The following is a 57,671-nucleotide window of genomic DNA, read 5'->3' as shown; positions in this document are numbered from 1 at the left end:
CCGGGTCGCGGGCAACAACGGCCTCGTAAACAGGTCGAAGAGTGTCGGACAAACGATTCATATCAAGTGTGCTCATGCCCTAATTATGGGCACGTATTACACATACTTGACCATCCCTTTCCACATATTGACCCCTTCAAGAAAGATCACATACTTTGAACCTCTTCCCGAACCGGCCACTCACTACGGTATTCAGCCAAATCATCGGCGAGGCCGGCCTCGTCGACCACAAAAACCTGACGAAGCGCAAGCCGCACCATCGCTTCAGGCACACACCCATGTACCGTTAAACTGTGATGCGCCCAAAAACTCCGCTTGAACTTGCTGCCCTAGCGACCGCCGCTGTCCCCGGACTTTCCGTTGCGGGTCTGCGCGAACCACAATTTGCCGACGAGGTTCTTTCCGTCACCGGCATCATCGATTCAGCCGGCAATAAATGGACCGTCACCTGCCCGCACTCCAGCGTCGGCGGACTCGATTTGGACGCTCAGTCAGGCGTCCTCACCCGGCTGGCGAAAGCAAAAGACGCGAAGAAAATCCCCTTCGACGTCCCGCGAATCCACGGCACAACCCTGACCCCTGAAGGTGATCGTGTCATCGTCCACCAAGACCTTGGCGGGCACCCGATGAGCGACGACGACTTCGACAATCCGAACCTTCTTCCCGCTTCGCTCGGTAAAGCCCTTGCAGCACTTCACAACCTTCCTCCGGTCATTTACACCGGCATTAACCTGCCCGCATACTCCGTCTCTGAATGTCGCGAACGCCATCTGGCGATGCTTGACGAGGTAGCGTCTCAGGTCCTGATTCCCGCGAACCTCTGGAACCGTTGGGAAGCAGCCCTTGAGGATCTGTCATTGTGGCGCTTCCCCGCAGCCCCGATCCACGGCGATATTCAAGGCAATTCCGTCATCGTCGAAGCGGGCATTGTTCGCGCGATGACTGGCTTCACTTCTGCGCACGTCGGCGATCCCGCTCAGGACATCGCGTGGGTTCTTGCGTCTGCATCGGATGCTTTCTTGGAGCGTTTTCGCGCCGCATATTCTCAGGAACGAACGGTTGCTGATCTGCAGTTATTTACTCGTGCGCAACTGTTGTCTGAGCTTGCTATTGTGCGCTGGCTGGTTCACGGCTTGCACGCGGAAGACCGAAGCATCATTTCTGACGCGCGCCACATGCTCAGTGAGCTTTCAACAGATCTGGGGGACGCGCAAATCGTTGAACGCCCGCATGCGCATGTTGCTCAGACACAGGATTCTCAGGCTTCTGATTCTGGCACTACCGCACCTTCCGCCCCATCGCCTGCATCTTCTGCTTCCGTGCCGTCGCCTTCCGTCTCCTCTGCCTCCGATTCTGCTTCTTCTTCGCGCCGGGCACCAGCTTTCTCCACGTCCTCCTTTGCTGGCGCAGAGCTTGCGAACCAGAAGACTGAGGTCATTGATTTCAACGTCGTAGCAGGCCGCCTCGGCGCCGCCAATCTTTCAGATTCTGACGATTACTCGGATTCGGACGACTACGCAGCCCCGGATCGTTGTGCCGACGATGACTCTTACTCCGAAGTCGATGCTGATTGTGATCAGGACGCGCCCGAAGAAAAGGCGAGTCTTGCAACACGATTTGGTTTGCCAGCATCACTTTTCACCAGGTTTGGGCGTCATGGGCGTCACGGGCACGACGTTGAAACGTTGCTTGCGGACTACGACGATGCCAATAAGCGCGTAGATGATGACCGCGCAGATAATGACGATCCGCAACAGTCCGGTTCTCAGTCAGAATCCGATTCGGCTTCCACGTCTTCGGTTCCCTCGCCTTCGTCCGTCTTACGCGCTTCTACCGATGTGAACGAGGCTCCGACTGAGCGCCTGCACTTCTTGGATCAGGAGTAATGGCCAGAGACTGAAGCAAGTTCCGGCGAAGCATATTTGGCGCATTTGTTCGTGCCCACGCGGTGTCCGTGTGGGCACGAACTGTCGTGTGGGCACGAACTGTATTTTGCGCCTAGGCCCGCTTCAAGGTCCTTTTCACTTCGTCTTCTAGGCTTTCTTCGAGGCCTGCACCACCTAGTTTCACCAGATCATCAAGGGAAACAGTTGTGTTAGCGTCCACGAAGGCAAGCATCGGAGTGATTGATTCTTCCGCGAGCCCGGTGAGTTGCGACCAGGCCAGCCGGTAGAGGCGGAGCTGAGTCGCGTAGTAACGCAGTGTTTCCTTCTTCGTGTTCCTGTGTGGAGCCCGCCCCGTCTTCCAGTCGACGATGATTGTTTTACCGTGTTTATCTTCGAAGACAGCGTCGATCCTGCCATTGACTGAAATATCAGCGACCTTGACGCTGAATGCTTCTTCGATGGCGATCGGTGTGCCCGTTTTGACGATGGGAAGCTCGACGAAGTTGTCCTGCATGTGTCGCAATCGGGCGCGTTCGTGATCATCAAGGGTCTCGATCCCAGCAACGGGCTCATCGCGTTCTTCTGGGCTGGCAAGATGCAGTTGTCGTTCAACCCACGCGTGGAAAATCGTTCCAAGCGTTGCGCTGTCGCTGGGTTGAGCGGGCATGGGTCTGCGCATATCCAGAGCAAACGCGTCGATGTCTTCGAGCATCTTTGAAACCGAGGTTGCCGGAATATGATCCTGGCGGATCACCATGGTTTCTTTGCTTGATGCAAGTCGATGTTCCTCAATGAGCGCTGTCACGTCTTTAACGCGCTGAGATTCACCCAAGGCGTCGAGCAGTTCGAAGACGTCGGCGTCCGTTTTCAGCTCTGCTTGAGCTTGTCGCACGCGCTGGGCTCCTTTGGCAACCGCTTGACGTGATGGACCAATTTCGAAGGGGAAGTAGATGGTGTCTTCCTCACTGTCTTGCGCAAACGACTCCGATGTTGGAGCTTCGGGAATGACGTCGTTTAAGCCGTCGATTCGTTTTTGAAGTTCCTGCAACTCGTTGCCGTCTTTGACATCCACGTTTCCGTTTGCCCACACGACTTGCCCTGTCGCCAAGGTCTGTTCGAAGTCTTCGATCATCGCATGCCGTGATGCCATGAGGTAGCGGGAAGGGTTTCGTAGGGTTTTGCTCTCATCCAGCCACGAGCCGATGAGGAGTTGCGTGTGGCGTGCTCGTGTCATTGCCACGTATGCCAGACGACGTTCTTCCCTTTCTACGTGTGCACCAAGTTCCGGCCCATACACGGTCTTTAACCACTTTGAGAATCCTGCGGATGGGGTGCGTCCGTTAGAAACATCAATGGTGAAAGGTGGGAGGTCGCCATAGTCACCTCGCAACGGATGCGGGAGTTCTTCAGGAGCCATGACCCAGCCGGTTTGGGCTGGAGGCTCGTCCCGCCAATACACGCTCTTGCTACGGTGCGAGGGGAAAATTGTATCGGACATTCCAAAGACAATGACGCTATCCCATTCCAGGCCTTTGGATCCGTGCACTGTCAGGATCTGCACTGCGGACGGGTCCGGTTGAACGTCAACGCCTTTGAGCCCTGCCGGATCGCTTTCTGCAACGTTCAGCCATTCGACAAGACCAGCAAGAGTGGGGTTATCAACGCTTGATTCGTATTCTGCAATCTGGTCGATAAAGGCATCGAGCGATTCCCTAGCACCTGAACCCAGCGGGTCGGCGATCGCATCATCGAGGATCCCCATGATCTGGCTTGCTCGTTCTGCGAGTTCAACCAGCCCATGCCCACGCAACGAGCGTAGTTTTCGCAGGCGCTCTCCGAGGCGAAGAACGCGACGATATCCACCTTCAGAGAACGATGGACCATCAAGCGCCTCCGTCTGCGCATCCGATTCTTGAGGAGCATCGTTGGCACTCTCTGCAACGGAATCGGATTGTGACGATCCCGCTTGACGATTCGTAGACGTCCATCCCACTTCCGGAGGAGAATCAACGGCTGACAGAAGCACGCCCTCATACGGAGTTCCTCTGCTCTTACGGTTCAGACGGCTTGCCCACTGCCCCAGCAAACGCAGGTCGGACGCTCCGATATCTTCACGAACAAGGAGTCTCAACAGGGCAGGAGATGCATCTACTGAGTTCGTAATCTCGAGGGCTGCACGCAGGTCAGCAACAACCGGTTGTTCCAGCAGTCCGCCGAGCCCGAGAACTTGGGTGGGAATGCCATGCTCGCGAAGTGCGCGGTCAATGGGAAGAAAGTGGCTCTTCTTGCGACAGAGAATGCCGATCTTCCACTCACTCCGATGGGTATTGCGAAGGCGTTGCACGTAGTCAACAACGTGCGCGATCTGAGCATCGCGATCAGCTTCATAGGCAATTTCAACATCGCCTTCAGTTGCCAATGTAGATTCGACGAGGACCGGAGACGTTGCAGCATGCGAATGTGAGCGAAGCGGTTTTGCCACTTCGTTGGCGCATACAAGGATCTGACGATCGTTACGCCACGCGGTTGATAGCGTCAGAGTCTGTTCCGGCTTGGGTTCTTCAGAACAGAAACGTTCCATGAATGATTCTAGCGAGGATGCCGAAGCACCTCTCCAGCCGTAGATTGCTTGGTTCGGGTCGCCGACGGCAGTCACCGCCTGGTCTTTGAAGAGCGTTGACAGGAGTTCCATCTGGATGACAGAGGTGTCCTGGAATTCATCGAGCAGAACAAGCCCATATTCTTTACGAATCTGTTGAACAACATCGGGCACGGTATTCACGATTCGAGTGGCCAGGATCAGCTGGTCCGAAAAATCCATGACTCCGAGTTCACGCTTACGGCGTTGGAACTGGGCAATGGGATCAAGGAGGGCGATACGAAGCTGGTTACGCGCCTGCACCTTACGTGCGTCTTCGTTAGAATCGCCGACCTCGGTGAGTTCCGCTCCGAATTGTCCCAACTGTTCGCGAGCTTGTTCGATGCTGAGTCCATGCTCCCCCAACTGTCCGTTGAGGCTCAACGCCGTCGTGACCGCAGACGAAATCGTGATGTTCTCATCGAGGCGTTTCGGCCAATTCGTCATGATGTCTGTCATCAGCTGAACCGAACCAGCTTGGCTGAGCATTGTGACGTCAGGATTCAAGCCGATCCGTAAACCGTGTTCGCTGACAATCTGCCCCGCGAAGGCGTTGTAGGTCATTGATGTCGGTTCTTCATGCGGGTCGATCATCTTTGTTTTCGCAGAAGAATCATCATCGTTGCTGATCTTTTCCTTTTCGGAAGCTCCGATGCCAATGCTGAGTTTCTTCAATCGTGAACGTAGACGATCTTTCAGTTCACCTGCGGCTTTCTTTGTGAAAGTCAGGCCCAGAACACGCGACGCTGTGATGTCCGGTTCGTTGGCAACCGCCCAGAGAACGCGCATTGCCATCGTTTCCGTTTTGCCCGAACCCGCGCCAGCAACGACCAGCAGCGGGTGTAGAGGTGATTCGATGACTTTAATTTGCTCTGGGGTCGGATGGATTTTGGGGTTAATCAGTCGCTGGATCTCTTCAGCGCTATAGACATGCTGTGTCATTGTTCAGTCCACCGTCCTTCGACCGCTGTCTTGTGCAGGACATGAGCGCGCAAACACGCACCGTGAGCACTTCGTATTATCTGGTTTCGCCTGCAAGCGAATGCCACGCGCGATTTCTCCTGCGCTTTGAATAACGGCATGCCAGGCGCATTTTTCGTCTTCGTCAAGAACGCTTTGCGTGCGCTCTTGCAGTTTCTTTGCCAGAAAGACCAGCTTGGCACCGTTGACTTCACTGGCCTGACGGTCAAGCCCTAGGTCTGCACCGTTTGCGATCATCTGAGCGAGAGCAATCTGATAGATCGCCAGCTGAGCGTGATCTTTTGCTTCTTGTTTGGTCGCAACTTTTCCTGTTTTAAAGTCAACAATGTGAACGCGACCATCGGGGTCAACCTCAAGGCGATCCAGGCGTCCACGGATCGTGACGCCATCCATGTCGACTTCGATCGCCCGTTCGGTAGCAATCTCAATGTCGTGCGGACATTGCGCGAGGTATTCAGCAAGATGCTCAACCTTGTCGAGGGCGGCATCTTTAAACTCAATTCCGCCCCAGGTCTGCATATCGATATCGATTCTTTCTAGCTCCTGGAGCAGGTGGGATTGGAGTTCTTCTGTGCTCCCGCGAGGGAAGACTTCAGCAAGCTCGTGGACTATTTGCCCAACTGATTGAGCATTCGTGGCACGAGGCTGCGCACCGATAGACGAGAAGAACCAGCGAAGAGGACAATCCATCATCGCTTCGATACGCGACGGAGAAAGAACAACGCGTTGAGAGGCAATGCGTTGCTGGGAAGTCAGCGGACCTTCACCAGTCCATTCATCGGGGTCCGCCGAGGAAATGCCTTCTCGAGCCAAAAGAGCAAGAAGAGATGCTGCCGTCGATTCGTCTTCGCTTTCATCGGGCGCAGATGCAGCACGACGGAGTTCAGCGATCTGACCTTCGAGGTTCAAAGGAGCAGGTGCCGGAGTCGGAACTGCTATGTCACCGCCCTCTTGGCCTTCAGGATTCACAAGAATCGCGTAAAAGCGTGAAGGCGCATAGTCTTCAGCGACGACAACACCAAGATGCAGATATGTTGAACATCGAGAAACTGCGGCTGCCAGCAGACGACGTTCGTCATCAAGGACAGCTCTGCGCGCCACCTGAGGTTCATCGAGAAGAACACGCCCATTCGCGCCGTCACCTGTCCTACCTAAAGCAACATCCGCCAGCAGGTCACCACGCATCGCGCGTGTGCGCAGGCGCGTATTTGGCCACACACCGTCTTGCAACCCTATGAGGACGACTACGCTCCAATGGCGACCCATCGCTTGTGCCGGAGTAATCACACGGACACCGTCAGGCCGTACTGCAACGCGACTGATCGTATCGACGGGGACAGTGTGATCAAGCAGTTCTTTTGCGAAATCGCGGGCGTTCCCATCAGGGTTACGTTGCTCCCAGACGTCAGCCACGCGCATCAGGGAGAGAACAGCGTCCAGCTGGTCGTCGTACCACGATGAGTCCTGATCATTAGCTAGAGCGCGCTCTTTCCAGTCGTCACCAACATTTGCCGCATCCCACAGCATCCATAGAAGTTGGCGTGGACGCTGTTCTTGATCCGTTGAAATGCCCCACATCTGCGCCGCGCGTTGCAATTCCGGCGGTACAAAACCGATTTCCTGGTTCGTCAAAAGATCCGGCTGGCTCATCAACGTGGAAGCCGTAACCAGCGGAGCATCCTGGATGCTTGCACCCATCCATGCGCTGACCCGTTGAAGAAGCGAATAGAGTTTCATCCCATCGCATTGGATCAGTGGCGAATGAATAAGAGCCTCTGCACATTCATCGCCACGCGCCTGCGGGTGAGAATTCATCAGCTCAAGAAGAATGCGAGTTGTTGCAATACTCCGGAAATCGAAGGCAGTAGAGTGCGAGGTAACCGGGATTCCACCGCGACGTAAATAGCGACGAGTTTCTTCAGCGAGGGCCTCTGATCTGACGATGACGACCTGATCTTTCCAAGCAATCTTGTCGTGCAAGAAGTGGGCACGCAGGGCATGCGATACGTGTGCACCAAGCTGCGCGTATGAGCCACCAACGTGGGTGATTACCTTGCCGTCGAGCTTCTGAGCCTGCGGAGCAACCCCGCATTGACGCCGAGGATTGTTGTCCGAATGCGCAATGCCCTGGGCGATCACCTTGTAGCGTTCACGCAGAACGGGCGCGGTTGTGTACACGTCACCCAGCTCATGAGAATTCAGATGGAGCGTCTTTTCAAGGCGACCATCCAAATGGGGCTCACCACCACGGTACGTAGCGACGGCAACATCTGAGTCAGCAAAAGCGACAATACGACTACCCAGCTGATGCAGTTGGGCGAGCAGAGTGATAGTGGATGCCGTACAGTCCTGCAGGTCGTCGACGATGACGAGGTCAGGAAGTGGCCGTTCGCCCGTGATACCCAGAGAAGCAGCTTTGTCCTGCCACTGTCCAAGAACATCTGCTGCCAGGGCTTGGATACGAGAAATGTCAACCGCCAGTGTGCCCTGATACTCAAGAGCGAATTGAGGTTGTTCAAGGTAGCGTCGGAGCAGTTCACCGGCTGCGATCCACTGGGGTTTATCAAAGTCGTGACCGGCGCGACTGAGCGCGATACCGTCCATTCCGGCTTCACCCGCGCGCGAAAACAGATCCCTGAGTTCATCGCGGAAAGCAGACATTCCGCGCATTTCCTGCGAGATTGAGTCCGGCCATTCAATATCAGCTGATTCCAGTAGATCTTGGATCAGCTGATCCTGCATTGCGCCGGTGACAAGCTCAATGCCACCCAGGGGTTCTTGACGTTCAACGCGCCACTGATTCACAATCCGATACGCGAAAGCTGACAGGGTACGAACAGGTCGAAGAGTACGGGGAGCAAAAAACTGAGCCCGAGGGGTCATGATCTGCGCACGAACGCGGTCAGGAACAATGATGACGGCATCTTCGCCTTTTTCAATTGCACGGCGGAAGACTTCTAACGCACATGTCGACCGCCCCGAACCTGGCGCACCACGAACGATAAGAGAATGCATTTCCGCTGAATCGCATGCCTGTTTCTGAGCATGATTCAGCGGCGGAATATCCGCCCATCCATGCGGGCGCGTAGCAATCTGTACGTTTATTTCGCTCATAGGGTAATCATCTCAGGAGGCATGTAGAAACCAATGTGCATAGCATTAAAGTCAGGTTCGAAAAACAGATCACTCATTGAGTGAAGGAGTGGGTATGAATATCATCGTCGGCGTTCGCGAAAGCACTCGTGAACTGCATCTTGAGTTGGATCTGACCGCTGATGAGCTGACTGCAAAGGTCGCTCAAGCGCTCACAGGCGACTCTCTTCTGGATCTGACGGACGCCGAGGGCGCTCGTTATCTTGTGCCCGGACACGCGCTGACTTTCGTGCAGATTGCCGACGAGCCCAAGCGGCGCGTTGGCTTCATGATCTGAAGCCCGGTCTTCATACACTGAACGCTCTTCCGCAGCTCGCAGAAGAGCGTTCAGGTGTGTCAGGCTGAGAGTTGACGCTGTTAGGCCTTCAGATGAATCTGCTCCATACGTTCACCGTGACGCTTGGTGACGAATGCGACGATCGCATCAACAGTGTCGGGGTCTTGGCCAAGGGCGGGGTGCGTAAACAGTGTTGCGCGCACTAGAGCGAATGCTTCACCTGCGACGCGTCGCGCCCACAAGGACAGGCGGGCGCCGAGTTGCTCGTCTGCGGAGATCAGCGGAGCGATATTGTCACGAACCCACTCCCCCTGCGTGACATCCCAGTTTCCGGCTTCTTCGATGAAGAGTTCGTGCCGGCTAGCGATTTCGCCGAGCAGGTCAGAGATGATTCCCATGGTCACGTAGGTTTTCACTGAGCGTTCGAACCATGTTGTCGGGCGTGTGCGAGCATCCAGATCGTCGTAGAGACCGTTGTACTGCCCAGCTGCTGCAGGCAGGTCGATGTCACGGTTCGTACACCAGGCTTCAAGCTGGGTGAAGAGTTCAAAAGCCCGTGCGGACATACGCGCATGCTCGATATGGGCTTCGATGGTCGGCGCTTGATCGCCGTCCTTTGACAGTCGCGTCATTGCGGCGAGTGCCGTGAACGCGAGCAGACCGATTACTTCAATATCTGCGGCTTCAACCGCACCGTTTTCAGTAGCCATGTTCTCAGCCTAGCCTCGTCTGCACTCCCCCGATATCTCAATCGCGAAGACGGATGTCCACGCAACCTGCGCACTTTCCCCACCCCGTGCGCATACTGAACGTGCGCACCCGGGCGGTCGGGGTGGCCTCGTGAATGTAGTGTGACCATATCCTCGGGCTGAAAACTGAGATGCCAACGTACAATGGGAGTGACCATAGCTGACCGGTCGCTTTGAATACCACGTTTTTGCGCGCGCTTGGCGCCTCGATAATGCGCGATCGGCTGCTACCCCCACCCCGGCGTTTCCGGGAGAGAAGGCAGATCGTGACTTCCACGAATACCCAGGGCACCGATGTGCCCGTTGAAAAAAATGACGAGGCCACCGCATTCACTCAAGTAGCTGACGTGCAGGAGGCAAGCAAGCCGAAAACCGTTGAATACTCCGCAGGCGTTGTCCGCCTAGGCACTATTGTTCCGGTCGCTGTTGAACCCGAAGCAACGCCGGACGTTGTGGACACGGGCGACGAGGATCTTGAGCACAAGTCCTTCGCTGATTTTGGCGTGACCGACCCGATCGTTGACGCGCTGGAAGATAAGGGAATCACGCACCCGTTCCCCATTCAGGCGCTGACGCTTCCGCCGGCTCTTGATCGCCACGACATTATTGGTCAGGCGAAGACGGGTACGGGCAAGACGCTCGGTTTCGGTATTCCGGTTCTGGAAGACGTTATTGCTCCTGATGAAGAGGGCTATGACGAATTGCTGAACCCGAACATGCCTCAGGCTCTGATCATCCTGCCGACACGCGAGCTGACGAAGCAGGTGGCCACTGACCTGCGCGAGGCTGCCGCCTACCTGTCGACACGCATCGTGGAAATTTACGGTGGTGTCGCGTTCGAACCTCAGATCGAGGCGTTGAAAAAGGGCGCGGACATTGTTGTGGGCACGCCCGGTCGTCTGATTGACCTGCTCCGAAAGGGTGTTCTGCATCTGAACGGTGCCGAGACGGTCGTTTTGGATGAGGCCGACGAGATGCTCGACCTGGGCTTCCTGCCCGACGTTGAGACGTTGCTTGCACGCACTCCCGCGAACCGCCACACGATGCTGTTCTCGGCAACCATGCCCGGCCCGGTTGTGGCTTTGGCTCGTAAGTTCATGGAACAGCCGACGCACATTCGCGCTCAAGATCCCGAGGATCAGAACCAGACCGTGAACTCCGTCAAGCAGGTGATTTACCGTGTTCACGCAATGGATAAGGTCGAGGTTGTCGCGCGAATCCTCCAGTCTGAGGGCCGTGGCCGTTCGATCATTTTCTGTCGCACGAAGCGCACTGCTGCCCGCCTTGGCGAGGATCTGACGGAGCGTGGTTTCGCAGTTGGTTCGTTGCACGGTGACTTGGGTCAGGGTGCTCGTGAGCAGGCTCTGCGTGCTTTCCGTAATGGCAAGGTGGACGTGCTCGTTGCCACCGACGTTGCTGCACGAGGCATCGACGTTGACGACGTCACCCACGTCATTAACTACCAGTGCCCCGAAGACGAGAAGATTTATATCCACCGTATTGGCCGTACCGGTCGCGCAGGACATTCGGGCGTCGCGGTCACGTTCGTGGACTGGGATGATACGCCACGTTGGTCATTGATTTCGAAGGCGTTGGGCTTGGGGGTTCCAGAACCGCTGGAGACCTACCACACCTCTGACCACCTGTTCACCGACCTTGATATTGCACCGGAAACCACGGGTCGCCTGCCACGCGCCCAGCGTAAGCTTGCGGGCTTGAACGCCGAGGTCCTAGAGGACTTGGGTGGTTCTTCACCGCGTGGCGTTCACGGTTCACGAGGCCGCTTAGGCCGTTCGGGTGCTCGCTCCGGTTCGGGGCGCGGAGGTAGCAAGGGTGGATCCGGTTCGAGGGGTCGCTCGCACTCACCGGAACGTAATCGCCGTTCAAAGGACGGGGATCGCGAGTTCCATGCGGGCCAGCAGGGTCGTTCTGACCGTGGAACGAAGGGGCGCGGTCGTGGCAACCACACGCAGGCTCCGCGCACTGAGGGCTCAGCGCCGAAGGCTCGGCGTCAGCGTGTGCGCCGTCGTAAGGACAAGGGTGGCAGCGCCGAGTAAGGCATTCGTTCGTGCCTCTCATCTTTCTTGAGCATTGGGTTTAGTCAAACGCTCCCATTGAGAAGCTTGCGCGTGTATAGTGACACTTAACTGATTCCCAGTAAGCGCCGACTCGTTAGCGGCGTTGAATGCTCCACCGGGTCACTCTTTCGAGTGGCCCGGTCTTTTTGTTCCCCTGTTTTCGCTGATAAGAGGGCTAATGCCGGGCTAATGCCCGAATAAGACGCGAATGCAATTTCATTTCTACATGGTCTATGTCACTATGAAAGGCATGAATGACAAGGACGCTTCTCAGCAACTTCGTTACCGTGTTGGCATTGACGTAGGCACACACTCCATTGGTTTTTGTGCGGTTGAGGTCGATGAATCGGGTATGCCGATTCAGCTTTTGAACTCAATGGTGCATAAGCACGATTCAGGTATTGATCCTGGTGGAAATGACACTGCGACGACTCGCTTGGCAGAAGCTGGGGTAGCAAGACGAACGCGTCGACTCATCCGTCGTCGCAAGAAGCGCCTACAAGAGCTTGATGCCTTCATTGAAGAATGTGGCTGGCCACTGGTCGATCTCGCAACTATTACTGACGCACGTTCTCCGTGGCGAATTCGTGCACATCTTGCAACGGAGCACATTGACGACGAAGCAGAACAAGGCAAGCTACTGTCGATTGCGCTCCGCCATATGGCACGCCATCGTGGATGGCGTAGCCCCTATGCTCGTATTTCGTCTCTTCACATTCAGGCGGATCCTTCCGAGCAGTTGAAGGCTCTTGCTCAACGGGTTTCTGAAAAGACAGGTATTTCCTTAACAGCTGATCAGACTCCTGCGCAGCTCATCTCTGTCTATCTTGATGTGTTTGAAACAGGTAAGTTGCGTGGCCCTGAGGGAATCTTGGGTGGCAAGCTCATGCAGTCTGATAACGCGAATGAGCTTCGGCGTATTGCTACCGTTCAGGGGCTTGATAATGATCTCCTGAAGAAGATCATTGGCTTTGTTTTCGCGGCTGAATCGCCGAAGGGGAGCGCAGCTAAGCGTGTCGGTAAAGATGTTTTACCGGGAGCGCACGGGCTTCGTGCAGAGAAAGCTCATCCTGCGTTCCAGCAGTTCCGTATCGTCAGCATCGTCCAAAATCTACGTATCAAAGAAGGGACAGGGCTTCGTGCACTAACCTCCGAAGAGACGGAGATTGTTGTTGATTTCCTGAATCAGGCAGGTCTCACTGAGGCTCCGACATGGGAAGAGGTCGCCGATAATCTTGAGATTCCGCGCTCACATCTGAAAGGAACAGCCACCGAGGGGTTCGATGGGATTGCTCCCAGTACACGGCCGCCTTTTGATGTCACATCGCAGAAGATTCTCAATGGAAAGCTGAAGAAACTCTCCGCATGGTGGAAAGATGCTGATTACGATCACCGCTGTGCCATGGTGAACGCTCTCTCCAACGTGGGTTCTGATGACGAGGGGTCGCTTGCTGATGACGACGTGCGCGAGTTCCTGTCTGATTTCACTGATGAAGAGCTAGAGGCTCTAGATAAAGTTGAATTGCCTGGTGGTCGTGCAGCCTACTCTGTTGATTCGTTGGAAAAACTGACCAATACGATGCTGTCCGAAGGGTGCGATCTGCACTCTGCTCGTAAGATTGCCTTCGGGGTGGATGATTCGTGGACTCCCCCAGCCGAGCCGATTGGACAGCCTGTTGGAAACCCTGCCGTTGATCGTGTTTTAAAGCAGGTTGCGCGTTGGATTAGTGCTGCAACAAACCAGTGGGGAACTCCAGAATCGGTCAACATTGAGCATGTCCGAGATGCTCTCGGTAGCGAAAAGGCTTCACGCGAATACCAGCGTTCTTTGCAAACGCGCCGTATTCGCAACGAGAAACTCTTCGCTGAAATGCGTGAGCGTCTCGATATTGGTGGAAAGCCTCGTAGGTCAGAGCTGACGCGTTATTTGGCTCTACAACGACAGAATTGTCAATGCCTGTATTGTGGCATGCCGATTACGTATACCGATGCTGAGATGGATCATATTGTTCCTAGAAAAGGTGCTGCATCAACAAACACTCGTGAAAACTTTGCTGCTGTTTGCCGAGCGTGCAATCACCAGAAATCGAATCTTCCCTTTGCTGTCTGGGCTGAAAAGACTGAACGACCAGGAGTCAGCGTTAAGGAAGCGTACAAGCGCGTCAGTGATATGAGGATTGAACCCGGCATGAATGGTCGTCAGATGAACGAGTTCAGGAAGGCGATTCGTCTGCGTCTGACAACGAAGCATGCTGATGCGGAGATCGATGGTCGATCGCTGGAATCTGTCGCTTGGATGGCGAACGAACTGCGTCATCGCATTGAGGGGTTCTACCGTTCAGCAGAAAACGACGTGACGGTTCGTGTGTTCCGTGGTGCTGTGACTGCAGAGGGACGTCGCGCATCTGGGTTTGAAAGCCGAGTTAATCTGATCGGCGGAAAGGGTAAAACGCGTTTGGACCGGCGCCATCATGCGATGGATGCATTAACGATTGCGTTGATGGAGCCCGGGATTGCCCAGACTATTGCACTACGCATGAATATGCGCGAATCCCAGCGGGTACTAGGTGAACAGGAAACCTGGAAGTCCTTTACAGGCGGCAGTGATACCGCACGGAAACGTTGGGAACACTGGTGCGAGGAAATGCTTCGTGCCTCTGAGTTGTTCAATGTTTTCTTGGCAGAAGATCGTATTCCGATCTGTCAGAACAAACGTCTTCGCCTTGGCTCTAGTGCGGTGCACAAGGCGATTGTGCAGCCTTTTGAAGCATCCGATAAGCGTATTGTCAGCGATGCGATGCCAGTGGAGCTGATTGACCGCGCCTCGACTCCTGCTTTGTGGACAGCACTGACACGAGATCCGGACTTCGATCCAAAGGAAGGTTTGCCAGCGAATCCTTCGCGCACTATTCGTCTTCACGACAAGCGTTTGGGCCCGAACGAAACCGTGGAGTTTTTCCCGACTGCAGCCGCTTGTTTGGCTATTCGTGGAGGCTATTGCGAGATCGGAGCTGGGATCCATCACGCTCGCATCTTCCGCATCTCGGGTAAGAAGACAACGTATGCGATGTTGCGTGTCTATCAGTGCGATCTGGTGCGCTTCCAGAAAGAGAATCTATTGACTGTTGAACTTCCTGCAAACACGATCAGCGTACGCACGGCAGTTCCGAAGTTGAGGGAGGCCCTCGCTCATGGAACAGCTGAGCAGATTGGCTGGCTAGTTGTCGGGGACGAGTTGAAGATTGATCTGTCTGGATTCACGACAGGCCAGATCGAAACCTTCAATGAAACCTACCCGCAGGCAACGAGGTGGGAGGTTACTGGGTTCCCAACTAAGACTCAACTCCGTTTGAAACCACTGCTCATTGCAAGCGAAGGCTTAGCTGACGATGTTCCAGATGACATCGTTAAAATCGTAAAAGGGCCAGGCTGGTGGCCTGCTATTGATAAACTTCTGAAGATTGGGAATGTTGTTCTGTATCGACGTGATACGCATGGAAAACCACGAGTAGTTTCACACCGTTCCCTTCCCCTTTCGAGTAAGTTGCAGTAGGGATGAGCAGCCAGTGGCGGGTACTCGACTTCACCTCTTTTGAAGGGAAGATCCACTCAGACGACGGCGCCATTGTTGTCGTTAATTCTGATGGCGTGAGCCAACGAGTATCCGTTGCCGATGTTGCCGTTGTTCTCATCGGAATGAAGGTGTCGTTTTCTGCAGCTGTACTCCATCGGTTAACGGACAAAGATATCGCTGTGTTGTTCTGCGACTGGCGCGGAGTTCCAGAATCTGGAGCCTTTTCATGGTCAGAGCACACTCGTGTTGGAGCACGCCACAAAGCACAGCTCGAATTGAGTCTGCCTCGTAGGAAAAATGCTTGGGGACGTATTGTTCGCGCAAAGATTCAAGGGCAGGCAGCAGTTCTGCGAAATCTCAATAGGCCTGGAGCGCAAGAATTAGAACATATCGCTGGCCAAGTTCGTTCGGGTGACCCTAGCAATCTTGAAGGGCAAGCAGCGCGCATCTATTGGAGCAAGTTTTCAGACACTCTCGGAAAACGAACACCAGGAATCGGCGCACTATTTGGCCCCAATTCCTGCCTCGATTATGGATATACGATCCTACGGGGCCATGGAATCCGAGCGGTTCTTGCCGCTGGTCTTGGACCTGCGAATGGGGTTTTCCATCGAGGGCGTTCAAATATGTTCAACCTTGTTGATGATCTGATTGAACCATTTCGACCCTGTATTGATGAGATTGCGATGTTCCTTCCGGCAGATGCTACTCCTTCGGATCGAAGTGTGAAGAAACGCTTGGTTGCTGCTGCAATGCAGACGTTCAATGATGCTGGAAGTGTTCCACGTGTCTTATTAGATCTCGCCCAACAGTATGGGCGTTATGTCGAAGGAGATATTGAAAAACTCCCGGTTCCTTCGTGGCAGGGGCCATCAGCGTTGAATACGGATCTCAAGAATGCCTGATTCTCCGATGTGGTGTGTTGCGATGTTTGATTTGCCTGTTTTAACGGCTCCGCAGCGTCGTGAGGCAACACGTTTTCGAAAATTCTTGCTTGATCGCGGTTTTTCGATGGTTCAGTTCAGTGTGTACGTAAAGTATTGGCCGACTGGCGGAATCGATATGACGACGATCAAAGCGATTAAGGGATCCTTGCCAACGGGAGGGAAGGTTCGGGTGCTTGCCGTGACCGATCGCCAGTGGTCGTCTGCTTACTGTTTTGAGAACGCACGTGAGCAAGTAGCAGATGAGGCGCCAGAACAATTGATGATTTTCTGACACCTCAAAGGCACTTTTCCGCGCTATTCTGCGGAAAACCAGAGCCTCTAAAGAATATCAAGAGTTCTGGTAACTGATTCCCAGCACAGCCCATCACTCCCCACCATCACCTGAAAGAATATCAAGAGTTCTGGTAACTGATTCCCAGCCGTTGGTGTTGAGCGTGAACCTGCTTGAAAAGAATATCAAGAGTTCTGGTAACTGATTCCCAGCGGGAACACGGTGCCAGACCGCGAAAAGTAAAGAATATCAAGAGTTCTGGCAACCGATTCCCCAAATAATAATTTCAGTTCAGAAAAACAACATCAGAGCTGGAAGCACACTTAAATGCAATACGTCTTGGGGGCAGGGCGCATTTGCGCCCTACCCCCAAGGTCTGTGCGAGACCTCGTCGATTATGACGAAGCCCGACAGTCGAAAACCGAAACTAACGCACCGACGTGTGGCACTCAATCGAACGCACACCCCACCATGCGACACCGATTGCCAGCAACACCGCCCCTACGGGCGCACCAATGCCGACAAACTGCGGATCCGTATCAGCTAACAGCGCGTTCACCAGGTCCGTGACCCAAAAGCCGAAACGTAACTCGCCCGTGTTGACATCCATCATCAGCGGGAAGAACGCCATCGCAACAAAGGACACCACCTGATTCGCCAGATAGAGGATCACGAAACCCACTATCGCAGCTCCAAAGCCATGCTTCTGCCAACGCTCGCGAGCACTCAAGCTCATTCCAGCAGCGACCTCAAGAACAATCGTCACCAACTGCACTACAACAGCCACCACAGCGAACCAGACAATCCAGCTCGGAAGATCCCAAATAACAGCGGTGCGATGCCAGAACTCCTGCACGCTCAGCTCCGCCTTGTGAGCCTTCAGTAGAGCCAGCACACCCCAGTTCACCAGGGTTAGCACGATCGCCACTAACGCATACACCAAGGCAACCAGCACTTTCGACCAGAAAAGATCACGGCCACGAACCGGCAGCAAATGCGTAAAGTACGCCATCTGACCATGCATACTCTTCCAATACTCCTGAGCCAGAACAAGTAGAACAGCAACCGGCATCATCGGAGCCACAAGCAGAGCAAAGCTACTAGAAAAGCCTGAAAACACGGGGAAATCAACAGCGACTGCCACGAAGGCAACAAGGCACATGACCTGCAGGATGCCTAACGTTTGTGCAACCCGCTTTGCGTTCTCACGCAATTCATACCCGAACAACGTACCAAACATCAGCGGTACTCCTTCTTGAAAATACCCTCCAGCGACATGCCATGGTCGGCTCGCAGATCGTCCACATTCGCGTGAACAAGCACCGTACCCGCTCGCATCATGATGACGTCATCCAGAATCTGCTCCACGTCAGCAATCAAATGAGTGGAAATCACCATCGCCGAATCTGGGTTAAAGTCGCGCAGAATCCCCTGCATGATCGTGTCACGCACCGCTGGATCCACACCCGACAGAGGCTCGTCCAACAGGTACAGCTCAGCACTGCGTGCCATCAGCAGAGCAATCTGCAGTTTCTCCCCCATGCCCTTCGACATGGACTTCAGCTGCTGATCCGCTTGCAATCCGAAGTAGTCGATTCCTTCACGCGCCTTCTCAGCCGAGAAATCCGAATAGAAACGCGAGTACACGTCAATCGCTTTATTCGCATCCCACATCGGATCCAAGAAATCCGAAGCGGGAAGGAATGCGACGTGTGCCTTCGTGGTGGCTCCTGGCTTCTCACCTTCGATCAGGACAGTCCCGTCCCAATCGGAAAGAACGCCCGCCATGATCTTCAGTAGCGTCGTTTTACCACAACCGTTTTCGCCGACCAAGCCGGTAATTGTGCCCGGCTTGAGCTCAAAATTCACACCTTGCAGGGCAGTCGCGCCACCCGCATAGGTTTTCGTCAGGTTTTCCACCTGAACAACTGCATGTGTTGATGTCATTGCGCATCACCTTCGCGTATTGTGCGTTCGATGTCGGTCCACTGTTCAGCAAGCAACTCCTGCGCCCGATCGAGACTCAGCCCGAGTTGCGTGACAGTAGTGATGTGATCCCGAGTTGCATCGAGGGCGAGCTCTGCCCTGGTCACATCGATCACGTGTTGGTCCGCGGTGACGAAACGCCCCTGCGCACGTTCAGCTTCGGTCAGTCCCTGACGATCTAATTCGCCGAGGGCGCGCTGGATCGTGTTCGGATTAACTCCCGCTTGTAGTGCGAGTTCGCGGACACTAGGAATCTTCGAGGACGGCGGCCAGGTTCCGGACACGATATTGATCCGAAACGTTTCAACTAGCTGGACCCAAATTGGTCGAGAATCGTCGATACTCACACCCCCTCCTTCCTGTATCACTGTATTAATACAGTAATACTATGACAGTCCGCGAGGCACTGTGTCAAGCGCTTAATACAGACGCGGAGGGTGGGTGCCCTACTCGTTCGGTATACGAGGCAACGAAATCAGGCTCTCAGCAGAGATAACAGCGCCTCACACGACCAAACCCGACAGCAGGAGCCACGTACACGACCGACAACGTCATACAAGGCAACGAAACCGGGAACCACTGCAAACAGCGTGAAAATATCGCTTCACACGGTCAAACCTGCCCCACAAACACCCCACGCAGAGGCACACACCCCAGCAGGCACACCCCAGCAGGCACCCCGTCCCCAACCTGACCACACACAGAAAACTGCGGGGGCAAGCCCTCTTGGACCTGCCCCCGCAGCCAAAGCCAGCGAGAAGCTAGCAGAAACTAGCGCGTCACTAGATCAGTCGATCGGCGTTGCGTCGAGCTTCCAGACCTCGTTCGCATAGTCGGTGATCGTACGGTCAGACGAGAAGCGACCGGACTGAGCGATGTTGACCCACACCTTGCGCGCCCAAGCGCGCGCATCGCGGTAGTCGGTGGCCATGCGATCCTTCGCGTCACGGTAGGCCGCGAAGTCGCCGAGGACGTAGTAGACGTCGGCGGGCTCGTAGCCGGCTTCGAGAAGCGACCAGCGCAGATCGTGGAACCAACCGGAACCGCAGTCATCCAAGGTACCGTCGGTCAGAGCGTCGAGGACTCGCTTGAGGCCGGGGACGTTCTCGTAGTGCCAGCGCGGATCGTAGTTCTGACGTAGCTCGGGAAGTTCGTCTTCGGTGGCGCCGAAGATGTAGGCGTTCTCATCACCGACGGCGTCAAGAATCTCAACGTTTGCACCATCGAGAGTGCCGAGGGTCAGGGCGCCGTTCATCATGAACTTCATGTTCGACGTGCCCGACGCTTCCTTACCCGCAGTAGAGATCTGCTCGGAGATGTCGGCTGCCGGGATAATGTGCTCAGCAGGAGACACATTGTAGTTATGGATGAAGACGACCTTGATGCGACCGTTGATGTCTTCGTCGTTGTTGACCAGGTCAGCGATCGTGTTGATCAGCTTGATAACACCCTTTGCGCGGATGTAGCCAGGGGCTGCTTTTGCGCCGAAGACAAAGACGCGCTTCGGGACGTCCAGCGTCGGATCATCCTTGATGCGGAAGTACAGGTCAAGGATGTACAGAGCATTCAACAGCTGGCGCTTGTATTCATGCAGGCGCTTGATCTGAACATCGAAGATGGCGTCGGGATCAATGTCAACGCCTTCACGTTCCTTGACCCACGCCGCGAAGTCAACCTTGTTGGCGTGTTTGATCGAGGTGAGTTCGTCCAGAACATCCTCGGAAGCGGAGTCAACGTAGCGAGACAGGACGGAGAGGTCCGTGACCCATTCGTCAGAGCCGGTGACACGATCGAGAAGAGATGCGAGGCGAGGGTTGCACTGCTTCAGCCAACGACGCGGAGTGACACCGTTCGTCTTGTTGTTGAAGCGCTCGGGCCAGATGTCGTGCCATTCCTTGAGGGTTTCGCGCTTGATGATCTCGGTGTGCAGGGCCGCAACACCGTTGATCGAGTAGGCGGCGTAGCAGGCGATCCATGCCATGCGGACCGTGTTGCCGGAAACCGGTGCCATGTAGTCGATGGTCGACTGTTCCAGACCACGTTCTGCCATCTCGATGCGGAAGCGACGGTCGATTTCGCGGACGATTTCGGCGATGCGCGGGAACAGACGGTCGAAGATCGTCATTTCCCAGGTTTCGAGGGCTTCGGCCAGAACCGTATGGTTCGTGTACGCGAAGGTCTTGGCGACGATTGCCCAGGCGTCTTCCCAGCCGAGACCGTGCTCATCCATGAGCAAGCGCATGAGTTCCGGAATAGCCAGAACCGGGTGGGTGTCGTTCAACTGGATCGCGTTGTACTTCGCGAAGTCGGTCAAATCCTTGCCGTGATGTTCGACGTAGTTGTCGACGATGGCCTGCAGGGATGCGGAGCAGAAGAAGTACTGCTGGCGAACGCGCAGGACCTTGCCTTCAAACGTGGTGTCGTTTGGGTAGAGGACGCGCGAGATGTCGTTGGTGCGTTCACGGTCGACGATAGCGTCGGTGAAGCGCTGCGAGTTGAAGGCGTCGTAGTCGAATTCCTCGACAGGCTCTGCACGCCAGAGGCGCAGAGTGTTGACATTCTTTGTGCCGTAGCCGGTGATCGGCATGTCGTAGGGTACTGCGCGGACGGTCAGGTCAGCGTAGGAAACGATGCGCTGGGCTTCTTCACGACGGATAACGAAGGGGTAGCCCTCTTCCATCCAGGGGTCCGGATGTTCGGTCTGGAATCCGTTGTCGAACAACTGCTTGAACAGGCCGTAGCGGTAGAGGATGCCGTAGCCGGCGACCGGCAGATCGAGCGTGGCGCAGGAATCGAGGAAGCAAGCCGCCAGACGGCCGAGGCCACCGTTACCGAGGGCCGCGTCCGGTTCTTCTTCGAGAACAACAGAGAGATCGTCGCCGTGTTCGGCGAGTGCGGCGCGCGCTTCGTCAACAAGGCCCAGGTTGGACAGGTTGTTCAGCAGAGCGCGCCCCATGAGGAACTCTGCGGAGAAGTAATGCTCTTGACGACCCTTGGCGTAGGTTTCGGTCGTTGTATCCCACGAGTCGGCAATCTGATCAACGACTGCGGCTGACAGGCCCTGCCAGAGCTCCATCTTCGTGGCTTTTGCGATCGGACGGCCAGAGACCGCGCGGACCTGCGTTGCCAGCGTCTGGCTGAGGTTCTGAGTCATAGGTACTCCCAGTGTTCAATGTTGTCGTGGCTCGTTTGCTACTTTGGCAAAGACACCCTGGCTACGAGATTACCGACTATTTCTGGGCAATTTCGCCAAAAGTGGTCGTTTGAAAGGTGAGCCACAGTGGGAGTTTTCGCCCCACGGGGACTAGTGTAGCGCGTTTTACGGAAACGTTTCCGTTACCGGCGGGAATCAACCGAGTTTCACCCGAACAGATCCCAAAGGAACACACCCCTTATTCGAGGAAAAAGACCCTTAAACTGCCGCTTCAGCAATGAAATCGAAGATGCCACCCATGACCAGCTGAGTCGCGATAGCGGCCAAGAGAAGGCCCATGATCTTCGTCAGGAGCATGATGCCACCGGTGCCAAGCAAACGCGACAGGATCAGCGAGAAGTACATGGCGAACCACATAATCAGGTGAGCAACAACGACCGCCGACACGACGGCGATCCATCCCGCAAGAGAAGCGTGAGCCTGCGCGACGGACACCATGACGGCAACAATCGCGCCGGGGCCTGCCAGAAGTGGCGTGCCCAGCGGAACCAGGGCGACGTTGACGTTCGGGTCGCCAGTATCGGGCTCATCGCTGTCTTTGCCCATCAGCAGTTCCATTGCGACAAGGAACAGCAAGACACCGCCGGAAAGCTTCAGTGCCTCCATCGAAATTTGTAGGAGACGAAGAACCTGCTGGCCAAGAACGGCGAACGCCAAGATGATGCAGAAGGAAATAATCGTTGCCTGGCTGGCGGCTTTCTTTTGCGCCTGTGGCTTCAGGCGACCGGTTAAACCGAGGAAGATGGGGATCGCGCCGAAGGGATCGAGGATGACGATCAGGGTCGTAAACGTCGTCGCAAAAAGTGTGACATCAAAAAACGACGATGCGTTCACGGGCGAATTACCTCCATTGTTCCTGCGTCTTCAACCTGAGAAATTACTTCAGGATCCGTTAGATTCTCACCCAATTGGTTCGGTTTTCCCAAACCGTGGTAGTCAGATGAGCCGAAGATCGCAAGCCCCAGATCGTCGGCCAACCGTTGGACGGCCTCGCGGTCTTCAGCCTGATGGTCGCGGTGATCGCGTTCGATTCCGAAGAGCCCGGCATCCTTCATGTCGTAGATGACTTCGTCGGAGAACAAACGCTGGCGCGCACGCGCTTTCGGGTGCGCCAGAACAGGCACTCCCCCAGCCTTCAAAACAAGCTCTGTCGCTTCGACAGGATCCGGTGCCCAGTGGTGAACGAAGTAAGGACCGGACGGATGCAGGATCTTTTCAAAAGCCTGCGCCCTGTTTTCAAAAACGCCGACTGCGACCAGAGCGTCGGCGATGTGAGGGCGACCGATTGGCCCACCATCGGGCGCAAATTCGAGGACCGTATCCCACGTAATCGGGTAGTCTTCCGCAAGGTTTTCAACCATCCGCTGGGCGCGAGTTTTGCGAGAATTTCGGGCTTTCTCGAAGCAATCAAGCAGTCCGGTGTTCGTGGGGTCCGGCAGATATGCCAGCAGGTGCACCGTAATTCCCGAGGCCGCGCATGACATTTCAACGCCTCGGATTAACGCGACGTGCGATTCTTTGACGCTCGCCTCACCTTCATCCCACCCGGCAAACGTGTCATGGTCGGTCAATCCGATCATGTCAAGACCAGCATCGCGAGCCTTGAAAAGCAGTTCAGTTGGCGTATCGGTGCCATCTGAATACGCGGTGTGAGTGTGGGAATCAATTCGGAGCATAAAACTGAGAGTATCGACCTTCGCCCGAAAGTGCCATCATGGAGACTATGAACGACACGACGAATACTCAGTCAGCGCAAGAAAACAAGGCGGAAGAAGCGCCCGCATCGATGGCTCAGCGAGGGGAAGGACGAAGCCGTCGCCCCTCGTCGGACGCATTCCGCGCGTTCATGGGCTCCGGTTGGGGGCCTCGTATCCAGACGGAAATGAAGCGCAGTGGAGCAGCCGACTATCTGCCCGAGCGCGCCGAAGCAGCCGGCGAGCCTTTCAAGGGCGAGCGCTTGGTAATCCCCGCGGGCACATACAAGGTACGCAGTAACGACTGCGATTACCGCTTCCGCGCATACTCCGCTTTCGCACACCTTTCGGGCCTCGGTGGCGAGCGCGAACCTGATTCTGTCCTCGTTCTTGAACCGCGCGAAGACGGCCCACACGAGCCGGTTCTGTACTTCCGCCCGCGCGCTTCACGTTCTTCCCAGGAGTTCTACTCCGACGCAACCTACGGCGAGTTCTGGGTGGGCGCCCGCCCCTCTTTGGAAGAGGTTAGCGCCGAGACCGGACTCCGCTGCGAGCACATCGATACGCTCCGCGACGCTCTGTCGAAGGACGCTGGGCTGATCAACTTGCGCATCGTGCGCGGTGTGGACGCGAACGTTGAAGCAATGGTGAACGAGGTTCGTACTCAGGCTGGATTGAAGGCCGGAGACGACGCCCGCGAAGCAGACGAGAAGCTTGAAGAGCGCCTGTCGGAAATCCGCTTGCGCAAGGACCCCTTCGAAATCGCTGAACTTCAGCGCGCGGTCGATGTCACCTATCAGGGCTTCACCGATATCTTGAAGGCTCTCCCCCGCGCCGTCGGTCACCACCGTGGCGAGCGCGTCATCGAGGGTGCTTTTGGCGCGGTTGCTCGCGAAGAGGGCAACGGCCTTGGCTACGACACGATCGCAGCATCGGGCAATCACGCGAACACCCTGCACTGGATCGACAACGATGGTCCGGTGAACGAGGGCGATCTGGTTCTGGTTGACGCTGGTGTTGAGGTCGATTCCCTTTACACCGCCGACATCACCCGCACACTGCCGGTCAACGGAAAGTTCACCGAGGTCCAGGCACGTGTCTACCAGGCTGTTTTGGATGCGTGCGAGGCTGCGCTTGCGCGAGCAAACGAACCTGGCACCCGCTTCAAGGACGTTCATGACGCGGCAATGCAGGTCATTGCCACTCGCCTGCGCGAGTGGGGTCTACTTCCGGTCACCGTTGAAGAATCCCTGTCCGCCGAAGGTCAGCAACATCGTCGTTGGATGCCTCACGGCACCAGCCATCACCTGGGTCTGGACGTTCACGACTGCGCTCAGGCGCGTCGCGAGATGTACCAGGAGGCACTGCTCGAACCGGGCATGGCTTTCACCATTGAACCCGGCCTATACTTCCGTGCCGATGACGAACTGATTCCGGAAGAATTCCGTGGCATCGGCGTGCGCATCGAAGATGATGTGATCGTGAACGAAGACGGTTCGGTCACGCGAATCTCCGAGAATATCCCGCGCACTATTGAAGACGTCGAGGCATGGATCGCGGCGGCGCAGCAAAGCTGAGCATCATCAGTTTCGACTGACCGTTTTCAACTCCCGCTGGTGGGGAGCAGGCAGCGCCTGCTCCCCACCAGCCTTTTCATATCAGCGTCATATCAACTCGTTCTTCCAGCGCGAACGGGGAAAATATTTTAGTGCAACACAATCCTTATGCTAATTTAGGTGCGCCTTACCTATGACATAAAAGGAGAACCTAATGACGCATTCGTCTCGAGGAGTGCAAAAACGACGCATTTCTCTTCGCACGATTGTTACGACGTTGTGTGTTTCCATCCTCTGCAGCGTGGCAGGAATCAGTTCCGCCATTGCTGACACTGGCCAGCACAATTTCGAGTGGATCAAGACCCACGGCAAAAAGACCGTAGTCAAGTTGGACGACGGCAACGTTGATGTCTACGTTGCGACGCTTTCTGTTGACCCGTTGAACAAGGCGAAGGAAGTCATTCTGTACGGGGAGCTACAGATGCCACTGACCGTCCAAGATCTTGGTCTTGAAGATGTTGACAACAAGACGTACCTGCGTTCGGACAGCAACAAGGTCAAGTACAACGAGTACGTGACCATCCCTCTGCTCGTGTCTCCGGAAGACACTAAGCCCGGTAAGTACGACAAAACGATCTTCCAGCTTGATCAGTCAATCCAGGTCAAAGGCGACAAGGTGAAGCTTGTCTTGAAAGATAAGAGCTTCGACATCCCGCTGCCCGCAAAAACCGCTGAAGTCGACACCAGCTACCTTGAAGGAGCAATTGCAGAGCACTGGAACGAATACCAGGCAGCACTGAACGACGGCATCAAGCTCGACCCTACAACGGCTGATGCATATCTGCGCATCAACGACGAAGCACGCGCTTTCGTAGAGAACGCCAAGAAGGCGGAGAACCCGCCGTCGATCGAAGAGATCGAAGCAATGCGTACAAAGCTCAACGAAACGTACGCCGAACTTCTCCCACTCCCCTACGAGCGCGACGGGCTGAAATCCTTAATCACTGAAGCACAGAAAAAGATTGACCAAAACGGAGCCAACGCCACTCGCTACACCAAGGATTCCTTCGACGCACTGAACTCTGCTCTGGCAAAGGCAGAACAGCTTGTCAGCTTGAAAGATCTGACCACCATTAAGGTTCCTGCCGACGGTTCACCGCTTGTCACGCACCGCGCATTCGACGAGAGCGAAAAGGCATTGCGAGCCGCGATCGATGGTCTTCAAACCGAACCGTTCACCCAAGTGAATCTTGATGCTTTGAAGGCTCTCTACGACCAGGCAGTGGCGAAGACTCCGAAGGACGGATACACGTTCAGCAAGGACGGGATCGAGGCCCTTCACGCAGCTATCGAAGCAACCGCAGCTGAAATTTTCACGGCTCCGCAGTACATGGACGAGCAGAAGGTGCAACAGTTGACTGATGCCCTGCAATCCGCACTCAAAGGACTGAATGAGGTCAAACTCGACCCGAAGCGCGCCTTTAAAGTCAAGGTCATGTACGCACACCCCACTGACGGTGGTGTCTCGCCTCTTCTCAAGGAATACTTCACCGATGAAGCACAGAACCCGATCACGGAAATACTTCCCGTGGTTGACGGTCAGTACATGAATATTCCACTGTCCGATCCGCTGGTGAAGGACTTCCCCGGCTACCTGCCAACGAATTTCCTCTACGGCTCTGACGACGGTTCCCTGCAGCTCGCAAAGGTCCTGCGCGATTCTTCTGGGAAGCAACGCGTCGTGTTCACTGCAACTGCAGCAAACCTTCAAACCGGCACAGCCCTTGTTGTCTTCTACGAAAAGGGCGAGAAGCCAGCCACGGGCACCACCGTGACAGAACCATCTGGAGTAGCTAACGCTCAGCAGGCAAACGCTACGTCCGCTCAAGCATCCAAGAGCGGAAAGCTCGCACGTACCGGCGCAGACACGTACACCGCCTTGGTGACAACCCTTGCAACCTTCCTTGCAGGAGCATCACTGATGGGAGTGAACTCATTCGCTTCGCGTAAACAGCGCAACTGAGTCATTACTTGACTGATCGATAGTGCAACTAACCGGATCAGACGCACTGGTGGGGAGCAGGCATTGCCTGCTCCCCACCTTGCTGTTCAGTCGTCTGCCCGATGGCGTCCATACACTGGCTTGGAATCGTCTGCGTCGTTGGAATCAGCCTTTTCATCTGCGGGCTGGCCAGGGTGGGCTCCACCGCGAGTAGGCTCCGATCCTTCGGAAGAAAGAGAGTCTGAGGAAGCAGGATCGGCCTCGTTCCCCGAAGCGGAAGATGCGGAAGACGCAGAGGCATGACTCAAGCGGACACCGAAACGAGGCTTTTCGTCCGGGCGCGACCCGTATTCGGTCGGGCCGGTGGATTCTGGGCGGACTCGACGCAGCTTCGGACGCATCTGATTACCCGGCGTCTTCTGCAACATCTGGAACGCGCGATCGATATCCGCTGACGCAAGTAGCGCGTATCGCGACGCCACAGTCTGTGACTGTGACGTGAAATCCCTACGCCCACTCGTCATCGCATACAGCAGACCCGACATGATGATGCCCGCGAGCGCGCCGCCCAGAATGCCAATGCCAACCCACACGAACGCCGATCCGTTCGGTGCCGCGAAGGACAGCATCAAGCCCATGAAGGCACCCCACAAGGCGCCACTAGAGGCGCCTGACAGGGCCGCGCGTCCCATCGTCATCCGACCGGTCACGCGCTCAACAAGGTGCAAGTCGGTGCCGACGATCGTAATCGACTTGACGTCGAATTCCTGGTCGGACAGGTAGTCGACCGCTCCCTGAGCTTCCGCGTAGGTCTGGTATGAGGCCACCTCGGTCCCTGTCGGCATTACCGGCATGCCAAAGTTCAGGTCATTCGAGCGTTGCGCCATGGGTTTTATTCCTCACAAACTGAACAGTTTTCACTACGTGCTAGCCACTATCATTCCACCCGAGGGCATAGGCTGTCCCTGTGAACAGCGCACCTATGGAACTCAGAACAGCCGGGCGACGCGTATACATTGGCAAGCTCGCAGGTACTTCCGTCTTTGACCCCATCGGGGATCAGGTTGGAAAGATCCACGATGTCGTCGTGATTTTCCGCTATGGATCAGCCGCGAACGTCATCGGATTCGTCGTCGAGGTCGGTCCGCGTAAGCGTGTTTTCCTGCCAATGACACGCGTGACGTCCATTGAGTCCGGGTCGATTATTACGACGGGCCTGCTCAATATGCGTTCATTCACACTGCGTCCCATGGAGACACTGGTGCTTGGTCAGCTGTTCGACCGAGTTGTTGCCTTGAACGATGGTTCGGGCGATGTGAAGATCCTTGACGTTGCGATGGAGCGACGTCGCCCGAAGGATTGGGTGATTTCGAAGCTTCACGTGCAGCGCCAGCGCACGACGGCACTGGGGTTCATTCGTTCCGGCGAGACGCTGAACGTCTCGGTTTCTGAGGTGACCGGCCTGCGTAGTCGCGACGTGGAACAGTCTGCGGCGACTCTTATTCAGCAGACCGAGGATATGCGCGCTGCCGACCTAGCGGACTTCCTGCATGATCTGCCTGCCGAACGCCAGATGGCTGTTGCGAAGGAACTGCCTGACGCGCGTCTAGCCGACGTCCTCGAAGAGCTCGGCGACGACGACCGAGTTGCCATTCTGTCCGGCCTTGAAGCAGCCCGAGCAGCAGACGTTCTGGATGTCATGCAGCCTGACGACGCCGCAGACCTCGTTTCCGAGCTTCCCGAAGCCCAAGCTCAGCACCTGCTGAACCTGATGGAGCCAGAGGAAGCTAAGGACGTTCGCCGACTGCTCACCTACGCCGAGTCGACGGCCGGTTCGCTGATGACGACCGAGCCGATTGTGTTGGGCCCGGATGCAACTGTGGCGCAGATGCTTGCTTCTGTGCGCCGTGAAGATATTCCCACGTCCCTTGCGACCGTCGCGTTCATTACTCGCCCACCGGAAGAGACTCCGACCGGCCCGTACTTGGGTATGGTCCACATTCAGCGTGCCCTGCGCGAGCCTCCGCAGACTCTGCTGGGCACGATCCTCGACTCTGATATTGAGGCTGTTTCCCCGCAGGCTCACGTCGCAACTGTCACGCGACTGTTGGCAACGTACAATCTGACAATCCTTCCGGTCGTGGATGAAGACGCGCACCTTCTGGGCGCGGTCTCCGTTGACGACGTGTTGGACGAACTGCTGCCAGAAGACTGGCGTGATTACGATGACGAGGTCACTGACCGCATGATGGCAAGGAGCATTGATGGCTGAACGTCTAGATACTCCCCGCGAAGCTGGATTCCGTTTCTTCAAGCGTCGCAAGTCATCGGGTGATAGTTTCGGCAAGTTCGCCGAAGCGACCGCCCGTTTCATGGGCTCGCCGAAGTTCATCTTGTATATGACGATCTTCGTGGTCGCGTGGATCACGGCGAATATCGTGCTGTACCAGATGTCGCAGAAGTATGCGTGGGATCCCTATCCGTTTATCCTGCTCAACCTTGCTTTCTCAACCCAGGCGTCGTATTCCGCTCCTCTGATTCTTCTTGCGCAGAACCGTCAGGATGACCGCGACCGTGTCCAGGCCCAGCAGGATCGTCAGCGCGCCGAGCGCAATCTGGCTGACACCGAGTATCTGACCCGCGAAATTGCGAGCCTGCGCCTGTCTGTCCAGGAAGTTGCCACCCGTGACTTCGTGCGTTCCGAGTTGCGTGATCTGGTCGAATCCTTGCGTGAGGAGATTCGCGAAGAATTGCACGCCGAACTGCTTGCCTCCCAGAAATCCGCTTCGGGCGACGATGAGTCCGCCGAAGAATCCGCCTCGTTCGATTCCGCGCAGGTTTGAGGGGACGAGGCCGCCCGCTGAGGTAAGCGTGGCCCTGTACATTGGGAGGAAGTGGCCTTGTACGTTGGGCGGAATTCGAATAACCCACCGCCCACGTTACTCATATCCGCACGCCACGAGCTTCTGACTTTGGGGGGCGGGAAAATGGCGGTTACCCACGCTTTGACACTCACTTTCGTGCACCGGCTGGTTTAGGAAACGACCCCGCGCGCACGCCAACGTAGGATAAGAGCATGTCTGTCTCAATCGATCAGGTGATGGCCGCGCTCGAAACGGTCATCGATCCCGAAATTCACCGTCCCATCGTCGATCTCAACATGACCAGCGCCGAGCAGGTCACCATTGACGGCTCCACCGTCACCGTCGAGGTTCTTCTGACCACCGCCGGTTGCCCGCTACGCACCACGATCAACGCTGACGTCATCAAAGCTGTTGGCGCCATTGAGGGCGTTGAGAACGTCAAGGTTGATATGGGTGTCATGTCCGACGAACAGAAGAAGGCTCTGCGCGAGAAGCTGAACGGTGGTCGCCCCGAGCGCGAAATCCCGTTTGCTCAGCCCAATTCGCTGACCCGTGTTATCGCTGTTACTTCCGGTAAGGGTGGCGTCGGCAAGTCCTCCGTGACCGCGAACCTTGCTGCCGCGATGACGCAGGCAGGCCTGAAGGTCGGCGTCATGGATGCCGATATCTACGGCTTCTCGATTCCGCGTATGTTGGGCGTCGACCATGACCCGCAGGTCATCGACGGCATGATTATTCCGCCCGTCGGCGCTTCCGGTATCAAGGTCATGTCCATCGGCATGTTCGTGCCCGACGGTCAGCCCGTCATCTGGCGCGGTCCCATGTTGCACCGCGCACTCCAACAGTTCTTGGCTGACGTCTTCTGGGGGGATCTCGATGTCTTGCTCATTGACATGCCTCCGGGTACCGGCGACGTTGCCATCTCAATCGCGCAGCTACTGCCGAATTCCGAGGTCCTGGTCGTCACGACCCCGCAGGTTGCTGCCGCCGAGGTCGCAGAACGTGCAGGTTCCATCGCATCGCAGACCCAGCAAAAGGTCATCGGTGTTGTCGAAAACATGTCCTACCTGCCTCAGCCCGACGGCTCTCACTTGGAGCTCTTCGGTGCCGGCGGTGGCGCATCAGTTTCCGCTCGCCTGACGGCTCAGCTCGGTTACGAGGTTCCGCTGTTGGCGCAGGTCCCACTGGACATCGCGTTGCGTGAAGGCGGAGATGCCGGACGCCCCGTTTCCCTTGATGATGGTCCGGCTGCGAGTGAACTCGTCGCGCTGGCAACAGCACTGGGCAAGACGGAACGAGGCCTAGCGGGTCGCCCGCTTGGGGTCTCCCCCATCAAGAACTGAACGATTGCCCTGCGTGGGCAATCACTTCAACATCGTTACTCAACGTCGATTCCTTGGGCATCCAACGCCCGGCGGATCCTTTAATAAGTAACTTTGTCCACACTAGGCGCCCTCACGCGAAGCGTGAGGGCGTTAGGCTATGCCTAGACATCACTTTCAACTGATTCTTTTATATGGAAGGGCCCTTCGATGGCAGATAAGGCTCAATCCTGGGTGTACGCCGAGGATTACATCGCCGAAAACGAGATTCTTCTTGAAGCCCGCGACGCAGCAAACGAACTCGGCGCCAACCCCGTTTCGCCCGGCACCGGCGCGGCCCTGCGTATGCTCGCAGCCCTGACCGGCGCACGCGCGGTTCTTGAGGTCGGAACCGGCGCTGGCGTGTCCAGCCTGTGGCTCCTCGACGGGATGAGCCCCAACGGTGTCCTCACCACCATCGACTCCGAAGTCGAGTTCCACAAGCAGGCCCGAGCCATGTTCAACCGCACCGGAATCGGCTCCGAACGTATCCGTACCATTTCTGGTCGTGCACTCGACGTTCTGCCCCGCATGACCGACGGAGGCTACGACCTAGTTGTTCTGGATGCGGACATCTCCCAAACCCCCGAATACTTGGATCACGCCGTGCGCATCCTGCGCCCCGGTGGCACCGTCGCGCTCGTGCACGCCATGTGGAACGACCAAGTGTGCGATCCGGCTCGTCGCGACGCTGAAACCGTCATGTGTCGCGAACTGATCCGCTTCCTGCGCGAATCCCCAGACTTCGTGCCCTGTCTGTTGCCCGTCGGCGATGGGCTGGCGGTTGCGGTGAAGCGCTGAGCGACAAACAAAACGGGCGTGACTAGCATTTATGCTAGTCACGCCCGCGCTGTATAAGAATCTGCTCAAACCGCCTGAGCGAGCGCTTCCGCGAGAGCCGAAGCTTCGTCCGGGGTCAGTTCGATGACGAGACGGCCACCACCTTCGCTGGGGATTCGCATGATGATTCCGCGTCCCTCTTTGGTGGCTTCCAACGGTCCGTCGCCGGTCCTTGGCTTCATGGCTGCCATGTGCCGCTCCTTGCTCCTACTGTCCGCGAACGCGGTCGCGTTACGGTAACGTCCCTATTTTACCTGTAATCACCACAAGTTCGCGAGGAAAAAGACTCATCATCCTCCGCAGGCAATACGAACTGCTTCGGCAGGATCGTCAACAATCTTCACAAGATCAATATCTTCGGGGGAAATGGTTCCCTCTCCAATCATCTTTTCGCGGATCCAGGCGATCAGCCCTGACCAGTATTCGGTACCGACCAGGACAATCGGGAAGGAACCAACCTTGCGAGTTTGGACTAGGGTCATTGCTTCGAATAATTCGTCCATGGTGCCAAAACCGCCAGGCATGACGATGAAGCCCTGCGAATACTTCACAAACATCGTCTTACGTGCAAAGAAGTAGCGGAAGTTAATACCCACTGTGATCCACGGATTGAGCGCCTGTTCGTGTGGCAGTTCAATGCCAAGACCAATAGACGTTCCACCGGCATCCCACGCGCCTTTATTCGCTGCCTCCATCGCACCCGGACCCCCACCGGTGATGACACCTATTCCGCGCTCGGCAAGCATACGCCCGATTTCGTAGGCGGCCGCCCAGTGGGGGTCGTTCCCCGGAGTGCGAGCCGAACCGAAGACCGAGATCGCGGGCCCAACTTCAGAGAGGGCACCGAAGCCTTCAACGAACTCCGCTTGGATTCGCAATACCCTCCAGGGGTCTGCGTGAAGCCAATCCGAGGTCTCCTGCGCCTGCAAGAGCCTCGCGTCCGATGTTTCTTTCGGGATTGCTTTACCGCGCAGGACAACCGGGCCACGCTGGTATGACTGACGTACAGCTTCGCTCATATTTTCTCCTTGAAATAGTGGCGGTAGGCGACCGCGTCCTTCGATTCTAGTTTCGTTCTTCGCTGATCAACGAGGCCGCCCCCACATAATCAATCAGTATCTTCGCGTAGTGGCGGAGCTGGGAGACCGGAACTGCTTCATCTTGAGTATGAGCTTGAAGCGGATCACCCGGACCGCAATTGATCGCGGGGATCCCACGAGCAGAAAAGCGAGCAACATCGGTCCACCCGACCTTCGCGCTCACGCTGAGGTCTTTGCCTTCTTCTGCCATGACTCGACGTGCTGTTTCGATGAATTCCTGCACCAAAACAGAGTCCGCACCGGGGCGAGCACCTTCTGATTCGTCGTCAATTTCGAAGAGTGCATCGACCCCATCAAAGTAGGACTCGATGTGAGCGATCGCGTCCGCCGGCGACATCGATGGAGCAAAACGATAATTCACGGTCAAACGCACCGAATCGGGAATGACGTTGTTTGCGATACCACCGTCAATTCGGGTGACGGACAGGGATTCTCTAAAGTCCAACCCGTCAACGTTCACCACCGGATTGCCGAACATGGCGATCTTTTCGATGATTGGCGCTACCTTGTGGATGGCATTATCGCCTCGCCACGCCCTAGCCGAGTGCGCAGCAACACCCGGAACCGTCGCAATCACACGAACCGTCCCATTGCATCCGCCCTCAATCTGAGTATTCGTGGGTTCGCCGAGGATCGCGAACTGACCATCAATCCAATCGGGATGATTGCGATAGACGCGCCCCAGCCCATTCAAGGGAGCCGCAACTTCCTCATGATCGTAGAAAACCCACGTCACGTCATGTTTCGGTTCATTCAGCTTCAGCGCAGCATACAGGGCTCCGGCCACACCGCCAAGCATGTCAACAGAACCCCGGCCTCGAACCTTCTCGACCCCCTCTGTTTCTTCGCGAACGTGTGGCACGTTCCCGGAAATCGGCACCGTGTCGATGTGTCCGGCGATGATCACTCGCTGAGAACGCCCCAGGTTCGTCCGCGCCACAATCGCATCTCCATCACGCAGGACTTCCAGATGCGAGGCGCCACGTAGGGCCTCTTCAATCGCATCCGCGATCCTCTTTTCATCGCCGCTGACCGACGGAATATCGATGAGGTCGCAGGTCAGGTCCACCACGTCATCTGTTCGCAAATGCGTCACGATTGTCGCCTCTCAGTGCCCACAACGTGTTCTTCACCACCGACATCGCACATTTCACAACGGCGAAGACGGCACCTGCTTTGAGGATACGTGTTTGTCCCCACTTCAGCCTCACGTACCCGCACATTCGTTGTTTTCTTAGAACTGCTAACGCCGGTCTTCCCCCTTCTTTCCCGACGCGAAGAAACCCCTAGACGTTTCATTGTGTGGCGCCGACCAATTCTTCACAAAATATCCCTGTGACCTGCCCAGATATTAGCCTTAAACCCATGAGCGACATCGAGGTATTTGCACGTAGCGCTTGGGGTCTTGCCGCTTACTCAGTCGGCACAACCGCGCACAGTACGTTCTTCCAGTGCCCCATCGAGGCGCGGGCGCTTGGCGCTCCGGCGTAAAAATCATCCGCATTCACTCGGAACACCTTGCCACTTGAAGGCTCAAACACCGCGTATATTCTCGTATCCGTGCCATCCGCAAGCACAAGCACCACATGCCGTGGGATCCACGCCGACCCAGGCATATCCCAGCCCCCGGTGAAAACCAAGACATCCCGGCCTCGGCAAAGAGCAGAATCGACAGCCACACGAAAGCGCTTCCCGCGCATAACTATACGGTGGCGCTCTCCTGTCGCTTTTGAAGCCAACTTCGCCAGCGCCCACGGCGACGTACCCAGCGCCTGAGGCCACGGCACGCCCACACGCGACGCAACACGATGCAGATGAATTTGCGCGCGCTCACGCTTATCAGGCGGCAAAGACAAGTACACGGGATCCGCGTTCGCACGGGCAGCAAGCACAGCAAGCGTCGCAATCCCACACGTCGTTGGATCAGCCTGCTTGGGGTACGAGGCCGGGATCTTCACACCACCCATCAGCGGACATGGCCCGAATGTTTCACTCACTCGTGTTCTCGCTTCGACTCGCAGGATTTTGTTTCACGATTCTTTCGGGCATTAGCCCGGAAGTATCTGCAAGATATATCACTGGAAATCGGGAAATATTGACTGACACGGCGAGGTAAGTACAATTTTTGTAAGATATTTCCACCGCGATCTTCCCGCAAAGAAAGAGAGAACACCGCGTTGAATACTAAAACAACCAAATGCTTAGCTGCAGCACTATCACTGGGTATCGGTTTCACGGTTGCCGCTCCGAGTGCTTTCGGAGCCATTAAACCAGCATCGGACTCCACCCCAGTTTCTTCGACCGATACGAAGACTTCCTTAACCCGTGAGCAGCTACAAGCCGCTATTGAAAACGCTACAAACGAAGCTGCTCAGGCTAAGAAAAATCTTGATGAAAAGACTGCCTTATTGAATGAGGCAAAGAAAACATATGACAAGGCCGTTTCGGAACTAGAAGCCAAACAGGCCGAAGTTAAAGGTTTGGAAACGCAAACTGCAGCTTTATTGCAGAAAAAAGAAGAAGCTGAAAAAGCCGTTCAAGTTGCAAAAGATAAGTTGGACAAAGCTATCAAGGACTCTGGTGCCGCTGACGAGCTTAAGAAGCTAGAAGAGGCTCAAAAAGTAGCTGCAAAAGAGGCTGAGGAAGCGACTGCAGCCGAGGCTTTGGCACAACAGAAGCTAAAAAAAGCTCAGCAAGAGAAGAATCAAGCCGACGAAAAAGTTGCTGAGCTTGAAAAAGAAGTTGTCTCAGCTACCAAAAAAATTGATGACGCTAAAACCCGGTTGAGCCAGCTTGAACAGGAACAAAAAACGCTCAAGAAAACCATTGAGCAGTTACAGAAAAATCACCCGAATATTGATAGTGACTTGCAAGAAGCAAAAAGTCAACTAGAAGAAGCTGATAAAAACAACAAAGAGAAGCAAGCATTCCTTACTGAAAAGACCAACGAGTATAACAAGCTCGTAGAAGAGGCAGTATCCGCTAGGTCCGCAGTCCAAACCCTGGAGAAGGAGTTGGAAGAAAAACGGGCTGCCCATGAGAAGCTTAAGGAAGAGAACAAACAGAGCCTTCAGGAAATTAACAGGCTTGAAAATACGAAAAATACATTCCAGGCTAATCTAAAGCAGAAACAACAAGAAGTTGCATCTTTTGACGAGGATGTCAAGCGGGCACAATCAGAGTATGAAGAAGCGCTAGCCGAAGACAAGAAGAATTCTACCGCCGAGACACAGAATAAAATTAAGAATGCTGAAGAGAAAAAACAGCGAGCAGAAAAGCAGAAGGAGTCAGCCGAAAAGGAAGCTGATGCCCTAAAAGCTGAGGTTAATGCTTTGGAAGAAAGAATTCCTACCTTAAGGAATGAACTTCTGAAAAAGGAAGTTGAAAGAGGAACTCTAGAAGCTGACATCAAACAACTTGATCAAGACCTTCAGACGAAAACGCACACTGCCGAGAATCTCTTCCAAAAAGCAGACGAAGCCGAAAACGTCCAAAAAGAAGCTAAAAAGCAAGCTGATGCTGCCACAAAAGAGTACGAGAACAAAAAACGTACTGCGGATGAGCTAGAGGCAGTTGCAAACAAGCTAGAAAAAGCCAAGCAAGACGAAAAAGAAGCTACGCAGGAAAAGCAGAAATTCGAAGGGCTACTATCTGAAGCCCAAAATAATCTGAATTTGGCGACGAGCAACAAGGAACAGGCCCAGAAAAACGCTGATTTGAAGGATAAGCAGCTTCAACAAGATCAGGAAGCTGAGGAAAAAGCCAGGGAGAAAAAGCGAGCTGCAACAGATAAGCTTTCCCAAGCGAATTCTGATTTGAAGAATGCCATGGACAAGCATGCGCCTGTTGTCTCCGCCAACGAAGCGCTTCAGAAAGCGAAGCTGAACTTGGCCGAAGCCCAGAAAACTTGGGAAGCTAAGAACGAGGCGTTAAAACAAGCGCAGCAGAACCTATCTGAGCTGAGAAAAGCTGAAGAAACTGCTAAAGCTACTCTTGAATCTGCCACATCAGAATTTAACAAAGCTAAACAATCTAGCGAAGACCTAGAGCGCAAGTTAGCTGAACTACGCGCTCAGCTGCAGGCTATGAAAATGCTTTCTGAGGCTACAGACCCGTCTGGCGTGCAAAATAATTCAAAGAACAAGCGCGATAGTCAACAGCCAAAGGCAAAACAGCTTGCGAATACCGGCGCAGACATCACCCTATTACCCGTGGGAGCAGGTATCGCTTTGCTAGGCATTGGCCTCGTTGGAGCTAGAAAACGCCGAGCTGAATAGGAAAGGGTGGATTAAGTCAATCTGATCTGTAATGCATCAATCTGTATTGACCATCACTGATGGACAATAACCGCCAGATCCAATACAACTGTTAGATCTGGCGATAGTACAGGGGCATACACAGAACGTAATCCGCAGCGGATACATCCAAGAGGGGGCGGCTCGTACTACAAGTATGAGCCGCCCCCTCTTATTTATGGCAAGTCCGTATTATTCGGGCATTAGCCCCAAAACTAGACACCCGCCACCTGGGGCCGCACCTTACCTCGGCAAAGATCCGCTCCATGTTCCCCGGTACACAGCAAGGCGGGCGAGCCTCACATACGACCCGCCCGCCTTGAAAGAAAACGCTACGCGCTAGTTCACTCAGCGTCGCCTTCGGCTTCTGCCGGAGCTTCTTCTTCAGGTTCTGCAGCGAGCTCGGAGATAATGACGACATCCTGCTCGGCGTCGAGTTCGCACTCAACGTTGGCCGGCAAAACCAGGTCGGAGACGCGGACAACGGTGCCAGCTTCGAGGCCGGTCACGTCAACCTCGATAGCCTCGGGGATGTCGGTTGCCGGGGCCTTGACGGTCACGGTGTGCTCTTCGACGTTGTGGGTGGTGCCGGGGGCTGCTTCGCCGACGACGACGATTGCGACCTCAACGTCAACCTTTTCGCCAGCCTTGACGGCTAGGAAGTCAACGTGGAGCAGGTTGCGCTTGACCGGGTGACGCTGAATGTCTTTGACAAGTGCGAGTTGCGACGTGCCGTCGATCTTGAGCTCAACAAGAGCGTTCTTGTTGCCACGAACGATCAGGAACAGGTCGTGTTCCGGAATGTCAAGGTGGGTGGTTTCGCCGTGGCCGTAAACAACGCCCGGAACCATCTGCGCACGGCGAGCGCGACGTGCGGCGCCCTTACCGAACTCGGTGCGGGTGGTGGCGACAAGGATCGGGTTATCGCTCATAAGAAATGTCCTCCTGAGTATGTAGGTTTCACGCTCAAGCGTCGAAGAACCCAGGTAGGACCGGCAAAGATCCGAAAGGCCCTGTCGATAACGGCGGAATACAGAAAACCGCCCTCGCCGGAGCAACTCAATCAGAGTACCCGACGAGGGCGGTGAAAAGCGAGTCAGTCGAACAGTGATGTGACCGATCCGTCGTCAAAGACCTCGCGGATGGCGCGTGCCAACAGCGGCGCGATCGACAGGATGGTCAGAGTCGGGAAGCGCTTCTCGGGCGGAATCGGCAGGGTGTCGGTGACGACGACCTCGGTTGCTCCACATTCGGAGAGGCGGCGCGTTGCCGGATCAGAGAGGATGCCGTGCGTTGCGGCGATGATGACCTTCTTGGCGCCGGCGTTGTTAAGGACCTTGACGGCCTCGGTGATCGTGCCAGCGGTGTCGATCATATCGTCAACCAAGACACATTCCTTGCCTGCAACTTCACCGACGACGCGGTTGGCGACAGCAACGTTCGGGCGGGTGGTATCGCGGGTCTTGTGGACGAATGCCAGCGGGCAACCGCCGAGCTTCGAAGACCACTTTTCGGCGACGCGAATACGGCCAGCGTCTGGGGACACCATGACGGTGTTGGAAAGGTCGAGGCGCGAACGGACGTAGTCAACCAGAACCGGCATTGCGAAGAGGTGGTCGACCGGGCCGTCGAAGAAGCCCTGTTCCTGCGAGGCGTGCAGGTCGACGCTCATGACGCGGTCAGCGCCGGCGGTCTTGTACAGATCAGAGACCAGGCGAGCCGAAATCGGTTCACGACCCTGGTGCTTCTTGTCCTGACGCGAGTAGGGATAGAACGGCGAGACAGCGGTAATGCGTTTTGCTGAGGCACGCTTGGCAGCGTCAATCATGATGAGCTGTTCCATCAGCCACTTGTTGATGTCGCCCGTGTGTGACTGGAGGACAAAGACGTCTGCGCCACGAACGGATTCATTGAAGCGGACGTAGATTTCGCCACTCGCAAAATCGTAGGCGGTCACTTGCGAAAGCCCGCACCCGATTTCTTTGCCAACCTCTTCGGCAAGTTCCAAGTGCGCTCGACCCGAAACGAGGACGAGGCTCTTCTCTCCACTGGTGACCAATCCGCTCATGCGGCGTTCCTCCCCTTGCTTAAAGAACCCGGATCGGTCAGTCCCGACTGGACTGTCCGATGACGCTGAATGGTGTAACCATCGTATCGGGTGCAACCGATACGTTGGACACGCACGCGTTGTGGATAACCGCACGATTCCCGACAATCGCGGTATCAAGGGTCGCTGAGGGACCGATCTCACACTCGGATCCGATCACCGTCGCACCACGCAACACGGTTCCTGGCCAGATTATTGTGTCGTTTCCGATCTCAACATCAACGCCGATCCACGTGGAATCGGGGGCGATGATGGAAACGCCTTCGCGCATGTGCTTTTCGCAGATGCGTCGGTTGAACTCGGCGCCGAGTTCTGCAAGCTGCACGCGGTCATTGCACCCCTGTGCTTGCCATTCATCGAGAAGTTCCATAGCGCCCGCACGCTTTCCAGCGGGGGCGGCTGCCGCGAGGACGTCGGTCAGGTAGACCTCACCCTGATCGTTGTTGGTTCCCACGTTGACGAGGGATTCGCGCAGGTAATCGGCGTCGAATGCGTAGATACCGGCGTTGATTTCGTTGATGAGAGCCTGTTCTTCGGTGGTGTCACGCTGCTCGACGATGGCGGTCACACGACCACCGGCATCGCGAATAATACGACCGTAGCCCGTGGGATCATCGACGCGCGAGGTCAGGACGGTGACGACATTCGCCTGTTCGATATGAGCATCGACGAGGTCTTTCAGGGTCTCGGTGCTCAGCATGGGGACGTCGCCGTAGGTGACGACAACAATGCCGTGAATCTGGCCAACCTGGCGTTCCAGCTCTTCCAGGCCGCATTGAACGGCTCGTCCTGTGCCGGGGATTTCATCCTGATCGGCGACAATAGCGGTGGGGCTGACGCGCTTAATTTCAGCTTCGACAAGGTCACGCTGGTGGCGCACAACAGCAACCAGGTGCGTGGGGTTCAGGCCTTCGCCTGCTTTCAGGGCATGTCCAATCATGGACCGGCCGGCAACGGGGTGCACAACCTTGGGAAGAGAGGACTTCATACGAGTGCCTTGACCTGCGGCGAGGACAATGACAGCTGCAGGAACGGTCATGTTTTACCTTCCAAAATCGTGGCGGTGACCCACTTGTAGCTCCGCCCCCAGGACTCGAACCCGGACCAAAGGCACCAAAAACCCATGTGCTGCCGTTACACCAGGGCGGAAAACGCCTTTTGATTCTGCCATATGTACCCCTTGCTGTGCCACGTCGGACGGGCGCAAAAGGCTCGTTCGCGCCACACCTCACACCTACCGCGTGACCCGATTCAGATGACATACTGACCGTATGAGTGAAAAACGCACGCGAATGAGCGGGTTCGAACGGCGCGAACAGCTAGTTGAGATTGGACGCTCACTTTTCGCTCAAAAAGGCTTTGATGCGACGAGCGTTGAAGAGATCGCATCGAAGGCAAAAGTGTCGAAGCCGATCGTCTATGAGCACTTCGGCGGCAAGGAAGGCCTGTATGCGGTCATCGTGGACCGTGAAGTTCAGGCGCTCGTGACGAAGCTTCACACGTCGTTGGAGTCCAGCGCCAGGCCTCGTATCCTTCTAGAAAACGCAACACTTGCCCTTTTGGACTACATCGAATCGCACACGGACGGCTTCCGCGTACTGGTTCGCGACGCACCCACCGATCGCACGCAGGGCTCATTCTCTTCCGTGCTCGGCGATGTCGCGTCGCGCGTTGAATACCTGTTGGCCGAACAGTTCTCACACACGGACATCAACGCGAACCTCGCTCCCCTGTACGCGCAGATGCTGGTCGGACTCATTGCACAGGTTGGACAGTGGTGGCTGGACGATCGGCGAATGAAGAAGGACGAGGTCGCCGCACACGTTGTAAACCTAGTCTGGAACGGCATTCGCAATATGCGTCCCAGCCCCTCGCTGGTCGTCCGATCGGAGGATTGTGTGCAATGACTTCAGCTGATCGCGCTTCCTGCCCGACGCACGAGGCGCACGATGAGGTCGCTCGCATTGTCGAAGCGTGGACGAACGAGCGCCCAGATCTGGATCCCACGCCGATGCTCGTTCTGTCGCGAGTGACTCGTCTGGCCAAGCACCTCGACCGCGCCCGCCGAGCCGCATTCGCCGACCACGGCTTGGAAACGTGGGAATTTGACGTTCTTTCGTCCCTGCGTCGCGCAGGGGAACCCTATGTGCTGAGTCCGGGTGATTTAATCGCCGAGCACTTGGTGACAAGTGGCACGATGACGAACCGTATTGACCGCCTGCAGGAGAAAGGCCTGGTCACCCGTTCTTCCGCGCGTGAAGATCGTCGCGTCGTTCAGGTGAAACTGACCGAGGAAGGCAAGACGAAGGTTGATACCGCGCTTGCGTCCCTACTCAATTCTGAACGTGGAATCCTGGCTCCTCTGTCATCTGGCGAGCGCGAGAAACTCGCTGATCTTCTGACAGTTCTACTGGCCCCCTTTGAAACTAAAGAATGACTGTGACCCGCGAATCTGAAGCGTTGGAGCGCCTGCACCACATGGAAGAGCGCTACACCGAAGCGTGCGCGCTGATGGATCAGACAGAAGATGCGCTGGCCAGTATTGAGACACTGGATCAGACAATGATTCCACTGATGGATCAGTATTCGTCGTCGTGGATGAACAACCGTGAGGTCGCAATCGAAGCAGGTGAACGCCTTGGCGTGATCGACGAAGACGAAGTGTGGAACCTCTATAGTCGCCAGCGCGCCCTCATGGCCAAACTTCTGGCGGATTCCAGCCGTTTCTTCACCGACGATCTGCTGGGCGCCTGAGCTCTTCGTCCTCATCGGCGGCTGAGTCCTGGCTGCCAGCTCCCAACTCATCCAACAGTTCCGCCGCTTCCAGCCACGCCATTTCAAGTTCATCGATCTCGTCTAGAATCTGGCGATGTTCGGCTGCCACCTGTGTCAGTTCATCGACCAACGAGGCATCCGTGGCAACGCGAGCACCCAGATCGGCGAGGCGATCAGACAGTTTTATTTCCGAGGCGCGCAGTTTTTCGAGTTTACGTTCGATACGATCGACGTCTTTCTTCGCCGCCCTACGAGCGGCGGCGTTAGAGATGGTCGGGGCGGCCTCGTTCCCCGCGGAATTCGAAGCAGAATTGCCCGCGGACTTACCTGTCGAATTCCCGGATACATTCGCCGACATTGAGCCTGCATTAGCGCCGGAAGTCGTAAGCCCCAGCCCCTCTTCGCGCATGGCGAGATACTGTTCGACACCGCCGGGCAGGGCGCGCAACTTTCCATCGCCGAGCAGTGCGACCTGGTGGTCGGTGACGCGCTCCAGCAGGTAACGGTCATGCGAAACGACGACGAGCGTGCCCGGGAAGGAATCCAGCAGGTCTTCCATCGACGCCAGAGTATCGGTATCAAGGTCGTTCGTCGGTTCGTCAAGCAGGAGCACGTTCGGTTCAGCCATCAGCAGGCGCATCAGCTGCAGGCGACGGCGTTCACCACCCGAAATCTCGCTAATTCGCGTGTAGGCGCGCTGACGGGTAAAGCCCATGCGTTCCGTCATCTGTGCGGCACTGACCTCGCGCCCGTCGACGATCGAGGTCTGCGCAACCTCGGCGACGGCTTCGACGACTCGCATATCCGCGAGCGCATCCAGTTCATGCGTGTCCTGGGACAGCGTGGCCACTTCGACGGTTTTACCCCGCTTGACGCGACCGGAGTCAGGCTGGATGTCTCCGCGCAGCAGGTTCAGCAGAGTTGTCTTTCCTGCGCCGTTGACACCGACGATGCCGACTCGTTCGCCGGGTGCGAGGCGCCAGGTGACACCGTCAAAGATGATGTTCGCCTCGCCGTTCGGGCGCGTGAACGCGATCGAAACATCCTCAAGGTCCAGGACGTCTTTGCCCAGGCGCGCGGTCGCCATTTTCACCAGTTCAACGGTGTCGCGCGGTGGTGGCACGTCGGCGATCAAGGCTTCTGCGGCAGCAATGTGAAACTTTGGCTTTGATGTGCGCGCGGGCGCGCCTCGACGCAACCACGCGAGCTCTTTGGTCAGTAGATTCGCGCGCTTTTGGGCAGCCACATCGGCTTGGCGGACACGTTCGGCGCGGGCCAGCATATAGGCAGCGTACGAGCCATCGTAGATTTCGACGTGGCCAGCGATCTGTGGGCGGTCGCCACCCGGGTCGACTCCGGCGACGACTTCCCAGATGTGCTCGCACACGGTGTCGAGAAACCATCGGTCGTGCGTGACAACCAGCAGAGCACCATTCGCGCCGGGCTTCGCGAAGCGCGCGTTCAGGTGACGGGCCAGCCACGCGACGCCTTCAACATCGAGGTGGTTCGTCGGCTCGTCCAAGCAGACGATGTCAGATTCGGTGGCGAGTACTCGGGCAAGTGCAACGCGACGCCTCTGCCCACCCGACAGGGTCCCAATCAGTGCGCGCGTGTCGATGTCGGACAGCAGACCCGCGTGGATGTCGCGGATCGTTGCGTTCGAGGCCCACTCGTATTCTTCAAGCCCGGGGTGGACAGCGTCGACAACACTCATCTGCGGGTCGAGCGAATCCACCTGATCCAACACAACGATGCGGACACCGTCGCGCATGGTGATGAGGCCTAAGTCCGGTTCCTGAATCCCGGCCACCAGGCGTAGCAAGGTCGACTTTCCAGCGCCGTTCGGGCCAAGAATACCGACGCGCGACCCATCAAACAGGCTGACGGTGACGTCATCGAGCAGTTTGCGCGATCCCGCCATTGTGGCCAGGGATTGCGTTCCTAGAAGGTGAGCCATTTATGCGTTGTCCTCGTGCTCAATCATTGCGCCACGCGCGGCACCCCACGTCGTCAACACTGCGGAGACGGTGGGGAGCTGAGCGAGTTCGTCGGCGATGCAGTGGGCGTCTTCCGCGCTGGTGGCAAGGGCCGCGATTGTCGGGCCGGATCCGGAAAGAATCACGGCCAGGGCGCCAGCATGACGCGCGCCAGCAATCGTCTTAGCCAGTTCGGGGCGCAATTCAAGTGCCGCTTCGGTCAGGTCATTGACGAGGCAGGGCGCGGCTTGCTCGGCAGAACCTGTCAGTAGAGCGCCCGCTTCATCACTGAGATCTTCAAGAAGCTCCCACGTGCCTCCAGGCCCGCCCATCTGGTCAAGCTGATGGAAAACAGCAGGTGTTGATAAACCCCCGTGCGCCAAGGCGATCGCCCAGTGGTGACGCGGTTCGTCTGAACCGTCGGCAAGCAGACTCGTATGGTCGCCTCGACCGGTTCCCAGCGCGATGCCACCGGTCAGGCATGCGGGAACGTCAGCACCCAGCGTTCGTCCCATCATTTCAAGCTGATCGCTGTTGAGGCCCAGCTCCCAGAGTGCATTGCAGGCAACAAGCGTCGCGGCAGCATCCGCGGAGCCACCGGCCATACCGCCAGCCATCGGCACATGCTTTTCCACGTGGATCTCAATGCCGGCAGCCGTGTGTCCCCACGGCCCCATCGCAGCAAGTTTCTGCAGGCTACGTGCAGCTTTGACGCACAAGTGGTTTTCGGGATCCAACTCCGCCATTGCAGCAGTCGTCGCTTCATCAACCCGACCGTTAGGCAGGTACGCCGTTGTTGTCACGTGAATACCAAGACGGCGCGATGTGCGAACAGTGACTGTCTCGCGCATATTGAGCGCTTCAAAGACCGTGACCAGCGGGTGATATCCGTCCTCGGTCGGGTGTCCCACGCGAAGAGTCAGATTCACTTTGCCCGGAGCGCTCGCCCTCACTTCACGCATCAGCAGAATCCTGCTGTTGAGCGAGCGCTGACTCCGCCCCATTGTCAGCGCCAAGGGCTGCAGTGGAGGCGGCCTGATCTATTGGGGAAGACCCCACGGACTTGCCTGTACGCGGATCGACGCGAGCAGCCAGCACCCCACACGCACGCAGTTCGAGGACCGCGCGACCAAGGCGCACGAATTCTTCAATACCGAGTGCTTCACCGCGGGCGGTCGATTCCACTCCGGCAACGTCCAACAGCGCTTCGGCGGCAGCTGGCGAACCCGCCCACGTCTTCAACGCAGCGCGGAGAGTCTTACGACGCTGACCGAACGCCACATCACAAACCTCGAAGGTTGCTTGACGCAGGTCTTCATCGCCACGAGGCTCGCCATCGCAGCGCAAACGAACCAACGCAGAGTCCACGTTCGGAACCGGCCAGAAAACACTGCGACCGATCGTGCCCGCACGCTCAGCCTGACCGTACCAGGCGACCTTCACCGACGGCACGCCATAGGTGCGCGACCCGGGGCCTGCAGCCAAGCGATCAGCGACCTCAGACTGGACCATGACAAGAACATCCGTCAGCGTCGGGAATCTCTCTAGCATCGCCAGAAGCACCGGAACAGCAACGTTATACGGCAGGTTCGCGACCAGCTTCGTCGGAGGTGGCCAATCCACACCGAAGTCAGCAACACCGTTGATCTTCGTCGCATCCGCGTTCACCACGTGGAAACGATCAGCGGCTTCAGGCATACGAGCACCAACAGTCTGCGGAAGAGCTCGAGCCAGTGGCGGATCAATCTCGACCGCCCGCACGCGCGCACCGGTCTCCAAAATCGCCAGCGTCAGCGAACCAAGGCCAGGGCCGACCTCAATGACCTCGTCCCCCGCTTCCACACCACCGGCGCGAACGATGCGACGAACCGTCCCAGCATCGTGTACAAAGTTCTGCCCCAAAACTTTCGTCGGGCGAATACCGAGCGCATCGGCAATCGCTTTCACTTCAAGCGGGCCAAGCAAGCCGGTTTCAGACGGCTGGACGCCCTCTGGAAGAGTCGGATCCAAGCGAGTATTCGGGGTGCGGGTACGAGATCGAGTCACCCTGTCATTCTACTGGTCAGGCAGGCTGGACCGCGGTGCGGAAAGTGTGCGCTAGGTTGCGCTCGCCATGCCAATGAACGGTGCCCGCACAATTCACGCGGAGGATTAGTACCAGCCGACAGACTCAGAATGAGCCCATGCACCACACGGGCTCTGGTAGCGACCCTTGATATACTTCAGACCCCACTTGATCTGGGTTTCTGGGTTGGTTCGCCAGTCGTCACCCTCGGACGCCATCTTCGAGCCGGGAAGCGACTGCGGGATACCGTAGGCGCCCGAGCTCACGTTCTCTGCTCTGGGGTTCCAATGAGATTCGCGAGTCCACAACTTGTCAAGGCACTGGAATTCACTGATGTCCCAGCCAAAACTGACCACCAGTTCCTGGGCAATGCCACGCGGATCGCCAGCAGCATAGGAAGCGACGCTGACACCGTACACGGACGCAGCGCGAGCCTTCGCACGATCCGTCGCGCTTTCAATCGATGCAATAACAGCGTTCACTTCGTCTTCGGTAGAGATCGTTCCAAGCTTTGCCGTGTATGCGGTGATCGAGTTGCCCGCACTGTCCACGGTTGTCTCCAACGTGGCCTTCGGGTCGATTCCGGCGATAGCAAGCGCCTGAGGAGTCGCTTCCTTTGTACCATTCGACCTGACCTGCGCGGTGGGAGCGGTTGTCACCAATTCACTGATCACGGCGAAAAAAACGGGCCTGCCGTTTACTCTTTCCTGCCATTGCTTCTGAGCAGCAACGCCTTGAACACCCGCTTGGGTAATCTTCGATTCACCCTTGAACAGGTCCGCAGACTCTTGGGTGGTTTCGCTGAACTCAACGGGGATATCCACATCAACGTATCCGCGAGTCACGCGGTCCACGTTAATTTTCATCGAGCGATCAGGCCGGACACTCACGTTCAGGCGGTCATTGGGAGTCAACTGGACTCCAGCCTGCGCGACGATGTCATCGGGACGCTGTTCAGGAGAGACCTGAACCCTAGTCTGCTGACCGTCAGCCTGAACCGTGATGTTCTGCGAACGCTCAACAATCTTCGTCACATCTTTCCTGACAGACCTACGATCCACCGCAACGGCAACATCGCTACCAAGGGATGATGAACTGACAAGAAGAGCCTGAGCGGAGGAAGCGGTCGACCAAATCGTCGTCGGCGTCCCATCAACGGTCAGCTTGTATTCCTTCGCGGTACGCACGATGATCGTTCCCCCATCGGGAGCAACCGTGTTCAACGACGGCTGGATCAGATCGTGTTCACCAACCGCGACACCCGCGCGCGCCAGAACCGACGAGACGCTTCCACCCCACGTCGTAATCGGCTGAGAAACCCCATCGACTTCGAGCGTCAGCTCGGCGCGAGACGACATCATTCCGCCTCCAGCAACAACCGCCATCGTCGCAGACGCCAACCATGCGGTGGCAACGACTGTTTTGCGCGTTGGGTTTAATCCGCCCAGGAAAGCACGGGTGGGGTGCAGGACGGTTTCAGAAAGCATCGAACGTGAAATCACGAGGTCGGTAGCTCCTTGAGTGGAATGTGAGTAGTTCACCAGTGTCCACGGTACGTGATTCCGGGGGCACTGCACAGGTGAACAGGTGCAAGGTGATCCTTTACACCCCACTTATTTTAAGAAAGTCAACGCTCACCCGCGGCGTGTTGAGAATCAACGTCACCCAGCAACGTGGATTCTGTTGTCACTCAGGCAGAATCTGTCAGTTCAGACCCAATGACCGGTTAGTACAGGCGCGTCACCTGTCAGTACAGGCCCATTGCTCGAGTGCACGACGGCCACTGACCCCAGCCTGCACGCGCCTGCAGCGCTTGAGCTCGGGCAGTTTGTTCTTCAGCGGACGCGTTGGACGGAAGCCCCGTACCACCAACTGACCGCCAGGTCGACAAGGTGAACTGGTAGAGACCGTAGTATCCGTTGCCCGTGTTCGTTGCCGGATTACCGCCCGACTCACACTGCGCAAGGGCTGCCCAAACACCAGAAGAATCAGCAGACAGTGAGTATGCGCTTCCAGCGCCGGCAGAAGCGGCAGCGGTTGAAGCGGTGCGCTCCTTGGTTCCCTTGGCAACGATCTCGCTGGTTGCCTTGGTCTTGGTTTCAGAGATCACACGGTTCACGGTGACCTGCCCGTCGACTGTTTCGCGGAACAGCTTGCGGGTGATAGAGCCGTTCACACCGGCCTGAACGACCGAGGTTTCGCCCTGGTAGAGGGTGTCGTCTTCACGCTCTTGGGTCGAGTAAGCAACCGCCTCGGTTTCGGTGACGGTTTCTCGGCTCACTCGGGTGACCTTCAACGTGGTCTTACCTTCGCTGAAGATGTAAGAGAAACGATCAAATTCGCCGAGCCTGACACCAGCATCTGCGAGAACCTTGTCAGCTCCCTTACCGGACGCGGTGATTTCGGTTTGTGTGCCATCAACGTCAAGGATGATCGGCGTACCGTCGGTAACAACGGGCATTTCAGAACGCAGTTTGGAACGATCCGCAGCCAACGTAATCGTGGACTCGCTGTTGATGGAGTCCAAGACGCCGTCGATGCTGTCGGCGGTCGACCATGCAGTCAGGTCTTCACCGTCAATGTTCACCGCGTATGCGGAGGCCATGCGGACTACGATCATGTCGCCGTCGTGGACGCGAGTTGAGGTCGCGGGAGCAACAAGGTCGTGCTCGCCAATATTCACACCTGCAGATTCAAGAACATCGTCAACAGTGGTGTAGAAACCTTCGACCGGCAGTGAGACACCGTCGAGTTCGAGAGTGACCTGATGATGAGCAGAGGCAACTCCGCCCGCGGCGATTCCCACCATTGCAAGGGCAAGCGCGGACGCGCCAGTGATGACGGTTCGTTTACTCGGGTGTGAAATGTTCACGCGGCTCCAGACTTTGAAGGTTCCGCTCGGGTGACTCGATGCGTGCATCGTGTGAGCCGATAACGGACTAACACACTTACCGTAACCGTTTTGTTATCTGCGTGCGTCAGTTCGTGTCTATCTTCACGAAACAAATTAACGAGGTTCATCGCCGATCTTGATGCCTCATGGGACGAAGCTAGCGCGTTCTCAACCGCCAAAAAGGCATACCCACCCCCCTACTTTCCGTAGACTCTGAGCGAGTTTTCCATCAATCGACGGCAGGCCTCTTCTTCACTGGCTTCCCAAAGATCCGCGATAAATCGGACGGTGTGAGCCATCACGTACGAAGAGTTTGGCGAACCACGATGTGGGACGGGTGTCAGGTAGGGAGCGTCCGTTTCGACAAGAACAAGTTCGCGGGGCATCCGGAGAAACCCCTGGCGAAGGTGATCATTGGCGGGATACGAAATGGGGCCCGCGAACGATGCATACCAGCCATTCTTTGCCAGGATGTCTGCCAGTTGTCCATCTCCGGAGAAGCAGTGAAAGACAATCAGCTGATCTGCGCGCGCCACGTCCTCAAGGACGGAAACCGTGTCATCGTGAGCGTCACGATCGTGAATCTGCAGGGGCAGGCCGGCTCGCTCAGCCATCTGAATGTGGGCGGCAAACGATTCTTTTTGCGCTTGCTTACCTTCGTCTGCGGTACGGAAGTAGTCCAACCCGCTCTCTCCGACGGCGACGACCGTCGGATCACTTAAACGTCGTTCAACTTCTGACAGCGCTTCGTCAAGGGGAATGTGATGATCGCGCCGAGTCGGGATTAAGCCGTCGGGTGACGGGACCTGGATTCCAGCGTGAAGAGCGGCTTCGTTTGGGTGGATCGCCAGCGAAACCTGGACGCCTTGGAAGGATCGAGCGATCTGAATCATCGGATCGAAGTCAGGGAGCTCGCAGGCAGAGGAGACCTGGCGGGTGATATTCACCGATCGAGCACGCTCAATCTGTTCTTCAAGGGACAGCTTCACACCGTCAGCTTTCGGAATTTCGCCCTCATGGACGGGAAGGTGCGTGTGATTATCCATGACCGGCTCCGCCAGCGGAGCCGGGACCTCTGGCCATGTGCGAGGGCGTCGTTTACCCACGTCAAACCCCCTTCGGAGAATAGACGGACAATCCGGAATCTGGAACCGGGAACAAAGCAGAACCATCGTCACCGATCTGGACGGGTTCACATCGACCGATCACGCACTCCCAGACCTGACCGGCATGATGAGCACCCACGTTCAGAGTCTTTGCGCTTTCACCAGAATCGGAAATAACAACAGCAACACCGTCACTAGCGTCATCCGTCTGCCCTTGCCTCGCCCAACCGACCACGTGAGAATCGTCGAACGCATCCCACTGGACACCGTACGCGTGCGTCTTACGCATCTTCATCAGGGTTTCTAGTCCTTCAACCGGAGCAATAGGATGCTCACCTTCAGCCCCGAATAGGTCGGCGTGGAATACACAGGGGTAGCCGGCCTCGCGAAGAAGGATCAGCGCATAGGCTGCGGGCTTGAACCAACTATCGACCGGCGACGCCAGCGATTGACCATCCTGAGTATCGTGATTCTCCACAAATGTGACTGCCATCGTGGGGTCCGCGTCCACCAGCGTGCCGTTGAAGATTCCGCTCATGTCGAAGGTACCGTTGGCGCGCGACGCGTGGTGGAAGTTGAAGTGAAGCGGGACATCAAACAGGCTCAGTCGGCGATCATCACCGATGAATGACCGCAGTTCACCAAGGTCAGCGCTCCAGTATTCGCCGACCGTGAAGAGTTCCTTGCCAGAAACATCACGCATGCGGTCGAGCCATGCCATCGTAAAGTCGCGTCCCATGTGTTTCAACGCATCCATGCGCAGGCCGTCAACCCCCGTTGTTTCGAGATACCAGGCTCCCCATTCGACCAGGTGATCCATGACTTTGGGATCGGTCAAGTGGACGTCAGCGCCCATCAGGTAGTCAAAGTTACCGAACTCGTCATCGACGTTTTCGTTCCACTTTTTACCCTCGAACAGCCAGAGCCCCTTGCGCCCAGTCGCTTCATCCCAGTCGGTCCCGTGAAAACACGTCCAGTCCCATTCAAAATCCGAGTACGTGCCAGCACGACCTGGGAACGTGAATCGCGTCCAGACCTGGATCTGTTCAGGGTTGCCGACTTCAATGGTGCGATTCTGCTGATCAATCGGGGTTGCGGTCACCGTTTCTGACGCGTCTGCACCCATCTTGTGGTTGAGAACCGTGTCTGCAAGCACGTGGATCCCGTAATCATGCAAGGCCTGGATCGTCCCCACATATTCTTCGCGCGTCCCATACTTCGTGCGAACAGCGCCCTTCTGGTCAAACTCCCCCAGATCCCACAGGTCATACACGCCGTATCCGACGTCATCAATGCCCGCCTGCCCCTTATATGCCGGAGGCAACCACACGGCGCTGACTCCCAGGTCAGACAGGTGCTGCGCCTGATCAGCAATCGAACGCCAAAGCGAGCCGTCATTGGGCACGTACCACGAAAAACCCTGCAACAAAGTGCCGTTCATGTCAGTCGCCCTGTTTCACGATCGCGATTTCAACCGCCTTGGCAGCCTCTTCGCCCAGCAGATGGTTCACGAGGCTCAGACCAAGCTGGATAGCCGTCCCCATTCCGCGCGACGTGAACACGTTATCGTCCACGACAACCGAATCGGTCAGAGCGCGCGCCCCGCCCACTTCGAGATCCTTCATAAAGCCCGGGTTCGCCGTCGCGTTTCGCCCGTCGAGGAATCCAGCGTGAGCCAAGACCGAAGGAGCCGCGCAGATCGCAGCGACAGGCTTGCCGAAGGCGATGCGACGAGCAATCTCTGCCTGAATCTTCGTGTTTTCTTCAAGGTTCACGGTGCCCGGCATGCCTCCGGGCAGGAACAGCACGGTGTATTCAGACAGGTCCGCGTCATCAAGATGCAGGTCACACACCAATGTGATGCCGTGCGACGACGTGACGGACAGGGAACGGGTAGGCAACAGCAACGACGGCGCGCTAGCAAAAGGATTGGAACGAGGTTCTTCTACGGCCTGACTGTCTGATGCCGGAACGGCAATCAGATCAGCGCGCACGCCCGCCCGATACAGGCAGTCGACGACCGCGAGCGCTTCCACTTCCTCTAGTCCGGGCGCGATGAGGACGCCGACGGACGCGTCGGTTGTGACAGTGGTCGGGGTTGGCATGAGGACCTCCTAATAGCTTTCTGCCTTCAAGTATCGCGCTGACCATGGACGAATTCACTGACAGCAAGCGTGAAACTACCTACCTACTGCCCCGCGTCTACGCGCCACATGACTTGCTTCGCAGAGCCTCGACGGGATCTTCACGCATGGTTTACGCGATGGGACGATGCCGACGACCACCGTCGGGCCGACGGAGATAGTGATCAGGATCATCGCCGCACTCACGGGAAGTTGCGCATGATCGACAGGATCAACCGATGTTGAGCATGATTTCTTCTTGGTCCAGGCGCTCCATTGCCGTTTCGAGGGCGGCGGATGAGAACACGCCTTCATTACGTGCTTCGAGCAGAGCCTGACGCTGTTCGCGGATCGCTTCGAGGGCAAGGACTCGCATTTGTTCGATGGTGAGGGCACCTTGCTCGGGCGTCTTGTCCGGAATGGGGTTTACGGGCACCGGGTCACGCCCATCGCTTTCACTAGTGGAGGCAGTTTCTGATGTCCCCTTTGCGACGCTCGCTTGGACGCTGGTTGCTCCGATCACCCCACCGAAAGGCATGGGTGTCTTAAGAGCGGAAGGATGCAGGGCCTCGGCCAGAGCAGTCTCTTTAAGCGAGGAATGCATGAGGTGAAGAAGGTGCTCGCGTTCTTCTTCATTCACTGTATCTGTAGCCATCTGAGGCTTCACCAAACGGATCACCCACGACAGAGTCAAGCCCTGCAATGCCAGCGAACCGCCGGCCACGACCAGTGCGATCAGCAGGAGGACGTTACGCATCGGGGTCGCGAAAGGCAGGGTCTGGGCGGCCGCAAGCGTGACGGCACCTCGCATGCCTGCCCACACCAGAATCGACCCTTCGCGCACGCCCAAGGGCTGGGCGTTGAAGTATTCCAAGTCGTTTCCGCGACGCCTCTGCTGGCGCCAGCCACGTTCAACCCTGCGGTGCCACCGTTCAACAGCCGCATTCCAGTGCTCGAGGCTCATGTTTCGGGCTTCAAGAAGCTCAGGATCGACATCACTCGCGTGCGCCAGGCGCTCTTCATGCAGACGCAGACGTTCTTCGTCACGTTCCATTCGCGCGCGAGCATGCGATTGACTGTGGTTCAAGAACGCCAAGAGGGGCGCGAGGAAGAGGACGCGAACACCAACCGCGATGAGGCCAAGAAGCAGGGCGAGGAGCAGGGCATATCCAACGCCGATCTGGCCTTCCTCAACTTTCTCGAAGATGCCGAAAGCTTGGATCCCCATAATCAGGAAGACGAAGCCTTCCAAGACCAATTCCACCGTGTGCCAGTTCTGCTGGGAAAACCGCCTGTTCAGAGCAGGCATGCGCACGTTGCGATTGTAGGAAACGATCAAACCTGCAACGACGGCCGCGACCAAGCCTGAACCACCCAAGTGTTCAGCGGGGATCGAGGCAATGAACGGCATCGCAAACGAAAAAACGGTGTCTGCTGCGGGCTGTTTAATCTTTGAACGCATGCGGCTACCAACTTCGCCTACCACCCAGCCAACAGCAACGGCGGTCAGTAGCGCGATAACAAAATCGCTCAGCAGGTGCGCGGGGTTGAGGGCATCGGCGTCACCCAGAAGTGCAGCCGACGTTGCCGACGACACCAGGACAAGGGCCGTCGCGTCATTAAACAGGCCCTCGCCCTCCAAGATGGTGATGATGCGTGGAGCGACACCCTGTTTCTTCACAATCGATACGGCAACCGCGTCAGTCGGCGAGAGCACCGCGCCCAGCGTGATTGCCCACGGGAGCGAAATAGCCGGGACCAGCCAGTTCAAGACACAACCGACGACCAGAGCGCTGATGATCACCAAGCCGATCGCAAGGGCTGCGACCATTCTCAGTTCGCGCCGAAAATCCATGATTGGCATCGACACTCCGGCCGCGAACAGGAGCGGGGGCAAGATGACTTCGAGGATCAGATCGGGTTCCAACTCGATCGGATCAACCCATGGTAGAAAGCCGATTGCGATGCCCAGTGCAAGCAGAATCAGCGGTGAGGCCACGCCGATTTTCTGCGACACCTGCGCAGCAAAAGCGATAGCGATCAACGCGACAACGGCAATCAGCAGGGTGTTCATACCCGCATTTTATTGAAGGGGTCGCGGGTTTTCTCGCCAGTCTCAGCGCCGGTGGTTCTGAGCGCAGGCACTTTTCAGAGCATATGACTGCGAGTGCAGATGATCGTTAGTACGAGGATTATCAGCGCACACGGGCATCAGCGCGATATTTATCAGCGCAGACGCTCACGACCTGCGAAGAACCTATCCCCCAAAGCAAGTAACGCCGGCAGGACAAAGATAATCAGTACGGACGCACACAACGCACCGATCGAAATGGTGCGACAGATCTGCGCGATCGTCGGGTTCTCAAATAGGAAGCCAAGAATGCCGGTCACGAGGATCATGATTGACCCGGACGTTGCGATCGTGTGCATCGAATTGTCGTATGCGCGAGCCAGTGCATGCCGGATATCAAGTTCTTTCCGACCCTCGCGATACTGGCTTGTCAGCAGGATGCCATAGTCGATCGTCGCACCCATCAAAATGCACTGCACCATCAGCTGGGCCAAATAGTAATTGTCGTATCCCTGCAATCCGATCGTGGCGATCGTCAGGAAAACGCCGCACTGAACCAGCAGAACCAGTAGCAACGGAACCGACAGCGACAGGAAGGTCAGCGCAACGACAAGGAAGATTGAGCCGGCAGTTAGCCACTGGATCAGACTCATTTCCGAATCGAAAGACGACTTGAGCTCGTGCACCAACACCGAGTTGCCGACCAGGTAGCAGTTCCCGCCCAGATCCTCCGCGCACGCCGATTCCAGTTGGCCGATCAACGCTTCGATCGCATCGGATTCTTCAGGCAGGGTCGTAGTGATGACCATCCGTGACCAGGTGTCCCCGACCAGTTGAATTCTGGCCTGTCGGATCTGGTGTGATGCGTCGGTGATTGCCGTGCGCATCTTGTCGTCGATGAACGAAGAAAAGCGCGCATCATCCAAAATCTGCGTATTCAGCGTGTTCACCAATTGCGCGATCGATAGGGTCTGACCAGCGGTTTCACCCCGATCTGTTGCCGTTTGCGCGCCGTGAATCAGGTAGGCAAGCGCGACGTGGTTCGTATCGAGCGAGCGACTTGAAGCGGTCAGCGCCGAAAGCTGTCCCAGCAGGCTTGTCATCTCAGTTGGGTTCAGCTGACTGTCGTCAACGACAGCGCGCATGACCTGACGCAGGGCACTCAGCTGGCTCACCTGGCTTTCGCTGAAATTCCCGGACGTTTGAGGGTCGTACGCCATCGTGTCGAGGATGAAGCTCACGGCGTCATAGGCGCTCATATTCCACGAACTCGTATCGCCGTACATCGAGGTGCGGAGCAGGGAAAGCTGACGAACTTGGCTGGCGTCCATGCCAAGGAAACTCGCCAATTGCCTGGGCGTAAAGTAGGTGCCCGCAACCGAAGCATCGATGATCGAATGCAAGGTGGAGACCTCGGCTTGCTGTTGTTCTGACAGAGACGAGTCATTCGCCAAGTCAGAGGCAATCGTCTGCGGAGTGTAGAGCCAGTCGGTCGCATGGGCGGGCGAGTCCGCAATCGCAATGATCACCTGAAGCTGAGCCGAGTTCATCGACACGATGGACGCGAACGTTGACAGTGGGATCTGCTGACCGGACACGGCAAGGGAAGCGATCTGATACATCTGCTCGATGCCCGCTTTTTGGTCGTCGGTCAGAGAGCCCGCCAGCGGAGATGCTTCTCCCGCCTGGACCTGCGTGTTCAGGAAATCGATCATCTCCCACGGGCTGGCCGTAGTCGCGGTTGCAGGGTCGTGCCCCGAAAGCGTGGCGCGCATCGCAAGGATCTGCCCCACTTGTTCGGGCTCCATTGACAGGAACTGAGCCAGCCCCTGCGCATCCATCGGTGTAGCGAGCGTTGTGGTATCAGTCAATGCCATCAGGCTTGCCAGCTGCGCTGACCTCTCCCCCATTTGGGCACTGACCTGCGGTTCGTTTGTTGCAACCGCGTTGAGCGCTTCAACATAAGCCCTCAGTGTTCGCGAATCGTTCGCGTACTCCCCTGTTTCAGCTTTCTTCTTCGCGTAGAGCAGGCGCACCTGCGACGAATCAATCCCCAGCAGATTCGCCATCTGTTTGAAAGAAATCGGAGTGGTCATCGCCTGAGCATCGGTGAAACGTTGCAGGTTTTCCGCTTGAGCCCGCGCATCACCACTGACCATGGGCGCGTATTGAGTGTTCGGCACGTCGTTGACGATGAAGTCAGCGAACTGGCCAAGCGTCATCGAATCGGCCGCAATATTTGGGTTCGAGATCGCGTGATACAGGTAGATTCCGCGCGCCTCGGATTCGCTCATCCCCAGGAAGTTCGCCAAATCTGCGGGGCCTCGCACCCCCAACAGAGCATCACGGTCAAGATAGGGCTCCAGCTGCGCCAGCGAATTCAACGTGTCTTCATCCGTGCGTGACACGATCAGCCGATTATTGCGAATGAAAGAAATGAACGCCGGCAGACTCATACGCTCAGTTGCCTGGCCGTCATGCGCTAAGAAGTAGACTAAAGACAGCATGTCCGAGTCGAAACTCAGGTCCTCACTCCCCATTTCGCTCAGGGCAACAGACATATCGTCGACAAAACGCTGGCATCCGATCGTCGTCGGTTGAGACATGACAGAGCGAACCCCATCAGTATCGGAAATACGCTCAGCTAGCTGGCCCGCAATCGCATCATCGCCATTGCGATACAGAAGAACAATCGAGTTTTCCTTCTCGAAAACATCCGCAATCGGATCCGCCTTCGCCAGCGTGTACGCAACCGGCGTGCCTCCAGCCATCACGCCACTGCCAGCGAATAAAGCAATGAAGACGACGAGGATCGGAATACGAGCTTTATATTCGAACCGTGCAAGAGGATGAAAGTTTGCCCGAAGATAAGGCTTCGCGGTCTTCTCAATCGCCCTATCGCACCACAGGATCAGCGTCGGCAGAATCGTAAACACGCTCACCATCGACAAGAACACACCCTTGGCCAAAGCAATACCCAAATCCATGCCGATCAGCAAAGACATGAAACAGAGCATCAGCAGGCCAACAACCGTGGTCATCGACGAAGAAACGATCGACGAAAAAGCCCCCCGAATTGCGCGCACCAT

At 56.5% G+C, this 57,671-nt stretch carries 45 protein-coding genes and 1 tRNA gene (2 of these 46 cut by a window edge); 16 read left to right on the top strand and 30 right to left on the bottom strand.

Annotated features, from left to right (window positions below; all coding sequences use genetic code 11):
- Both gdhA and HMPREF9241_RS09705 read right to left on the bottom strand, forming a co-directional pair.
- Nucleotides 1-76, bottom strand: the start of a protein-coding gene (gene gdhA, locus HMPREF9241_RS03650; protein WP_040318377.1) for an NADP-specific glutamate dehydrogenase. The gene continues 1,286 nt to the left of window position 1, outside the view; the window shows 76 of its 1,362 coding nt (coding positions 1-76); its start codon is at nt 74-76; its stop codon lies beyond the left edge, outside the window.
- 70 nt (nt 77-146) lie between these two features.
- A complete protein-coding gene (locus HMPREF9241_RS09705; protein WP_279378228.1) occupies nt 147-272 on the bottom strand; it encodes a hypothetical protein in 126 nt (41 codons plus the stop codon).
- Nucleotides 273-296: 24 nt separating this feature from the next.
- Here HMPREF9241_RS09705 and HMPREF9241_RS03645 point away from each other — a divergent pair, with 24 nt between their 5' ends.
- Complete coding sequence (locus HMPREF9241_RS03645; RefSeq protein ID WP_006680927.1) at nt 297-1,886, top strand: phosphotransferase; 1,590 nt, start codon at nt 297-299, stop codon at nt 1,884-1,886.
- A 112-nt stretch (nt 1,887-1,998) separates the two neighbouring features.
- Here HMPREF9241_RS03645 and HMPREF9241_RS03640 read toward each other — a convergent pair whose 3' ends face one another.
- Nucleotides 1,999-5,466: an ATP-dependent helicase gene (locus tag HMPREF9241_RS03640; RefSeq protein WP_006680926.1), complete on the bottom strand. Its 3,468-nt coding sequence runs from the start codon at nt 5,464-5,466 to the stop codon at nt 1,999-2,001.
- A 3-nt stretch (nt 5,467-5,469) separates the two neighbouring features.
- A complete protein-coding gene (locus tag HMPREF9241_RS03635; RefSeq protein WP_006680925.1) occupies nt 5,470-8,619 on the bottom strand; it encodes a PD-(D/E)XK nuclease family protein in 3,150 nt (1,049 codons plus the stop codon).
- A gap of 94 nt (nt 8,620-8,713) precedes the next feature.
- Here HMPREF9241_RS03635 and HMPREF9241_RS03630 point away from each other — a divergent pair, with 94 nt between their 5' ends.
- Entirely contained in the window at nt 8,714-8,935 is a 222-nt protein-coding gene (locus HMPREF9241_RS03630) for a DUF3107 domain-containing protein (protein ID WP_006680924.1), read from the top strand.
- Nucleotides 8,936-9,015: 80 nt separating this feature from the next.
- Here HMPREF9241_RS03630 and HMPREF9241_RS03625 read toward each other — a convergent pair whose 3' ends face one another.
- Nucleotides 9,016-9,645 carry a ferritin-like fold-containing protein gene (locus tag HMPREF9241_RS03625; protein ID WP_006680923.1) on the bottom strand — a complete coding sequence of 210 codons (630 nt, stop codon included), beginning with the start codon at nt 9,643-9,645 and terminating at the stop codon, nt 9,016-9,018.
- A 251-nt stretch (nt 9,646-9,896) separates the two neighbouring features.
- Between HMPREF9241_RS03625 and HMPREF9241_RS03620 the strand changes: the two genes are divergently transcribed.
- The 4 genes from HMPREF9241_RS03620 to cas2 all read left to right on the top strand — a co-directional run bounded on the left by HMPREF9241_RS03620 (nt 9,897) and on the right by cas2 (nt 16,554).
- Nucleotides 9,897-11,741, top strand: coding sequence for a DEAD/DEAH box helicase (locus HMPREF9241_RS03620; protein ID WP_131367614.1), 1,845 nt, complete (start codon nt 9,897-9,899; stop codon nt 11,739-11,741).
- Nucleotides 11,742-12,012: 271 nt separating this feature from the next.
- Nucleotides 12,013-15,315, top strand: coding sequence for a type II CRISPR RNA-guided endonuclease Cas9 (gene cas9, locus HMPREF9241_RS03615; protein ID WP_040318530.1), 3,303 nt, complete (start codon nt 12,013-12,015; stop codon nt 15,313-15,315).
- 2 nt (nt 15,316-15,317) lie between these two features.
- Nucleotides 15,318-16,241 carry a type II CRISPR-associated endonuclease Cas1 gene (gene cas1, locus HMPREF9241_RS03610; protein WP_006680920.1) on the top strand — a complete coding sequence of 308 codons (924 nt, stop codon included), beginning with the start codon at nt 15,318-15,320 and terminating at the stop codon, nt 16,239-16,241.
- Nucleotides 16,234-16,554: a CRISPR-associated endonuclease Cas2 gene (gene cas2 / locus HMPREF9241_RS03605; protein WP_006680919.1), complete on the top strand. Its 321-nt coding sequence runs from the start codon at nt 16,234-16,236 to the stop codon at nt 16,552-16,554. Before cas1 ends, cas2 begins: the two co-directional genes overlap by 8 nt.
- Before the next feature lie 427 nt (nt 16,555-16,981).
- Here cas2 and HMPREF9241_RS03600 read toward each other — a convergent pair whose 3' ends face one another.
- The 6 genes from HMPREF9241_RS03600 to HMPREF9241_RS03575 form a co-directional block, all read right to left on the bottom strand.
- Nucleotides 16,982-17,794 (bottom strand): hypothetical protein, encoded by an 813-nt coding sequence (locus HMPREF9241_RS03600; protein ID WP_006680918.1) that lies wholly within the window; start codon nt 17,792-17,794, stop codon nt 16,982-16,984.
- Nucleotides 17,794-18,501, bottom strand: a complete 708-nt coding sequence (locus HMPREF9241_RS03595; RefSeq protein WP_006680917.1) for an ABC transporter ATP-binding protein — start codon at nt 18,499-18,501, stop codon at nt 17,794-17,796. The genes HMPREF9241_RS03600 and HMPREF9241_RS03595 overlap by 1 nt, the downstream gene beginning before the upstream one ends.
- Complete coding sequence (locus HMPREF9241_RS03590) at nt 18,498-18,887, bottom strand: GntR family transcriptional regulator (protein ID WP_006680916.1); 390 nt, start codon at nt 18,885-18,887, stop codon at nt 18,498-18,500. The genes HMPREF9241_RS03595 and HMPREF9241_RS03590 overlap by 4 nt, the downstream gene beginning before the upstream one ends.
- A 440-nt stretch (nt 18,888-19,327) precedes the next feature.
- Nucleotides 19,328-21,694 (bottom strand): glycogen/starch/alpha-glucan phosphorylase, encoded by a 2,367-nt coding sequence (locus HMPREF9241_RS03585; RefSeq protein WP_006680915.1) that lies wholly within the window; start codon nt 21,692-21,694, stop codon nt 19,328-19,330.
- A gap of 258 nt (nt 21,695-21,952) precedes the next feature.
- On the bottom strand, nt 21,953-22,588 hold the full coding sequence (locus tag HMPREF9241_RS03580) for a MarC family protein (protein WP_006680914.1): 636 nt from the start codon (nt 22,586-22,588) through the stop codon (nt 21,953-21,955).
- A complete protein-coding gene (locus HMPREF9241_RS03575) occupies nt 22,585-23,430 on the bottom strand; it encodes a PHP domain-containing protein (protein WP_006680913.1) in 846 nt (281 codons plus the stop codon). Before HMPREF9241_RS03575 ends, HMPREF9241_RS03580 begins: the two co-directional genes overlap by 4 nt.
- Before the next feature lie 47 nt (nt 23,431-23,477).
- Here HMPREF9241_RS03575 and HMPREF9241_RS03570 point away from each other — a divergent pair, with 47 nt between their 5' ends.
- The gene (locus tag HMPREF9241_RS03570) at nt 23,478-25,025 is read left to right on the top strand and encodes an aminopeptidase P family protein (RefSeq protein ID WP_424133816.1); all 1,548 of its coding nucleotides are present in this window, start codon (nt 23,478-23,480) and stop codon (nt 25,023-25,025) included.
- Between the two features lie 193 nt (nt 25,026-25,218).
- On the top strand, nt 25,219-27,027 hold the full coding sequence (locus HMPREF9241_RS03565; RefSeq protein ID WP_006680911.1) for a hypothetical protein: 1,809 nt from the start codon (nt 25,219-25,221) through the stop codon (nt 27,025-27,027).
- Between the two features lie 86 nt (nt 27,028-27,113).
- Here the strand turns inward: HMPREF9241_RS03565 and HMPREF9241_RS03560 are convergent, their stop codons facing one another.
- The gene (locus HMPREF9241_RS03560; RefSeq protein WP_006680910.1) at nt 27,114-27,893 is read right to left on the bottom strand and encodes a YflT domain-containing protein; all 780 of its coding nucleotides are present in this window, start codon (nt 27,891-27,893) and stop codon (nt 27,114-27,116) included.
- Nucleotides 27,894-27,988: 95 nt separating this feature from the next.
- Between HMPREF9241_RS03560 and HMPREF9241_RS03555 the strand changes: the two genes are divergently transcribed.
- The 4 genes from HMPREF9241_RS03555 (at nt 27,989) to HMPREF9241_RS03540 (ending at nt 32,032) form a co-directional block, all read left to right on the top strand.
- The gene (locus tag HMPREF9241_RS03555) at nt 27,989-29,278 is read left to right on the top strand and encodes a magnesium transporter MgtE N-terminal domain-containing protein (RefSeq protein ID WP_040318376.1); all 1,290 of its coding nucleotides are present in this window, start codon (nt 27,989-27,991) and stop codon (nt 29,276-29,278) included.
- Nucleotides 29,271-29,849 (top strand): DUF1003 domain-containing protein, encoded by a 579-nt coding sequence (locus HMPREF9241_RS03550; RefSeq protein WP_006680908.1) that lies wholly within the window; start codon nt 29,271-29,273, stop codon nt 29,847-29,849. The genes HMPREF9241_RS03555 and HMPREF9241_RS03550 overlap by 8 nt, the downstream gene beginning before the upstream one ends.
- A 233-nt stretch (nt 29,850-30,082) precedes the next feature.
- On the top strand, nt 30,083-31,213 hold the full coding sequence (locus HMPREF9241_RS03545; protein WP_006680907.1) for an Mrp/NBP35 family ATP-binding protein: 1,131 nt from the start codon (nt 30,083-30,085) through the stop codon (nt 31,211-31,213).
- A gap of 189 nt (nt 31,214-31,402) precedes the next feature.
- On the top strand, nt 31,403-32,032 hold the full coding sequence (locus HMPREF9241_RS03540; RefSeq protein WP_006680906.1) for an O-methyltransferase: 630 nt from the start codon (nt 31,403-31,405) through the stop codon (nt 32,030-32,032).
- 65 nt (nt 32,033-32,097) lie between these two features.
- On the opposite strand, the gene HMPREF9241_RS09030 is transcribed toward HMPREF9241_RS03540, so the two are convergent.
- The 4 genes from HMPREF9241_RS09030 to HMPREF9241_RS03525 form a co-directional block, all read right to left on the bottom strand.
- Entirely contained in the window at nt 32,098-32,262 is a 165-nt protein-coding gene (locus HMPREF9241_RS09030) for a DUF3117 domain-containing protein (RefSeq protein WP_006680905.1), read from the bottom strand.
- 99 nt (nt 32,263-32,361) lie between these two features.
- A complete protein-coding gene (locus HMPREF9241_RS03535) occupies nt 32,362-33,090 on the bottom strand; it encodes an LOG family protein (RefSeq protein WP_006680904.1) in 729 nt (242 codons plus the stop codon).
- A gap of 46 nt (nt 33,091-33,136) precedes the next feature.
- Nucleotides 33,137-34,267 (bottom strand): succinyl-diaminopimelate desuccinylase, encoded by a 1,131-nt coding sequence (gene dapE, locus HMPREF9241_RS03530; protein ID WP_006680903.1) that lies wholly within the window; start codon nt 34,265-34,267, stop codon nt 33,137-33,139.
- Between the two features lie 316 nt (nt 34,268-34,583).
- Nucleotides 34,584-35,168, bottom strand: a complete 585-nt coding sequence (locus HMPREF9241_RS03525; RefSeq protein ID WP_006680902.1) for a hypothetical protein — start codon at nt 35,166-35,168, stop codon at nt 34,584-34,586.
- A gap of 180 nt (nt 35,169-35,348) precedes the next feature.
- Here HMPREF9241_RS03525 and HMPREF9241_RS03520 point away from each other — a divergent pair, with 180 nt between their 5' ends.
- Complete coding sequence (locus HMPREF9241_RS03520; protein ID WP_006680901.1) at nt 35,349-37,448, top strand: LPXTG cell wall anchor domain-containing protein; 2,100 nt, start codon at nt 35,349-35,351, stop codon at nt 37,446-37,448.
- A gap of 362 nt (nt 37,449-37,810) precedes the next feature.
- On the opposite strand, the gene HMPREF9241_RS03515 is transcribed toward HMPREF9241_RS03520, so the two are convergent.
- From HMPREF9241_RS03515 to HMPREF9241_RS03500, 4 genes are all read right to left on the bottom strand, one after another.
- Nucleotides 37,811-38,398, bottom strand: coding sequence for a 50S ribosomal protein L25/general stress protein Ctc (locus tag HMPREF9241_RS03515; RefSeq protein WP_006680900.1), 588 nt, complete (start codon nt 38,396-38,398; stop codon nt 37,811-37,813).
- A gap of 164 nt (nt 38,399-38,562) precedes the next feature.
- Nucleotides 38,563-39,534, bottom strand: coding sequence for a ribose-phosphate diphosphokinase (locus HMPREF9241_RS03510; protein ID WP_006680899.1), 972 nt, complete (start codon nt 39,532-39,534; stop codon nt 38,563-38,565).
- A gap of 37 nt (nt 39,535-39,571) precedes the next feature.
- Nucleotides 39,572-40,612, bottom strand: coding sequence for a bifunctional UDP-N-acetylglucosamine diphosphorylase/glucosamine-1-phosphate N-acetyltransferase GlmU (locus tag HMPREF9241_RS03505; protein WP_006680898.1), 1,041 nt, complete (start codon nt 40,610-40,612; stop codon nt 39,572-39,574).
- A 39-nt stretch (nt 40,613-40,651) separates the two neighbouring features.
- Nucleotides 40,652-40,722, bottom strand: a tRNA-Gln gene (locus tag HMPREF9241_RS03500).
- Between the two features lie 122 nt (nt 40,723-40,844).
- Between HMPREF9241_RS03500 and HMPREF9241_RS03495 the strand changes: the two genes are divergently transcribed.
- The 3 genes from HMPREF9241_RS03495 to HMPREF9241_RS03485 are packed head-to-tail and all read left to right on the top strand — an operon-like array spanning nt 40,845 to nt 42,327.
- On the top strand, nt 40,845-41,480 hold the full coding sequence (locus HMPREF9241_RS03495; RefSeq protein ID WP_040318374.1) for a TetR/AcrR family transcriptional regulator: 636 nt from the start codon (nt 40,845-40,847) through the stop codon (nt 41,478-41,480).
- A complete protein-coding gene (locus tag HMPREF9241_RS03490; protein WP_006680896.1) occupies nt 41,477-42,010 on the top strand; it encodes a MarR family winged helix-turn-helix transcriptional regulator in 534 nt (177 codons plus the stop codon). The genes HMPREF9241_RS03495 and HMPREF9241_RS03490 overlap by 4 nt, the downstream gene beginning before the upstream one ends.
- The gene (locus HMPREF9241_RS03485; protein WP_006680895.1) at nt 42,007-42,327 is read left to right on the top strand and encodes a DUF4298 domain-containing protein; all 321 of its coding nucleotides are present in this window, start codon (nt 42,007-42,009) and stop codon (nt 42,325-42,327) included. Before HMPREF9241_RS03490 ends, HMPREF9241_RS03485 begins: the two co-directional genes overlap by 4 nt.
- Here HMPREF9241_RS03485 and HMPREF9241_RS03480 read toward each other — a convergent pair.
- The 10 genes from HMPREF9241_RS03480 to HMPREF9241_RS03435 all read right to left on the bottom strand — a co-directional run.
- Nucleotides 42,302-44,305 carry an ABC-F family ATP-binding cassette domain-containing protein gene (locus HMPREF9241_RS03480; protein ID WP_006680894.1) on the bottom strand — a complete coding sequence of 668 codons (2,004 nt, stop codon included), beginning with the start codon at nt 44,303-44,305 and terminating at the stop codon, nt 42,302-42,304. The genes HMPREF9241_RS03485 and HMPREF9241_RS03480 overlap by 26 nt on opposite strands.
- A complete protein-coding gene (locus HMPREF9241_RS03475) occupies nt 44,306-45,286 on the bottom strand; it encodes a 4-(cytidine 5'-diphospho)-2-C-methyl-D-erythritol kinase (RefSeq protein WP_006680893.1) in 981 nt (326 codons plus the stop codon).
- Nucleotides 45,279-46,370: a 16S rRNA (adenine(1518)-N(6)/adenine(1519)-N(6))-dimethyltransferase RsmA gene (rsmA, locus tag HMPREF9241_RS03470; RefSeq protein WP_006680892.1), complete on the bottom strand. Its 1,092-nt coding sequence runs from the start codon at nt 46,368-46,370 to the stop codon at nt 45,279-45,281. Before rsmA ends, HMPREF9241_RS03475 begins: the two co-directional genes overlap by 8 nt.
- 105 nt (nt 46,371-46,475) lie before the next feature.
- Entirely contained in the window at nt 46,476-47,891 is a 1,416-nt protein-coding gene (locus HMPREF9241_RS03465) for an aggregation-promoting factor C-terminal-like domain-containing protein (protein WP_006680891.1), read from the bottom strand.
- 245 nt (nt 47,892-48,136) lie between these two features.
- Nucleotides 48,137-49,261, bottom strand: coding sequence for a resuscitation-promoting factor (locus tag HMPREF9241_RS09700; RefSeq protein WP_006680890.1), 1,125 nt, complete (start codon nt 49,259-49,261; stop codon nt 48,137-48,139).
- 218 nt (nt 49,262-49,479) lie between these two features.
- The gene (locus tag HMPREF9241_RS03455) at nt 49,480-50,388 is read right to left on the bottom strand and encodes a TatD family hydrolase (protein WP_006680889.1); all 909 of its coding nucleotides are present in this window, start codon (nt 50,386-50,388) and stop codon (nt 49,480-49,482) included.
- 1 nt (nt 50,389) lies between these two features.
- Nucleotides 50,390-51,829: an alpha-amylase gene (locus HMPREF9241_RS03450; protein ID WP_006680888.1), complete on the bottom strand. Its 1,440-nt coding sequence runs from the start codon at nt 51,827-51,829 to the stop codon at nt 50,390-50,392.
- 1 nt (nt 51,830) lies between these two features.
- On the bottom strand, nt 51,831-52,493 hold the full coding sequence (locus HMPREF9241_RS03445; protein ID WP_006680887.1) for a DJ-1/PfpI family protein: 663 nt from the start codon (nt 52,491-52,493) through the stop codon (nt 51,831-51,833).
- A 250-nt stretch (nt 52,494-52,743) separates the two neighbouring features.
- Nucleotides 52,744-54,585: a cation:proton antiporter gene (locus HMPREF9241_RS03440; protein ID WP_006680886.1), complete on the bottom strand. Its 1,842-nt coding sequence runs from the start codon at nt 54,583-54,585 to the stop codon at nt 52,744-52,746.
- A 152-nt stretch (nt 54,586-54,737) separates the two neighbouring features.
- Nucleotides 54,738-57,671, bottom strand: the 3' portion of a protein-coding gene (locus HMPREF9241_RS03435) for an efflux RND transporter permease subunit (RefSeq protein WP_165544426.1). 726 nt of this gene lie beyond the right edge of the window; the window shows 2,934 of its 3,660 coding nt (coding positions 727-3,660); the start codon falls outside the window, past its right edge; the stop codon is at nt 54,738-54,740.

This window comes from Schaalia turicensis ACS-279-V-Col4, from assembly GCF_000296505.1.
GTDB lineage: Bacteria > Actinomycetota > Actinomycetes > Actinomycetales > Actinomycetaceae > Pauljensenia > Pauljensenia turicensis_A.
The sequence above is the reverse complement of the archived record's forward strand: the minus strand, read 5'-3'. Positions and strand labels throughout refer to the sequence as shown.

Excerpts from the sequence above, each read along its gene's own strand:
- HMPREF9241_RS03645 (WP_006680927.1), top strand. The coding sequence starts at position 297 with ATGCGCCCAAAAACTCCGCTTGAACTTGCTGCCCTAGCGACCGCCGCT.
- HMPREF9241_RS03640 (WP_006680926.1), bottom strand. The coding sequence starts at position 5,466 with ATGACACAGCATGTCTATAGCGCTGAAGAGATCCAGCGACTGATTAAC.
- HMPREF9241_RS03635 (WP_006680925.1), bottom strand. The coding sequence starts at position 8,619 with ATGAGCGAAATAAACGTACAGATTGCTACGCGCCCGCATGGATGGGCG.
- HMPREF9241_RS03630 (WP_006680924.1), top strand. The coding sequence starts at position 8,714 with ATGAATATCATCGTCGGCGTTCGCGAAAGCACTCGTGAACTGCATCTT.
- HMPREF9241_RS03625 (WP_006680923.1), bottom strand. The coding sequence starts at position 9,645 with ATGGCTACTGAAAACGGTGCGGTTGAAGCCGCAGATATTGAAGTAATC.
- HMPREF9241_RS03620 (WP_131367614.1), top strand. The coding sequence starts at position 9,897 with ATGCGCGATCGGCTGCTACCCCCACCCCGGCGTTTCCGGGAGAGAAGG.
- cas9 (WP_040318530.1), top strand. The coding sequence starts at position 12,013 with ATGAATGACAAGGACGCTTCTCAGCAACTTCGTTACCGTGTTGGCATT.
- cas1 (WP_006680920.1), top strand. The coding sequence starts at position 15,318 with ATGAGCAGCCAGTGGCGGGTACTCGACTTCACCTCTTTTGAAGGGAAG.
- cas2 (WP_006680919.1), top strand. The coding sequence starts at position 16,234 with ATGCCTGATTCTCCGATGTGGTGTGTTGCGATGTTTGATTTGCCTGTT.
- HMPREF9241_RS03600 (WP_006680918.1), bottom strand. The coding sequence starts at position 17,794 with ATGTTTGGTACGTTGTTCGGGTATGAATTGCGTGAGAACGCAAAGCGG.
- HMPREF9241_RS03595 (WP_006680917.1), bottom strand. The coding sequence starts at position 18,501 with ATGACATCAACACATGCAGTTGTTCAGGTGGAAAACCTGACGAAAACC.
- HMPREF9241_RS03585 (WP_006680915.1), bottom strand. The coding sequence starts at position 21,694 with ATGACTCAGAACCTCAGCCAGACGCTGGCAACGCAGGTCCGCGCGGTC.
- HMPREF9241_RS03575 (WP_006680913.1), bottom strand. The coding sequence starts at position 23,430 with ATGCTCCGAATTGATTCCCACACTCACACCGCGTATTCAGATGGCACC.
- HMPREF9241_RS03570 (WP_424133816.1), top strand. The coding sequence starts at position 23,478 with ATGAACGACACGACGAATACTCAGTCAGCGCAAGAAAACAAGGCGGAA.
- HMPREF9241_RS03565 (WP_006680911.1), top strand. The coding sequence starts at position 25,219 with ATGACGCATTCGTCTCGAGGAGTGCAAAAACGACGCATTTCTCTTCGC.
- HMPREF9241_RS03560 (WP_006680910.1), bottom strand. The coding sequence starts at position 27,893 with ATGGCGCAACGCTCGAATGACCTGAACTTTGGCATGCCGGTAATGCCG.
- HMPREF9241_RS03555 (WP_040318376.1), top strand. The coding sequence starts at position 27,989 with ATGGAACTCAGAACAGCCGGGCGACGCGTATACATTGGCAAGCTCGCA.
- HMPREF9241_RS03550 (WP_006680908.1), top strand. The coding sequence starts at position 29,271 with ATGGCTGAACGTCTAGATACTCCCCGCGAAGCTGGATTCCGTTTCTTC.
- HMPREF9241_RS03545 (WP_006680907.1), top strand. The coding sequence starts at position 30,083 with ATGTCTGTCTCAATCGATCAGGTGATGGCCGCGCTCGAAACGGTCATC.
- HMPREF9241_RS03540 (WP_006680906.1), top strand. The coding sequence starts at position 31,403 with ATGGCAGATAAGGCTCAATCCTGGGTGTACGCCGAGGATTACATCGCC.
- HMPREF9241_RS09030 (WP_006680905.1), bottom strand. The coding sequence starts at position 32,262 with ATGGCAGCCATGAAGCCAAGGACCGGCGACGGACCGTTGGAAGCCACC.
- HMPREF9241_RS03535 (WP_006680904.1), bottom strand. The coding sequence starts at position 33,090 with ATGAGCGAAGCTGTACGTCAGTCATACCAGCGTGGCCCGGTTGTCCTG.
- HMPREF9241_RS03515 (WP_006680900.1), bottom strand. The coding sequence starts at position 38,398 with ATGAGCGATAACCCGATCCTTGTCGCCACCACCCGCACCGAGTTCGGT.
- HMPREF9241_RS03510 (WP_006680899.1), bottom strand. The coding sequence starts at position 39,534 with ATGAGCGGATTGGTCACCAGTGGAGAGAAGAGCCTCGTCCTCGTTTCG.
- HMPREF9241_RS03505 (WP_006680898.1), bottom strand. The coding sequence starts at position 40,612 with ATGACCGTTCCTGCAGCTGTCATTGTCCTCGCCGCAGGTCAAGGCACT.
- HMPREF9241_RS03495 (WP_040318374.1), top strand. The coding sequence starts at position 40,845 with ATGAGTGAAAAACGCACGCGAATGAGCGGGTTCGAACGGCGCGAACAG.
- HMPREF9241_RS03490 (WP_006680896.1), top strand. The coding sequence starts at position 41,477 with ATGACTTCAGCTGATCGCGCTTCCTGCCCGACGCACGAGGCGCACGAT.
- HMPREF9241_RS03485 (WP_006680895.1), top strand. The coding sequence starts at position 42,007 with ATGACTGTGACCCGCGAATCTGAAGCGTTGGAGCGCCTGCACCACATG.
- HMPREF9241_RS03480 (WP_006680894.1), bottom strand. The coding sequence starts at position 44,305 with ATGGCTCACCTTCTAGGAACGCAATCCCTGGCCACAATGGCGGGATCG.
- HMPREF9241_RS03475 (WP_006680893.1), bottom strand. The coding sequence starts at position 45,286 with ATGCGTGAAGTGAGGGCGAGCGCTCCGGGCAAAGTGAATCTGACTCTT.
- HMPREF9241_RS03450 (WP_006680888.1), bottom strand. The coding sequence starts at position 51,829 with ATGAACGGCACTTTGTTGCAGGGTTTTTCGTGGTACGTGCCCAATGAC.
- HMPREF9241_RS03445 (WP_006680887.1), bottom strand. The coding sequence starts at position 52,493 with ATGCCAACCCCGACCACTGTCACAACCGACGCGTCCGTCGGCGTCCTC.
- HMPREF9241_RS03440 (WP_006680886.1), bottom strand. The coding sequence starts at position 54,585 with ATGAACACCCTGCTGATTGCCGTTGTCGCGTTGATCGCTATCGCTTTT.